The sequence below is a fragment of the Phyllobacterium pellucidum genome (assembly GCF_013327855.1).
In the GTDB taxonomy this organism is placed as follows: Bacteria; Pseudomonadota; Alphaproteobacteria; order Rhizobiales; family Rhizobiaceae; genus Phyllobacterium; species Phyllobacterium pellucidum.
Map to the genome: position 1 here is coordinate 1,011,904 of NZ_JABUMX010000002.1, position 57,671 is coordinate 1,069,574.

General features: G+C 59.4%; 51 protein-coding genes and 1 tRNA gene (2 of these 52 only partly in view). 22 read left to right on the plus strand and 30 right to left on the minus strand.

The window, feature by feature from the left end:
* The 4 genes from HQ945_RS12905 to HQ945_RS12920 all read left to right on the plus strand — a co-directional run.
* Window positions 1-435, plus strand: the 3' portion of a protein-coding gene (locus tag HQ945_RS12905) for a tellurite resistance TerB family protein (RefSeq protein ID WP_174208142.1). 285 nt of this gene lie to the left of the window's left edge; only the last 435 of its 720 coding nucleotides appear in the window; its start codon lies off the left edge, out of view; the stop codon is at window positions 433-435.
* A 207-nt stretch (window positions 436-642) separates the two neighbouring features.
* Window positions 643-1,692: a ferrochelatase gene (hemH, locus tag HQ945_RS12910; RefSeq protein WP_113280885.1), complete on the plus strand. Its 1,050-nt coding sequence runs from the start codon at window positions 643-645 to the stop codon at window positions 1,690-1,692.
* 120 nt (window positions 1,693-1,812) lie between these two features.
* Window positions 1,813-2,796: an SPFH domain-containing protein gene (locus tag HQ945_RS12915; protein WP_027229504.1), complete on the plus strand. Its 984-nt coding sequence runs from the start codon at window positions 1,813-1,815 to the stop codon at window positions 2,794-2,796.
* A gap of 22 nt (window positions 2,797-2,818) precedes the next feature.
* Window positions 2,819-3,271 (plus strand): NfeD family protein, encoded by a 453-nt coding sequence (locus HQ945_RS12920; RefSeq protein ID WP_174208143.1) that lies wholly within the window; start codon window positions 2,819-2,821, stop codon window positions 3,269-3,271.
* On the opposite strand, the gene HQ945_RS12925 is transcribed toward HQ945_RS12920, so the two are convergent.
* Window positions 3,268-4,263: a KpsF/GutQ family sugar-phosphate isomerase gene (locus tag HQ945_RS12925; protein WP_027229502.1), complete on the minus strand. Its 996-nt coding sequence runs from the start codon at window positions 4,261-4,263 to the stop codon at window positions 3,268-3,270. The two genes, HQ945_RS12920 and HQ945_RS12925, sit on opposite strands and share 4 nt — an antisense overlap.
* Window positions 4,264-4,435: 172 nt before the next feature.
* On the opposite strand from HQ945_RS12925, the gene HQ945_RS12930 reads away from it, so the two are divergent.
* Complete coding sequence (locus HQ945_RS12930; protein WP_162737195.1) at window positions 4,436-6,157, plus strand: outer membrane beta-barrel protein; 1,722 nt, start codon at window positions 4,436-4,438, stop codon at window positions 6,155-6,157.
* 105 nt (window positions 6,158-6,262) lie between these two features.
* On the opposite strand, the gene HQ945_RS12935 is transcribed toward HQ945_RS12930, so the two are convergent.
* Together HQ945_RS12935 and galU are read right to left on the minus strand one after the other, a co-directional pair.
* Window positions 6,263-7,198 (minus strand): transposase, encoded by a 936-nt coding sequence (locus HQ945_RS12935; RefSeq protein WP_113280887.1) that lies wholly within the window; start codon window positions 7,196-7,198, stop codon window positions 6,263-6,265.
* 646 nt (window positions 7,199-7,844) lie between these two features.
* Entirely contained in the window at window positions 7,845-8,744 is a 900-nt protein-coding gene (gene galU, locus HQ945_RS12940; protein WP_091925786.1) for a UTP--glucose-1-phosphate uridylyltransferase GalU, read from the minus strand.
* A 311-nt stretch (window positions 8,745-9,055) separates the two neighbouring features.
* Between galU and HQ945_RS12945 the strand changes: the two genes are divergently transcribed.
* Entirely contained in the window at window positions 9,056-10,279 is a 1,224-nt protein-coding gene (locus tag HQ945_RS12945; protein ID WP_113280888.1) for a lytic murein transglycosylase, read from the plus strand.
* 13 nt (window positions 10,280-10,292) lie between these two features.
* Window positions 10,293-11,528 (plus strand): SGNH/GDSL hydrolase family protein, encoded by a 1,236-nt coding sequence (locus HQ945_RS12950; RefSeq protein ID WP_113280889.1) that lies wholly within the window; start codon window positions 10,293-10,295, stop codon window positions 11,526-11,528.
* A gap of 21 nt (window positions 11,529-11,549) precedes the next feature.
* Here the strand turns inward: HQ945_RS12950 and HQ945_RS12955 are convergent, their stop codons facing one another.
* The 3 genes from HQ945_RS12955 to gltB all read right to left on the minus strand — a co-directional run bounded on the left by HQ945_RS12955 (window position 11,550) and on the right by gltB (window position 18,191).
* A complete protein-coding gene (locus tag HQ945_RS12955; RefSeq protein ID WP_113280890.1) occupies window positions 11,550-11,747 on the minus strand; it encodes a hypothetical protein in 198 nt (65 codons plus the stop codon).
* A 153-nt stretch (window positions 11,748-11,900) separates the two neighbouring features.
* Window positions 11,901-13,355, minus strand: a complete 1,455-nt coding sequence (locus tag HQ945_RS12960; RefSeq protein WP_091925422.1) for a glutamate synthase subunit beta — start codon at window positions 13,353-13,355, stop codon at window positions 11,901-11,903.
* Between the two features lie 117 nt (window positions 13,356-13,472).
* Window positions 13,473-18,191 (minus strand): glutamate synthase large subunit, encoded by a 4,719-nt coding sequence (gene gltB / locus HQ945_RS12965; RefSeq protein WP_027229495.1) that lies wholly within the window; start codon window positions 18,189-18,191, stop codon window positions 13,473-13,475.
* 429 nt (window positions 18,192-18,620) lie between these two features.
* On the opposite strand from gltB, the gene HQ945_RS12970 reads away from it, so the two are divergent.
* On the plus strand, window positions 18,621-19,670 hold the full coding sequence (locus HQ945_RS12970; protein WP_113280891.1) for a threonine aldolase family protein: 1,050 nt from the start codon (window positions 18,621-18,623) through the stop codon (window positions 19,668-19,670).
* A 49-nt stretch (window positions 19,671-19,719) separates the two neighbouring features.
* Here HQ945_RS12970 and HQ945_RS12975 read toward each other — a convergent pair whose 3' ends face one another.
* Window positions 19,720-20,190: an Hsp20 family protein gene (locus tag HQ945_RS12975; protein WP_027229493.1), complete on the minus strand. Its 471-nt coding sequence runs from the start codon at window positions 20,188-20,190 to the stop codon at window positions 19,720-19,722.
* A gap of 295 nt (window positions 20,191-20,485) precedes the next feature.
* Between HQ945_RS12975 and HQ945_RS12980 the strand changes: the two genes are divergently transcribed.
* Together HQ945_RS12980 and HQ945_RS12985 are read left to right on the plus strand one after the other, a co-directional pair.
* Window positions 20,486-20,908 carry a hypothetical protein gene (locus HQ945_RS12980; protein ID WP_051614367.1) on the plus strand — a complete coding sequence of 141 codons (423 nt, stop codon included), beginning with the start codon at window positions 20,486-20,488 and terminating at the stop codon, window positions 20,906-20,908.
* Window positions 20,909-21,081: 173 nt separating this feature from the next.
* A complete protein-coding gene (locus HQ945_RS12985) occupies window positions 21,082-22,107 on the plus strand; it encodes an alpha/beta fold hydrolase (RefSeq protein WP_343051223.1) in 1,026 nt (341 codons plus the stop codon).
* Window positions 22,108-22,146: 39 nt separating this feature from the next.
* Here HQ945_RS12985 and hisN read toward each other — a convergent pair whose 3' ends face one another.
* Both hisN and HQ945_RS12995 read right to left on the minus strand, forming a co-directional pair.
* A complete protein-coding gene (gene hisN, locus HQ945_RS12990; RefSeq protein ID WP_113280892.1) occupies window positions 22,147-22,920 on the minus strand; it encodes a histidinol-phosphatase in 774 nt (257 codons plus the stop codon).
* Between the two features lie 240 nt (window positions 22,921-23,160).
* Window positions 23,161-24,051, minus strand: coding sequence for an N-formylglutamate amidohydrolase (locus tag HQ945_RS12995; RefSeq protein WP_113280936.1), 891 nt, complete (start codon window positions 24,049-24,051; stop codon window positions 23,161-23,163).
* 281 nt (window positions 24,052-24,332) lie between these two features.
* Here HQ945_RS12995 and cpdR point away from each other — a divergent pair, with 281 nt between their 5' ends.
* Window positions 24,333-24,695: a cell cycle two-component system response regulator CpdR gene (gene cpdR / locus HQ945_RS13000; RefSeq protein WP_027229490.1), complete on the plus strand. Its 363-nt coding sequence runs from the start codon at window positions 24,333-24,335 to the stop codon at window positions 24,693-24,695.
* 100 nt (window positions 24,696-24,795) lie between these two features.
* Window positions 24,796-24,870, plus strand: a tRNA-Val gene (locus HQ945_RS13005).
* 73 nt (window positions 24,871-24,943) lie between these two features.
* Here HQ945_RS13005 and HQ945_RS13010 read toward each other — a convergent pair.
* Window positions 24,944-25,252 carry a BrnA antitoxin family protein gene (locus HQ945_RS13010; RefSeq protein WP_113280893.1) on the minus strand — a complete coding sequence of 103 codons (309 nt, stop codon included), beginning with the start codon at window positions 25,250-25,252 and terminating at the stop codon, window positions 24,944-24,946.
* Entirely contained in the window at window positions 25,252-25,497 is a 246-nt protein-coding gene (locus HQ945_RS13015; protein WP_113280894.1) for a BrnT family toxin, read from the minus strand. The genes HQ945_RS13010 and HQ945_RS13015 overlap by 1 nt, the downstream gene beginning before the upstream one ends.
* Before the next feature lie 130 nt (window positions 25,498-25,627).
* Here HQ945_RS13015 and HQ945_RS13020 point away from each other — a divergent pair, with 130 nt between their 5' ends.
* A complete protein-coding gene (locus HQ945_RS13020) occupies window positions 25,628-26,680 on the plus strand; it encodes a trypsin-like peptidase domain-containing protein (protein WP_162737197.1) in 1,053 nt (350 codons plus the stop codon).
* Window positions 26,681-26,682: 2 nt separating this feature from the next.
* On the opposite strand, the gene grrM is transcribed toward HQ945_RS13020, so the two are convergent.
* Genes grrM through HQ945_RS13040 form a run of 4 tightly spaced genes read right to left on the minus strand, consistent with a single transcriptional unit; the run spans window position 26,683 to window position 33,400 of the window.
* Window positions 26,683-27,870: a cyclophane-forming radical SAM/SPASM peptide maturase GrrM/OscB gene (grrM, locus tag HQ945_RS13025; RefSeq protein ID WP_246272650.1), complete on the minus strand. Its 1,188-nt coding sequence runs from the start codon at window positions 27,868-27,870 to the stop codon at window positions 26,683-26,685.
* The gene (locus HQ945_RS13030) at window positions 27,855-28,127 is read right to left on the minus strand and encodes a hypothetical protein (protein ID WP_153668313.1); all 273 of its coding nucleotides are present in this window, start codon (window positions 28,125-28,127) and stop codon (window positions 27,855-27,857) included. The genes grrM and HQ945_RS13030 overlap by 16 nt, the downstream gene beginning before the upstream one ends.
* Complete coding sequence (locus HQ945_RS13035) at window positions 28,111-31,662, minus strand: nSTAND1 domain-containing NTPase (protein WP_113280897.1); 3,552 nt, start codon at window positions 31,660-31,662, stop codon at window positions 28,111-28,113. Before HQ945_RS13035 ends, HQ945_RS13030 begins: the two co-directional genes overlap by 17 nt.
* 13 nt (window positions 31,663-31,675) lie before the next feature.
* Entirely contained in the window at window positions 31,676-33,400 is a 1,725-nt protein-coding gene (locus HQ945_RS13040; RefSeq protein WP_174208144.1) for a hypothetical protein, read from the minus strand.
* Between the two features lie 684 nt (window positions 33,401-34,084).
* On the opposite strand from HQ945_RS13040, the gene HQ945_RS13045 reads away from it, so the two are divergent.
* From HQ945_RS13045 to HQ945_RS13055, 3 genes are read left to right on the plus strand one after another with little or no spacing between them, the layout of a single operon-like run.
* A complete protein-coding gene (locus tag HQ945_RS13045) occupies window positions 34,085-34,450 on the plus strand; it encodes a hypothetical protein (RefSeq protein ID WP_091925398.1) in 366 nt (121 codons plus the stop codon).
* A gap of 51 nt (window positions 34,451-34,501) precedes the next feature.
* On the plus strand, window positions 34,502-36,805 hold the full coding sequence (locus tag HQ945_RS13050; protein WP_174208145.1) for a DNA/RNA non-specific endonuclease: 2,304 nt from the start codon (window positions 34,502-34,504) through the stop codon (window positions 36,803-36,805).
* A gap of 15 nt (window positions 36,806-36,820) precedes the next feature.
* Window positions 36,821-37,666 (plus strand): N-acetylmuramoyl-L-alanine amidase, encoded by an 846-nt coding sequence (locus HQ945_RS13055; protein ID WP_174208146.1) that lies wholly within the window; start codon window positions 36,821-36,823, stop codon window positions 37,664-37,666.
* Between the two features lie 5 nt (window positions 37,667-37,671).
* On the opposite strand, the gene HQ945_RS13060 is transcribed toward HQ945_RS13055, so the two are convergent.
* The gene (locus HQ945_RS13060) at window positions 37,672-38,610 is read right to left on the minus strand and encodes a homocysteine S-methyltransferase family protein (RefSeq protein WP_174208147.1); all 939 of its coding nucleotides are present in this window, start codon (window positions 38,608-38,610) and stop codon (window positions 37,672-37,674) included.
* 235 nt (window positions 38,611-38,845) lie between these two features.
* On the opposite strand from HQ945_RS13060, the gene HQ945_RS13065 reads away from it, so the two are divergent.
* Window positions 38,846-39,505, plus strand: a complete 660-nt coding sequence (locus HQ945_RS13065; RefSeq protein ID WP_174208148.1) for a TetR/AcrR family transcriptional regulator — start codon at window positions 38,846-38,848, stop codon at window positions 39,503-39,505.
* Between the two features lie 94 nt (window positions 39,506-39,599).
* Window positions 39,600-40,082 carry a MaoC family dehydratase gene (locus tag HQ945_RS13070; protein WP_091925384.1) on the plus strand — a complete coding sequence of 161 codons (483 nt, stop codon included), beginning with the start codon at window positions 39,600-39,602 and terminating at the stop codon, window positions 40,080-40,082.
* Window positions 40,083-40,098: 16 nt separating this feature from the next.
* Here the strand turns inward: HQ945_RS13070 and HQ945_RS13075 are convergent, their stop codons facing one another.
* The 5 genes from HQ945_RS13075 to HQ945_RS13095 form a co-directional block, all read right to left on the minus strand.
* Window positions 40,099-41,277: an alpha/beta hydrolase family protein gene (locus tag HQ945_RS13075; RefSeq protein WP_174208149.1), complete on the minus strand. Its 1,179-nt coding sequence runs from the start codon at window positions 41,275-41,277 to the stop codon at window positions 40,099-40,101.
* A 168-nt stretch (window positions 41,278-41,445) separates the two neighbouring features.
* Window positions 41,446-42,000: a sarcosine oxidase subunit gamma gene (locus tag HQ945_RS13080; protein ID WP_174208150.1), complete on the minus strand. Its 555-nt coding sequence runs from the start codon at window positions 41,998-42,000 to the stop codon at window positions 41,446-41,448.
* Window positions 41,993-45,004: a sarcosine oxidase subunit alpha gene (locus HQ945_RS13085; RefSeq protein ID WP_113280905.1), complete on the minus strand. Its 3,012-nt coding sequence runs from the start codon at window positions 45,002-45,004 to the stop codon at window positions 41,993-41,995. The genes HQ945_RS13080 and HQ945_RS13085 overlap by 8 nt, the downstream gene beginning before the upstream one ends.
* Window positions 45,005-45,007: 3 nt before the next feature.
* The gene (locus HQ945_RS13090; RefSeq protein WP_113280906.1) at window positions 45,008-45,376 is read right to left on the minus strand and encodes a sarcosine oxidase subunit delta; all 369 of its coding nucleotides are present in this window, start codon (window positions 45,374-45,376) and stop codon (window positions 45,008-45,010) included.
* A 24-nt stretch (window positions 45,377-45,400) separates the two neighbouring features.
* Entirely contained in the window at window positions 45,401-46,654 is a 1,254-nt protein-coding gene (locus HQ945_RS13095; RefSeq protein WP_027229473.1) for a sarcosine oxidase subunit beta, read from the minus strand.
* 392 nt (window positions 46,655-47,046) lie between these two features.
* Here HQ945_RS13095 and rpsU point away from each other — a divergent pair, with 392 nt between their 5' ends.
* The 3 genes from rpsU (at window position 47,047) to HQ945_RS13110 (ending at window position 48,895) form a co-directional block, all read left to right on the plus strand.
* The gene (gene rpsU / locus HQ945_RS13100; RefSeq protein WP_027229472.1) at window positions 47,047-47,298 is read left to right on the plus strand and encodes a 30S ribosomal protein S21; all 252 of its coding nucleotides are present in this window, start codon (window positions 47,047-47,049) and stop codon (window positions 47,296-47,298) included.
* A gap of 131 nt (window positions 47,299-47,429) precedes the next feature.
* Window positions 47,430-48,287: a tetratricopeptide repeat protein gene (locus HQ945_RS13105; RefSeq protein ID WP_113280907.1), complete on the plus strand. Its 858-nt coding sequence runs from the start codon at window positions 47,430-47,432 to the stop codon at window positions 48,285-48,287.
* Window positions 48,288-48,295: 8 nt separating this feature from the next.
* Window positions 48,296-48,895 carry an NAD(P)H-dependent oxidoreductase gene (locus tag HQ945_RS13110; RefSeq protein ID WP_113280908.1) on the plus strand — a complete coding sequence of 200 codons (600 nt, stop codon included), beginning with the start codon at window positions 48,296-48,298 and terminating at the stop codon, window positions 48,893-48,895.
* Between the two features lie 50 nt (window positions 48,896-48,945).
* Here HQ945_RS13110 and HQ945_RS13115 read toward each other — a convergent pair whose 3' ends face one another.
* The 8 genes from HQ945_RS13115 to HQ945_RS13150 form a co-directional block, all read right to left on the minus strand.
* Window positions 48,946-50,346 (minus strand): NAD(P)(+) transhydrogenase (Re/Si-specific) subunit beta, encoded by a 1,401-nt coding sequence (locus tag HQ945_RS13115; RefSeq protein ID WP_113280909.1) that lies wholly within the window; start codon window positions 50,344-50,346, stop codon window positions 48,946-48,948.
* A gap of 2 nt (window positions 50,347-50,348) precedes the next feature.
* On the minus strand, window positions 50,349-50,759 hold the full coding sequence (locus HQ945_RS13120) for an NAD(P) transhydrogenase subunit alpha part 2 (protein ID WP_113280910.1): 411 nt from the start codon (window positions 50,757-50,759) through the stop codon (window positions 50,349-50,351).
* Entirely contained in the window at window positions 50,759-52,066 is a 1,308-nt protein-coding gene (locus tag HQ945_RS13125; RefSeq protein ID WP_113280911.1) for a Re/Si-specific NAD(P)(+) transhydrogenase subunit alpha, read from the minus strand. Before HQ945_RS13125 ends, HQ945_RS13120 begins: the two co-directional genes overlap by 1 nt.
* 156 nt (window positions 52,067-52,222) lie before the next feature.
* Window positions 52,223-52,444: an aa3-type cytochrome c oxidase subunit IV gene (locus tag HQ945_RS13130; RefSeq protein WP_027229467.1), complete on the minus strand. Its 222-nt coding sequence runs from the start codon at window positions 52,442-52,444 to the stop codon at window positions 52,223-52,225.
* 137 nt (window positions 52,445-52,581) lie between these two features.
* Window positions 52,582-52,728, minus strand: coding sequence for a DUF3096 domain-containing protein (locus HQ945_RS13135; protein WP_081815702.1), 147 nt, complete (start codon window positions 52,726-52,728; stop codon window positions 52,582-52,584).
* A gap of 119 nt (window positions 52,729-52,847) precedes the next feature.
* A complete protein-coding gene (locus HQ945_RS13140; RefSeq protein ID WP_113280912.1) occupies window positions 52,848-55,151 on the minus strand; it encodes a putative bifunctional diguanylate cyclase/phosphodiesterase in 2,304 nt (767 codons plus the stop codon).
* 167 nt (window positions 55,152-55,318) lie between these two features.
* Window positions 55,319-55,822, minus strand: coding sequence for a hypothetical protein (locus HQ945_RS13145; protein WP_246272651.1), 504 nt, complete (start codon window positions 55,820-55,822; stop codon window positions 55,319-55,321).
* Window positions 55,815-56,423, minus strand: coding sequence for a CGNR zinc finger domain-containing protein (locus HQ945_RS13150; protein ID WP_113280913.1), 609 nt, complete (start codon window positions 56,421-56,423; stop codon window positions 55,815-55,817). Before HQ945_RS13150 ends, HQ945_RS13145 begins: the two co-directional genes overlap by 8 nt.
* Window positions 56,424-56,487: 64 nt before the next feature.
* Here HQ945_RS13150 and HQ945_RS13155 point away from each other — a divergent pair, with 64 nt between their 5' ends.
* Window positions 56,488-57,387, plus strand: coding sequence for a branched-chain amino acid ABC transporter permease (locus HQ945_RS13155; RefSeq protein ID WP_113280914.1), 900 nt, complete (start codon window positions 56,488-56,490; stop codon window positions 57,385-57,387).
* Here HQ945_RS13155 and HQ945_RS13160 read toward each other — a convergent pair.
* Window positions 57,384-57,671, minus strand: the 3' end of a protein-coding gene (locus HQ945_RS13160) for an SDR family NAD(P)-dependent oxidoreductase (RefSeq protein WP_027229463.1). It continues 462 nt past the right edge of the window; 288 of the gene's 750 nt are visible here — the last part of the coding sequence; the start codon falls outside the window, past its right edge; its stop codon occupies window positions 57,384-57,386. The two genes, HQ945_RS13155 and HQ945_RS13160, sit on opposite strands and share 4 nt — an antisense overlap.

Sequence of the window (57,671 nt, forward strand, 5' to 3'; positions counted from 1 at the left end):
CTCGATGGCGAACTCTTGCCGCCGCCGAATGACTCGAGCTTCCATCCCGAAACCGCGCCGCAGGGCGAGCATGAATTTGCGCTGGTGCTGGTGCGCGCGATGATTGCGGCCGCCCGTGCCGATGGCCATGTCGATGATGAGGAGCGCAAGCGCATTGCCGACAAGCTCGCCCTTTCCGGCCTCAACAGCGATACGCAGGCGTTTCTCACGAACGAACTCAATGCGCCCGTGGACCTCGACGCAATCGTTGCCGCGGCCGTCACCGACGCGCAGAAAGTTGAGCTCTATACGGCTTCCCGCCTTGCGATCGATCCGAAGACCCGAGCCGAACGCGGCTATCTCGACCTGCTTGCAGGCCGGCTGAAACTGCCGGACAGCCTGATCGACCACATCGAGGCGACGGTCGCAAACGCCAAGGCGAATACGGCCGCTTAAGGCATTCGTGCGGAGGAAGCACCAGTTGTCATAGAAGTCGATCCTCGGGCCGAGGGCCCGAGGACCATGATTAAAGACAGAACCACGCGCATCCGCCTTGAAGGTTGATCATCGCATCAAAATCCAAGGACAAGCATGCGGCCTTTCGCACTCTTGCAATAAAGCCTGCCCGCTCTACGTTCCACCGCGCAAGCGTGGAGTATGGATATGGCAATTTCAGACGAGGCCCGGGTGGCGGTGCGCAAGCCCGGCGATCATCCGGCAATCGAAACGTCGAAGGTCGGCGTTCTTCTCGTCAACCTTGGGACGCCCGACGGCACCGACAAGGTTTCCATGCGGCGATACCTTGCAGAATTTCTTTCGGACAAGCGCGTCATCGAGTGGCCGCGGGCCATCTGGCTGCCGGTGCTCTACGGGATCGTGCTCAACACCCGCCCGAAGAAATCCGGCGCGCTCTACGACAAGATCTGGAACCGCGAGCGCAATGAGTCGCCCTTGCGCACCTATACGCGTTCGCAAAGCGAAAAACTCGCCGCAGCGCTTTCCGCCCATCCCAATGTCGTCGTCGATTGGGGCATGCGCTATGGCCGGCCCTCCATCGAGGAAGCGTTGCAGCGGCTCGACCGGCAGGGCTGCAAGCTTATCGTCATGTTCCCGCTCTACCCGCAATATTCAGCGACGACCACGGCGACGGTGAACGACAAGTTCTTCGAGGCGCTGGTCAAGATGCGATTCATGCCGGCGACCCGTACGGTCCCGTCTTATCAGGACGAGCCGGCCTATATCGATGCCTTGGCGACCTCGATCGAAAAGCACTACGCGTCGCTGGCCTATGAGCCCGAATTGCTCATCGCTTCCTATCACGGCATCCCGCAAAGCTACTTCAAGCGCGGCGATCCCTATCCATGCCACTGCTGGAAGACGACGCGACTGCTGCGCGAACGGCTCGGCTGGGGCGAAGACAGGCTTATCACCACCTTCCAGTCGCGTTTCGGCCCGGAGGAATGGATGCAACCCTATACCGACAAGACGTTGGAGCAGCTGGCCAAGGACGGCGTGAAGTCCGTCGCCGTCTTCAATCCGGGCTTCGTTGCCGATTGCCTCGAAACGCTCGAGGAAATTGCCGGCGAAGGCGCGGAAATCTTCCATCACAATGGCGGGGTGAATTTCACGCATGTCCCCTGCCTGAATGATTCTGACGAAGGCATGAAGGTCATCGAGACCCTTGTGCGCCGCGAATTGCAGGGCTGGATTTAGAGGGACCCCGCGGGCTCGCTCGAATCGCTGCTTTGGTCTATCTTGCGCTTGCCGGCTCACGGGCGGTAACATTTTGTAACGCCGCTTGAGCGGCTGTCGGCCAGGGAGAGCAGCATGCCGTTGAGCGGATTCGACTTCACCATACCGGTTCTGGTCATCCTCGTGCTCGTGGTCCTGTTTGCCGGCGTCAAGACGGTGCCGCAGGGCTATAATTACACCGTCGAGCGCTTCGGCCGCTATACGCGCACGCTCGCGCCGGGTCTCAACCTGATCGTGCCCTTCTTTGACCGCATCGGCGCCAAACTCAACATGATGGAACAGGTGCTTGACGTTCCGACCCAGGAAGTCATTACCAAGGACAATGCCAACATTGCCGTCGACGGCATCGCCTTCTACCAGATCCTCAACGCGCCGCAGGCTGCCTATCAGGTGAGCGGCCTGCAGAACGCCATTCTCAACCTGACGATGACGAATATCCGCACCGTCATGGGCTCGATGGTTCTCGACGAACTTCTCTCCAACCGCGATGCGATCAATGACCGGCTGCTACGCGTCGTCGACGAGGCGGCGCATTCGTGGGGGATCAAGATGACCCGCGTCGAGATCAAGGATATCAACCCGCCAAAGGATCTGCTCGATTCTATGGCAAGGCAGATGAAGGCCGAGCGCGACAAGCGTGCGGTCGTTCTTGAAGCCGAAGGCACGAGGGCGGCGCAGATCCTGCGTGCCGAGGGTCTGAAACAGTCGCAGATTCTCGAGGCCGAAGGGCGGCGCGAAGCCGCCTTCCGCGAGGCGGAAGCGCGCGAGCGCCTGGCTGAAGCCGAGGCCAAGGCGACGGAAATCGTCTCGGCCGCCATTGCCGGCGGAAACGTCCAGGCGCTCAACTATTTCGTCGCCCAGAAATACACCGAAGCCTTCGGCAAGTTTGCCGGAAGCCCCAACCAGAAGATCATCTTCATGCCGATGGAAGCGTCTTCACTCGTCAGCACGCTCGGAGGCATTGGCGCGCTTGCACGCGATGTCTTCGGCGACGGCGCGCCGTCACCCTCGACGCCACCGGTGCGCGGCCGAACGGTACCCGGCACCGGCGGAACGAATAGCTGACGCCCGGCGAAGGAGCACAGCCATGCTTGAGCGCCTTTTTACCGAACTTGGGCCATGGAATTGGGTGGTGCTCGGTCTCGTGCTGATGATCTTCGAAGTGGCGGCGCCCGGCATCTTTTTCCTGTGGTTCGGCATCGCAGCCATCACCGGGCTCGCGATTCTTTTTGCCGAGGCGCTTGGGCTTACCTGGCAAATACAAGTCATCATCTTCCTTGTACTCTCCGTAATTGCCGTCTTCATCGGCCGCAAGCTTATCGGCGCGACAGATGCCGTCTCCGACGAGCCATTGCTGAACCGCCGCGCCGAACAGATGGTCGGTCTTGTCGTCACGCTGGAGGAAGCAACCGTCAACGGACGCGGCAGAGCCCGCGTCGGCGATAGTCTGTGGCGGGTTAACGGGCCGGATCTCGCCGCCGGCACGCGCGTGCGCATAACCGCCGTCGATCATGGGATCCTGGTCGTTGAAGCAGCCTAGGCCGCTCCAATACGCAACAGGTCGTGGAAGTGCACGATCCCGACCGGATAGTTCTTCTCGGTCACGATCAGGGCGCCAATATTGTGCTGGTTGAGAAGCGCAAGGGCGGCGCTCGCCAGCATGGTCGGCGGCACGGTCTTCGGATCGCGCGTCATAATGTCTTCGACATTCATGGCGATGAGGTTGCGATGCAGGTTACGCGACAGATCGCCGTCGGTGATGATGCCAGCGAGTGTGCCTTCCTCGTTCTGCACCGCAATGCAGCCGAAGCGCTTGGCTGCGAACACCTTCATCGCGTCGGGAATGGGCGTTCCGAGCGGAACAAGCGGTATCTGGTCGCCGCTATGCATGATCTCGCGTACATGGGTCAGGCTGGCGCCAAGCGACCCGCCCGGATGAAACGTCTTGAAATCCCCGGCCGTGAAGCCGCGTGCTTCCAGCAATGCGATGGCAATCGCATCGCCCATGGCAAGCTGCATCAGCGTTGATGTCGTCGGCGCAAGACCATGCGGACAGGCTTCCGTCACGCGGGGCAACAGCAACACAACATCGGCGGCGTTCGCCAAGGCCGACGTCTCACCGGCCGTCACCGCAATGAGCGGAATACGGAAGCGCATCGCATAACTGACGATGCCCTTGAGTTCCGCCGTCTCGCCCGACCATGATAGGGCAATGATCGCATCGTCGACGGCAATCATGCCGAGATCGCCGTGGTTTGCCTCCGAGGGATGCACGAAGAACGCCGGAGTTCCGGTCGAAGCAAATGTCGCCGCAAGTTTCGAACCGATATGGCCGCTCTTGCCGACCCCGGTCACGATGATCCGCCCGCGGATCGAGGCGATCTTTTCGATGGCGCGGCAGAACGGTTCGGCCAACGGGCCGCCGAGCGCTTCGCTCAGCGCAACGAGACCGTCGGTTTCGGTTGAGATGGTCCGTTTGGCGGATTCAACCGCTGCGGATTTGTCGAGATCGGTGTGATTGATAGCCTGCATGGCGAGAACCGTTAGCGCTTTGCATCCCGGCTGTCCAATTTTTGTTCAAGGCAATGCCCGGGAATGGCATCCCAACCACCGCGAATTAGCAGGTCATTAACCATGCCTCTTTACCATCCCTCAACGTTCGAACTCATTGGCAAACCTGCATATGCATCCTCGGCACCCACGTTTGGAAGCCCCGCCCGGCGGCAGCTTCAGACCTGCCAGCATCGTCTGTCTCCTGACAGCGCTGCTCGGCACGACCGTGCTTGCCCCCCACGCACTTGCCCAGCAACAGGCCCCCCTGCGCGGTCCGGTCGGCGAAAATGTGCTGCAGGCACAGAGCAATGGCAGGCGCATTCTCGCCCAGAATACCGTTCCGCCGACGGGAACCCCACCTCCCGACAGCGGTATCCCCTCGCGACCCTACGAACCCTTGAGCCCCGGCGCGCTTCCGCCTGTGACGGGCGATGAAGGTCTTGGCCTGCGCGGCGTTCCGCTGGACAGCGATCTCCTGCCTTCCGGCCCCGCCGATGACAGCAACAATCTTGGCGCCCAGTCACCGCCAGTCGACCAGTTCGGACCGATTCCCGAGGACAGGGCGGCACGCACTGTGGCGTCGCGTCGCGTCCGCGCGGCTGTTGACGAGGAGACGACCAATTCGATCCCAAACCCGCCGATCGAGCAGAACCGGGAGGCGAACCCGCCGGCGGGCCCGGCCGAGCGCGACAATCTACCGGAACCTGCCATCGAACGGCGCGCCATTCGCCCCGATCCAGAACCATTTGCGCCTTTTGGCATTAGAGCCGGCACGGTAACGCTGCGCCCGTCAATCAGCACGGGCCTTCGCGCCACGACCAATGCCGACGGCAGTTCCGATGGGTCCGGCGCGCTTTTGTCGGAAACGCGCCTGCGCGCCCGCGCCACAACCGATTGGTCGCGTCATTCCGCCTGGCTGGATTTTGATGGCCTCTACGACAAATCTCTCGCCGGCGAGGATTATTCGGCACCCAACATCGCCCTGCGCAGCGGATTTCAGCTCGACCTCGGCGCGCGCACCACGGTAAAGGGCGAGGTCGGCTATCGCTACCGGCAGGAAGATCCAAGCGCGCCCACGACGATCGTCGGCACCTCGAATCGCCCGGCCGTGCAGGATATCGACGCCAATCTTGGGGCGCGCCGGGAATTCGGCCAATTCTTCGCCGACGTCAAAGGCAATGTCGACCACACCACCTACGGCAATGCCGAATTCTCCGACGGCAGCACAACGAGCCAGAAGGACCGGGACAATACCTTTGCGAGTGTCGCGCTGCGCGGCGGCTTTGAAATGTCGCCGGCGATCAAGCCGTTCGCCGAGGTAGAAATCGGCAAACTGATGTATGACGAGGCGGTGGATTCCAATGGTTTCCGCCGCTCCGGCATGCGCACGGGGCTGCGCGGCGGCGTCGAGCTCGATATCCGTGAAAAGCTGACGGGAGAACTGGCGCTCGGCTACCTGCGCCAGGACATTGAGGACGATCGCCTCAATGCTGTCGAAGGCCTCAGCGTTGATGGGGCGATCAAATGGTCGCCGCAGCGAGGAACCGACGTCGATATCGGCCTTCTCACCCGCATCGAAGGAGCGACGGCACCCGGCGATAGCGGCTCGATTTTCTATGAAGGCACGGTCGGCATTAAACGGCAGGCGCGCGCCAATCTCGATCTCAAGGCTAATCTCTTCGTTTCGCTGCGCGACAACAAGGACGATACCGGTTGGGACAAGGGTTTCGGTGCCGAGATCGGCGCTACCTATTGGTTCAACCGTTTCTTCGGTCTTGATATCAGCGCCCGTCACGAACTGACGCGCAGCGAGGTGGACACCCGCAATACGAACGAGACCAGCATATTCGTGGGGGTCACGCTGCAACGCTAGGCGGCCATGGCGAGGCCGGCCCTGCTGCGTCCGGAAGTTCAGCGGCACTCCGCTACTGACACCGCGTTCGTACACCCCACTGCTATCTACCCACCACGACCGTCATCAACTCTGTTGAACGAGGTCGTCTCTCAGTCTCGCATTGAGCACGACAACGATCTTTCGCATGACGGCAGCGAGAGCGACGATCGGCTTTTTGCCACTGGCCGCGAGACGTTTGTAGAAGGCGGCGAACTCGCCTTTGCCGCGTGCGGCCTGCATGGCGGGCATGAAGAGGATCGTTCGAACCTCGGGCCGCCCGCCGCGGATCCTGCGATAGCCGATTGTCTTGCCGCTCTCGTTCGGGTGAGGCGCGAGGCCGGCAAGCGAGGCGGCATGGCGCCGATCCATCCGGCCGAGCTCGGGCAAGGTGGCAATGAGGGCTGCAGCCGTCGTCTTGCCGATGCCGTTCATGGCGGTGGCGATCTCGGTGCGGTGTTTGAGAGGGCCGGTTCCGGTCAGGACGGCGATGTCGCGGTCGATCTGGGCGATCTGCCTGTCGATGACGGCGAGTGTCGCCTTGAAGGTTGCAGCGAGCCGGCGGGCACCGGGTGCCTTCGACCGGTTGCGCTCGGCAACCCGCATCGCCATCAGGTCGCCGCGCCTTCGCACGAGTGCCTTGAGGTGCACCTCCCTGCAATCGGGTGCACACCACAAGGCCAGGCTCGCCCAGCGCTCCAGACCATAGGCCGACAGTTCACGCGCATCGATCGCATCGCTCTTGCCGATCCGTCCTTTCGAACGAATGAAGGCCTTGAGCTTGCGGGTGTCGCAGCGATGGACGGCCAGTCCGCATCGCTGGCATTCCTCGATGAGAAGGGTCTCGAACCCTCCGGTCGGCTCGCAGACGGCGAGATCGGCGTTCGACCGGCTGAGGAAGCGGCGGATGTCGCTGCGCCGGTTGGCGATGGTGATCACCTTCGACCCATCGCAAACGGCGATCGTCTCCTTGGCAATATCGAAACCCAGGCAGCGTGACGGGGGATGATGCAGAAAGGCCATGCTGATGCTATCCTCTCTCGGGTGCAGGCTTCGGATTGTTTGCGGGCGTGAAACACCGGCCCAATCAACTCTCCAAGCGATGGCAGCATGCCGCAGGGAGCCGTCATGACGACGGGTGCAACCCTTTCCTCGGACGGTCGCCTGCGACAGCGGCTGCGGGCTGTAACAGAGCCCGCAGCCGCATTCCAAAATTACATCATCTCGAAGAAACAATCCTCGGGCACTTGGCCCGAGGATAAATCACCACGTGGTCGAGCCATCAACGCAGCAGCCGTCATAACAGTGGATCCTCGGGACAACAGCCCGAGGATGACGGCGAAGAGGGTAAGGGTCCGGAGGATGATGGAGAGGTCGGGAATAAACCATTTGGTGCGGCCGTTATGCCAATTGAGAAGAGCGCGACGACGCGTTTGACAGGAACGGCGGCGACTGCATCGTCTCGTACGTGAGAGCCACAAAGAGCCCCCCACACTACCCGTCATCCATCCACCACTGCCGTCATCCTCGGGCCCTTGTCCCGAGGACCCACGATGACGGCAGATAGGGTAAATTTCCTCGACTGCGTAGCAGACCTCGGACACGGATGACGGTGGAGGGGTAAACTAAGCGGGAAGGCGCCAGTCGAGGCTCCCCGCCAAACGCCCACTCAGTCCTTCGGCTGGATTGTCTTCAGCATATTGCCGATATTGTCGATGACGCCGCCGCGGATATCGTTGCGCCACAGGGCGAAGGCGACATTGGCTTCGACGAAGCCTTCCTTCGAGCCGGTGTCATAGGTTCGTCCGCGGAAGTGGTAGCCGAAGAAGTCCTGTTCCTTCGTCAGCTTCAGCATGGCGTCGGTCAACTGAATTTCATTGCCTGCGCCCCGCTCCTGATGCTCGAGAATGTCGAAGATTTCCGGCTGGAGGATGTAACGGCCATTGATGTAAAGATTGGACGGCGCCGTGCCCTTGGCCGGCTTCTCGACCATCTCGGTCAATTCGAAACCCTTGCCGACCGGCCTGCCCTGACCGACAATGCCGTATTTATGCGTTTCGGCCGGATCGCATTCCTGCACGGCGATGACATTGCCGCCTGACTGGTTATAGAGCTCTACCATATCGGCCATGCAACCGGTCGATTCGGGCTGCATGATCATGTCAGGGAGCAATAGCGCGAATGGCTCATCGCCGACGATGTCGCGTGCGCACCAGACCGCATGGCCAAGCCCCATGGGCACCTGCTGGCGGGTGAAGCTCGTTGTTCCCGGTCCTGGCTGGATGCCTTGGAGTTCCTCGAGAAGTCCGGTCTTGCCGCGTTCTGCGAGCGTGGCATAGAGCTCGTACTGCGCGTCGAAATAATCCTCGATGACAGCCTTGTTGCGTCCGGTCACGAAAATGAAATGCTCGATGCCGGCCTCGCGCGCCTCATCCACCACATATTGGATGACCGGCTTGTCGACAACGGTCAGCATTTCCTTGGGAATGGATTTTGTCGCTGGGAGCACGCGGGTACCAAAACCCGCAACTGGAAAGACGGCCTTACGGATTTGCTTTCTCGTCGTCATCGTTACCTCGTCAGTGTTGCACGCTTCGATTACTGACGATGCATTCTGCACAAGATGCAAGCGAACAGTATCATTTCAAATTTACGCATAAACTTGTACAAAACCGCCGCCGGCTCTGGGTTTATGCGCTAGACAATTCGGTCTCAAAGACCCAAAATACATAACGCTGTAAAATAAATATTCGTTGCCGTTGTTAATGTAGCCTGGCAGCGCGCGTTTGCCGATGCATGGTAAACCAATTCCTAACTTTGCCATGTCTATTTTATCGTTTGACCCAAAAATGTGGAAACACAGTTCGAGGAGAAAACATAATGGTGAGTTCAACGGGGTTCGCACGGCGCGTCATGATCGCTGCAGCGGTTGCATGCCTTGGATTGGCAGGATCGACGGGGATCGCCGCAGCCGATGCGAAGTTCCAAAGCTGGATACAGGATTTTCGTGCAACCGCGTTGAGCAGCGGCATTTCCGCTGCCACCTACCAGCGTGCCTTCGCCGGCGTGACGGAAATCGATCCGGAAGTCCTGCAAAAGGCTCAATTTCAGCCGGAGTTTACCGAACCGGTCTGGGGCTATCTCGACAACCGTGTGAATGAGCATTCGGTGCAGACGGGCCGCGAAATGGCGCGCAAGTATAGCCGCTGGCTCGGAGCGATCGAAAAATCCTTCGGGGTCGATCGCAATATCCTGCTTGCTATCTGGTCGATGGAAACCAACTTCGGCGAGATCATGAAACGCGACGATGTGATGCGCGACGCGGTGCGTTCGCTTGCGACGCTCGCCTATGCCGACCCTCGCCGGGCAAAATATGCGCGCACGCAACTTATTGCAGCGATGAAAATTCTGCAGACCGGTGACATCGACCGCAGCCATCTGACGGGTTCGTGGGCGGGCGCGCTCGGTCACACCCAGTTCATTCCGACCAGCTATCTTGCATACGCGGTGGACATGGATGGCAATGGTAAACGCGATATCTGGAATTCCGTACCCGATGCGCTCGCTACGGCCGCAAACCTCTTGCGCAAGAATGGCTGGGAGAGCGGCCGCACCTGGGGCTATGAAGTCGTCCTGCCGGCCGGCCGCAAACTCCCCGGCGGCTCGCACACCATCGCCGAATGGCAGCAGCTTGGCGTCGTGCGCGCCAATGGCAAGCCCTTCCCCCGCGGCAGCGAGAGGGCGACGCTTAAGGTGCCGGACGGCCGTGCCGGCCCTTCGTTCCTGATGACACGCAACTTCTTCGTGTTGAAGAACTATAATAATGCCGACAAATATGCGCTCGCCGTGGGTTTGCTCGCCGACCAGATCGCCGGTGCCCCGGGCCTGCGCCAGGACTGGAACCGCCCCTTCACGCCGATCACCATGAAGGAGCGCGAAGAATTGCAGAGCCATTTGCGCGAACTCGGCTATTATGACGGCAAGGTCGATGGCAAGATCGGTACGAGCTCGCGGGATGCCATCCAGGCGTTCCAGAAGCAGATGGGACTCGATCCGGACGGTCATCCCAGCAAGGAAGTGCTGACCGTCATCCGGAAAAAATAGCTAAGTGAAGCAGATGATTGGGTTTGGCAGGTACAGATTACGTTCGCGGGTTGGTTCACGTCCCGCTCTCCTGCCGGCCTGCCCTGCTGCCGCGCCAACCCTCCTTCGGTCGCCGTCGCTGCTTGCAATCGCCATTGCCCTCGCCGGCACCTTCCTCTTCATCGAACATGCAACTGCCCGCACGCTGCTCGACATGTTGTTCGGTCCGCGCATCTACCGCGAAAATACAGACCGCCTGATCGATGACGGCAGGCGCGCCCGCCCGCCAAGCAAGAGCAGGCCGCCGCTAAAGCGCGCCCGCCCGCGGCCGGACACGGTAAGGACATCGCCGGTTCCAAACAGCGATGCCCCCATCCAGGCAAAATTGCCCGACGCAAAGCCGGTGCTGGTCGTCGGCGACTTCATGGCCGGCAGCCTCGCGGAGGGCCTCGATGCCGCGTTCATCGATGCACCGGGCGTGCGCGTCATCGACAAGGCCGATGGGTCTTCGGGTTTCGTGCGCAGCGATCATCGCGATTGGCCAGCTTCCATCGGCGAAATGATCGCCAAGGAAAAACCGGCCGTGGTGGTCATTATGATCGGCGCCAATGATCGCCAGCAATTCTCGGACGGCAAGGTGCTCCTCACCGACGACTGGACCAAGGAATACCAGGCGCGGATGAACGGCTTTCTCGATGCGGTGAAGAAGGCTGGCCAACCTGTCGTATGGGTGGGCCAGCCTGCCTTCAAATCGAAAAGCATCACCAACGACGTCCTCGCCTTCAACGAGTTCTATCGCAATGCCACCGAAAAGGCGGGCGGCACCTTTGTCGATGTCTGGGACGGTTTTGTCGATCAGAGCGGCAACTTCACCCTGTCCGGCTTCGATGTTTCCGGCCAGACGGCGCGCCTGCGCAACAATGACGGTATTGGAATGACCGCCGCCGGTAAACGCAAACTGGCATTCTACGTGGAAAAGCCGCTGCGGCAGATGCTCGGCAATGCAACGTCGCCGGACATTGCCGCGATCAAACCGGGTGCTCCGGTTCAGGCGCTGACCGGCGCGCCAGGGGCGCCCGCCAAGATCGACCGGCTTGCGCCGGTCAGCCTCAATGATCCGGAACTGGACGGTGGCACCGATCTGCTCGGCGCTGCTCCCCGTCCGGCAGTTGGCGGCGACAAATCTGCGCGCGACCGGCTCGTCATCGACGGCGTAGCGCCCGAGGGCCAGCCCGGCCGGGTCAACGATTTTTCATGGCCGAAACAATGAGGCCTCTAACGCCATTTTTTCTTATGACGGAGTCTTCGCTTCGGCCTCGGATGGTGCCTTGACCGGGATATAGATGACCGGCATCGGCTGAGGCTGATCGCTGGCGCTGGTGGCGACGGAAGCCGTTGCGGGTGCATTGCCCTGGACGGCAGCGTCCGTGGGTTGGTTGCATGAGGCAAGTCCAAGCAGGGCGGCGGTAAGCAGAATTCTCAAATACATTGGTAAAATACTCCACGACAACAGGTCTATGAACGGTCTGGCGACCTAAATCAATTAATCAAAAGTCTAATATTGATGGGTCTCGGGCTCGGTAAATGAGCGTCGACAGGATATGCCACCGGCACGCGATTTAAGACGTGCCGGCCTTTTGCGTCAGCGGGGGAGGACCGATGACCCCATGATCGCGGCGTCGATGGCATGGGCAGCCTGGCGGCCTTCGCGAATAGCCCATACGACCAGCGACTGACCGCGGCGCACGTCACCGGCGACATAGAGCTTGTCGACACTGGTCCGATAGTTCTTGTCGTCGGCGGAGACGGAACGATTGCCACGCCGGTCGGCGCGCATGTCGAGCGAGCCCGAGAGCTCCTTGACGATATTGTTCTCGAATGGGCCGGAGAAGCCGATGGCGATGAACGCAAGATCGGCCCTGATGAAGAAGTCCGTTCCCGGGATAGGCTTGCGCGCCTCATCGACTTCGCAGCACTTCACATGGGTCAAGCTGCCGTTTTCGCCGATGAATTCAAGCGTCGCAACCTGGAATTCGCGATCCGCGCCTTCAGCCTGTGAGGATGATGTGCGCATCTTGGTCGCCCAGTAGGGCCAGACGCTGAGCTTGTCTTCCCTTTCCGGCGGCTGCGGGCGAATATCGAGCTGCGTAACCTTTACAGCGCCTTGGCGGAATGCTGTTCCGACGCAGTCGGACGCCGTGTCGCCGCCACCGACCACGACTACATGCTTGCCCGACGCGACGATTGGATCGCTCGGCCAGGCGACCGACTCGATGTTCTCGCGGCCTATGCGCCGGTTCTGCTGGACGAGATAATGCATGGCGTCGTGGACGCCCTCGAACTCCGCGCCGGGAATGCCGGCGGGACGGGGGGTTTCGGCGCCACCGCAGTAGAGCACCGCATCATAGGTATCGATAAGCTCCTGGACTGGCTTGTCCACGCCAACGTTCACGCCGCAGAAGAAGGTTACGCCCTCGCCTTCCATCTGCGCGATGCGCCGGTCGATGAAATGCTTCTCCATCTTGAAGTCGGGGATACCATAACGCAGCAGACCACCCGGACGGCTTTCCCGCTCGTAGACATGAACCTCATGGCCGGCGCGGCCAAGTTGCTGGGCGGCGGCAAGGCCCGCCGGACCCGAGCCTATGACCGCGACATTCTTGCCGGTCTTGGCAAGAGCCGGCTGGGGAATGATGAAGCCCTTTTCATAGGCCTTGTCGGCAATCGCCTGCTCCACCGTCTTGATCGAAACCGGTACGTCCTCGAGATTGAGTGTGCAGGCTTCCTCACAAGGCGCGGGGCAGATACGGCCGGTAAACTCCGGAAAGTTATTGGTGGAGTGAAGATTGCGGATCGCCTCGTCCCAATTGTCGTTGTAGACGAGATCGTTCCAGTCCGGAATCTGATTGTGGACCGGACAGCCTGTCGGTCCATGGCAGAAGGGAATGCCGCAATCCATGCAGCGCGCCGCCTGCTTCTTCACTTCGCTGTCCGACATCGGGATCGTAAACTCCCGGAAATGCCGTATGCGATCCGACGCAGGCTGATACTTGCCAACCTGCCGGTCGATCTCGAGAAAACCTGTAACCTTACCCATAAAACTTCTCTCCCTCGCCTCTCGGGGGACTACCCTCGCCTTTTCAGGGGTTAGGGCAGCATTTGCCCCATGCCGAGCGTCTTTGATGAGACACTCGAAGCATGGTGCTTGTTGACTTTATTCGGCTGCGACGCCCATGCGCATGCGCTCCATATCTTCGAGCGCGCGACGGTATTCGACCGGCATGACTTTCACGAATTTCGGCCGGAAGCTTTCCCAATTGTCGAGAATTTCCTTCGCCCGCGCCGAACCGGTGTAGTGCATGTGGTTCGAAATCAGCTGCACAAGCCGTTCCTCGTCGTGCCTCGTCATATTGGCGGAGACATCGACGCGACCCTTGTGCATGAGATCGCCGCCGTGATGATGCAACTTTTCGAGAATGTCGTCCTCTTCCGGAACCGGTTCGAGTTCGACCATCGCCATGTTGCAGCGCTGCGCAAAATCGCCGGCTTCGTCGAGTACATAGGCGACACCGCCCGACATACCTGCCGCGAAGTTGCGCCCGGTCTGGCCAATGACGACGACAACGCCGCCGGTCATGTACTCGCAGCCATGGTCACCCGTGCCTTCGACGACGGCAATCGCCCCCGAGTTGCGCACGGCAAAACGTTCGCCGGCGACACCGCGGAAATACGCCTCGCCCTCGATGGCCCCGTAAAGCACGGTATTGCCGACGATGATCGAGTTTTCCGGGACGATCCTGGTATTTTCCGGCGGGCGGATGACTATGCGTCCGCCGCAAAGGCCCTTGCCGACATAGTCGTTGCCATCGCCGATAAGATCGAACGAAATGCCCCGCGCGAGGAAGGCGCCGAAGGATTGCCCGGCCGTCCCATGGAATTTGACCGAAATGGTCTCGTCCTTGAGCCCCTTGTGCCGGTAGCGCTTGGCCACTTCGCCCGAGAGCATGGCACCGGCCGAGCGGTCGACGTTCTTGATGTCCATCTCGATCCTGACAGGGATCTTGCTTTCGAGCGCGGTCCTTGCCTGCTCGATCAGCTTGCGATCGAGAATATCGACGATCGGATGGTTCTGCCGCTCGGTCCACCGCGTCTTTTCTTCGGGCGCCTCGGGCTTGTGGAAGATGCGGGTGAAGTCGAGACCCTTGGCCTTCCAATGTTCGATCGCCTCGCGCTTCTCGAGGAGTTCCGTCTTGCCGACGATCTCTTCGAGCCGGGTGTAGCCCATTTCGGCGAGGAACTGCCGTACCTCTTCCGCCATGTAGAAGAAGAAGTTGATGACGTGCTCGGGCGTACCCTTGAAGCGCTTGCGCAATACCGGGTCCTGCGTCGCGACGCCGACCGGGCAGGTGTTGAGGTGGCACTTGCGCATCATGATGCAGCCCGCCGCGATGAGCGGCGCTGTCGAGAAGCCGAACTCGTCGGCGCCAAGCAGGGCACCGATGATCACGTCGCGTCCCGTGCGCAGACCGCCATCGACTTGCAGTGCGATGCGCGAGCGCAAGCCGTTGAGGACGAGCGTCTGCTGCGTCTCGGCAAGGCCCATTTCCCAGGGGCTGCCCGCGTGCTTGAGCGAAGTCAGGGGCGACGCACCGGTTCCGCCGTCATAGCCGGAAATGGTGATGTGATCGGCGCGCGCCTTGGCGACACCGGCCGCGACCGTACCGACGCCGACCTCGGAGACCAGCTTCACCGAAACATCCGCCTCGGGGTTGACGTTCTTGAGATCGTAGATCAGCTGCGCCAAATCTTCGATCGAATAGATGTCATGGTGCGGCGGCGGCGAGATAAGGCCAACGCCGGGCGTGGAGTGCCGGGTCTTCGCCACCGTCGCATCGACCTTGTGACCGGGCAACTGGCCGCCCTCGCCGGGCTTGGCACCCTGCGCCACCTTGATCTGCATCATGTCCGAGTTGACGAGGTACTCCGTCGTCACGCCGAAACGGCCAGATGCCACCTGCTTGATGGCCGAACGTTCCGGGTTCGGCTTGCCGTCCGGCAGCGGGTAGAAGCGGTCTGGTTCTTCCCCGCCCTCGCCGGTGTTGGACTTGCCGCCAATCCGGTTCATGGCGATGGCGAGCGTCGTATGCGCCTCGCGGCTGATCGAGCCGAATGACATCGCGCCCGTCGAGAACCGCTTGACGATCTCTTTAGCCGGCTCAACATCGTCGATCGATATCGGCTTGCGGCCCGCATCTGTTGCCAATCTGATCTTGAAAAGGCCGCGAATTGTCTGCGCACGTGCCGACTGGCTGTTTACGAGGTCCGAGTATTCCTTGAACGTTGTGGCCGATTCCGTGCGCACCGCATGCTGCAGCTTGGCGACCGCATCGGGCGACCACAGATGCGCCTCGCCGCGAATGCGGTAGGCATATTCGCCGCCGACCTCAAGCGTGCTCGACAGGACAGGATCGTTGCCGAACGCATCGCGGTGACGGCGCACCGTTTCCTCGGCAACTTCCTCAAGACCAACGCCCTCGATGGTCGTTGCCGTGCCAAAGAAGAAGCGGTCGACAAAATCAGTCTTCAGGCCGACGGCGTCGAAAATCTGCGCACCGCAATAGGACTGATAGGTGGAGATGCCCATCTTGGACATGACCTTGAGGATGCCCTTGCCGATCGACTTCATGTAGCGCGAAACGACTTCCTTGGCGTCGACCTCCGGAGGGAACTCGCCGCGCTTGTGCATGTCGAGCAGGGTGTCGAACGCGAGGTAGGGGTTGATCGCCTCCGCGCCATAGCCGGCGAGGCAGCAGAAATGGTGCACTTCGCGCGGCTCGCCCGATTCCACGACGAGACCAACCGAGGTGCGCAGGCCCTTGCGGATCAGGTGATGGTGGACTGCGGCCGTCGCCAAAAGGGCGGGGATCGGTATGCGGTCCGGACCAACCTGGCGGTCGGAAAGGATGATGATGTTGTAGCCGCCATGGACGGCCGCTTCAGCTCGGTCGCACAGGCGTTCGACCGCACCGGCGAGACCGGCAGCGCCTTCATCGACGCTATAGGCTATATCAAGCGTCTTCGTATCGAAACGATCTTCGGTGTGGCCGATGGAACGGATCTTCTCGAGATCGCCGTTGGTCAGGATCGGCTGGCGCACTTCCAGCCGCTTGCGACGTGAGGAGCCGACGAGATCGAAAATGTTCGGACGCGGGCCGATGAACGAGACCAGGCTCATGACCAGTTCCTCGCGGATCGGGTCGATCGGCGGGTTGGTGACCTGGGCGAAGTTCTGCTTGAAATAGGTATAGAGCAGCTTCGACTTGTCCGACATGGCCGAAATCGGCGTGTCAGTGCCCATCGAACCGATCGCTTCCTGGCCCGTCGTCGCCATCGGCGACATCAGGAGGCGCGTGTCTTCCTGCGTATAACCAAACGCCTGCTGGCGATCGAGAAGGCTCACATCCTTGCGCAGCGCGCGCGGCTCGACCGGGCTCAGTTCTTCAAGAATGAGCTGCGTGTTCTTCAGCCACTGCTTGTAGGGGTGGCGCGTCGCGATCTCCGACTTGATCTCCTCGTCAGAAACGATGCGCCCCTTCTCGATGTCGATCAGCAGCATGCGGCCAGGCTGCAGGCGCCACTTCTTGACGATCTTTTCTTCCGGCACCGGCAAGACGCCGGCTTCCGACGCCATGATGACGTAATCATCATCGGTCACGATGTAGCGCGCGGGACGCAAGCCGTTGCGATCGAGCGTCGCGCCGATCTGGCGGCCGTCGGTAAAGGCGATCGCCGCCGGGCCATCCCATGGCTCCATCAGCGCTGCATGATATTCGTAGAACGCCTTGCGCTCTTCCGACATCAGCTTGTTGCCGGACCATGCTTCGGGAATGAGCATCATCATCGAATGCGCGAGCGAATAGCCGCCCTGGAACAGGAACTCCAGCGCGTTGTCGAAGCAGGCGGTATCGGACTGCCCCTCATAGGAAATGGGCCAGAGCTTGGAGATGTCGTTGCCGAAATACTCGCTGTCGACCGAGGCCTGGCGTGCCGCCATCCAGTTGACATTGCCGCGCAGCGTGTTGATCTCGCCATTGTGCGCGACCATGCGATAGGGATGCGCCAGCTTCCATGACGGGAAGGTGTTCGTAGAAAACCGCTGGTGGACAAGTGCAAGCGCGCTTTCAAAGCGCGGATCCTTCAGATCCCTGTAGTAGGCGCCAACCTGATAGGCGAGGAACATCCCCTTGTAGACGATGGTCCGCGCCGACATCGAGACGACGTAGAAATCGCTCTCCTTGCCGCCGTTCTCCTGGTAGATGCGGTTCGAGATGACCTTGCGCAGGACAAAGAGCCGGCCCTCGAAATCCTCGTTGGTTTCGATGTTGGGGTTGCGGCCGATGAAGACCTGCCGGTGGAACGGTTCGGTCGCTGCAATATGCGGTGCCTTCGACAGCGAGGAATTGTCGACGGGAACGTCGCGAAAGCCAATCAGCGACTGGCCTTCCGAAGCGATTACCTCGGAAATGACGGTTTCGATATGCGCCCGCTCTTCCGCATCCTGCGGCATGAACAGGTAACCGACCGCATAATGGTTGACCGGGGGCAGCTCGACACCTTTTTCGGCCCATTCGGCCCGGAAAAACGCATCGGGAATCTGGACGAGCATGCCCGCGCCATCGCCCATGAGCGGGTCGGCGCCAACCGCACCGCGGTGGGTGAGGTTTTCGAGCATGAACAGGCCGTCTTCGATGATCTTGTGCGACTTCACTCCCTTCATATGCGCAACGAAGCCGACGCCGCAGGCGTCATGCTCATTGCGCGGATCGTAAAGGCCCTGTTTTGACGGAATACCCGACGATTTATTGGTTTTGACCGCACGAGTCTGTACGGCCTGAGCAAGTTCAGTCGTTACAGATGGCGTCAAATCCGTCATCGTCAATTCCTCCAATTCGGCCCGTTGCGGGCGGTCAATCTCTCATGGGACGGAATAACATAATTCCAGCCCCGCCTCGGTGCGGCATATCTTCCGGTTGCAGGCTGCGGTCACCATTCTAGGGACGGAAGCAAGATTGCCCACCATCCCGTTTCGGTTCACGCAAATAGGACAGCAATGCTGTCTTATTGTGGTATGCCAGAATAAACGCCATCACACAAGATGGAAAAGTAAAAAATATGCGCACTGCGCGAAACATCATTGCGCAAAAGACCGCCAAAGTATCGCGATAGTTTCGGTTAGGGTGATTTCCGCCAAAAAGTCCAAGGAAAACAGCTGCTTCCTCCGCAGCCTCATGCGAGCATGGCTTTCCACGCGTCTGCTAAAGGGATATGCCAGCCGCATCAGATCGTATTGCAGGACAATCTCATGCATTTTGCTTCCGACAACTGGGCCGGCGCCCACCCCAAGATCGCTGAAAGCCTCGTCAAGAATGCAGGCGGCTTTGTGCCGGCCTATGGGTCGAGCGCGCTTGACAAGGCAGTGGAACAAACCTTTTGCGAGATATTCGAACGTGAGGTCGCGGTTTTCTTCGTTGGAACCGGCACGGCGGCCAATTCTCTGGCGCTCGCAAGTTTTGCCAGGCCTGGCGGGATGACATTCACGCACCGGGAAGCACACCTTATTGGCGACGAGGCCGGGGCTCCCGAATTCATCAGCGCAGGCGCGCGCTTGCGTCCCGTCGATGGACCGACCGGACGCATGGATTTGAATAACCTCAGATCCGCTCTTGAACCCGTTACGCCCGGTAACGTCTTTATCGGCCAGGCGATGGGCGTGTCTATTACCCAGGCCACCGAGATCGGAACGCTCTACGAACTCGCCGACATTGCCGCCATCTCCGCGCTCTGCCGCGAGCACGATCTGCCGCTGCATATGGATGGCGCCCGCTTTGCCAATGCGCTGGTATCGCTTGGATGCTCGCCGGCAGACATGACGTGGCGGCAGGGTGTGGACATCGTGTCCTTCGGCGGCACCAAGAACGGCTGCTGGTGCGCCGAAGCGCTGGTGTTCATGGACCCGGCAAGAGCGGAGGGCTTCCCCTTCCTGCGCAAGCGCGTCGCCCAACATTTTTCAAAATCGCGTTTCATCGCCGCCCAGTTCGAGGCTTACTTCGGCGAGGGCCTATGGCTGGAACTTGCGGCTCACGCCAATGCCATGAGTGCACGCCTCGCGGGCCATATTCGCGCATCAAAGCAACTGCGTCTCGCCTGGGAGCCACGCGCAAATGAGGTGTTTCCCGTGATGCCAAAAGAGACTGCGGCAAAACTGCGGGAAGCCGGCGCTGTTTTTCACAATTGGCGAGCGCCGCATTTTGAGGGAAGAGTTGCCGCTGAAGGCGAATCGCTTGCTCGGATGGTGACGAGCTTTGCAACAACGCCGGATGAAGTAGACCGCTTCGGCGCCCTCATCGCATGAAAAAAGCGGCGTTTTCACGCCGCTTTCTCCCGTTGCACCTGCCAATCGCTTAGCGGGCGGCTTTAGCTTCTATCTGCTTGGCTTCCGTGTCCGACAGGGAAGTCACGGCAATCTTGCGCGGCTTCATCTCTTCCGGGATTTCGCGCTTGAGATCGATATGCAGCAGGCCGTTTTTCAGGCTGGCACCACTGACCTCGACGAAATCGGCAAGATGGAAGCGGCGTTCGAAAGCCCGCGAAGCAATGCCGCGATAAAGCGTTTCGGCATTTTCATCGGTTTTCTCGGCATTCTTTTCGCCGGTGACCTTCAGCTGGTTGCGATGTGCCTCGATCTGGATCTCGTCCTCCGAGAACCCTGCAACGGCCATGGTGATGCGATAGGCGTTGTCGCCGGTCCGCTCGATATTATAGGGCGGATAGGTCTGGGCGCCTTCCGGCTGAGCCAGCGAATCAAGAATGGTGAACAGCCGGTCAAAGCCGACGGTAGAACGGTAAAGGGGTGAGAAATCAACGTGACGCATGTTTAAGCCCTCCTTTAGAGCGACAATGTTTGCGTATTTTGGTTCGATTGAGAGCTCCCGCAGTGGCAAGCCTTCGTGAACCAGCGACCCCGTTATGGCGGTCACAACGTGTATTTGGTTAGGCATTTTCTCGATTTCAAGGGCACGGCAGGCATCAAAAAGTCCAGCGCCAGCGTAGCGATCCCGGCCGGCAGATGAACGCAAAATGAACATGTTCTTCGGAATACGTTCAGCTCGATGCCGCTAAACCTACACTCAATCTGGCATTCGATCCGACACGACAAAGGACTTTGAAATGAAAAAAACCGTTCTTGCGCTCACGTCAGTGGCGCTTCTGATCACCGGCTTCTCGGCTTCGGCTTTCGCCGACGGCCGCTACTACCGGAACAGCGCGCCGGCGATCTACGTGGACGACGAAGATTATAATGATGGCTATCTGGTACAGGATCGCCGCTACTACGAAGGCTACCGCGATGACCGTCGCTACCGGTTCGGACCGCGCGATGTTACCCGCATGCTCGAACGGCGCGGCTACAGGGTGCGCGATGTAAACTTCGATCGCGGTCGCTACTTTGCCCGCACCTCGCGACGCGGCGAGCCCGTGCTTGTCGTTGTATCACGTGACGGCGACATTCTTGAAACCCGGCGCATGGGCCGCGATCGTTACTACGACCGTCCGAAGAGCGGCTTCAGCATCGAAATAAATCCGGCTTACTGATCAAACAAGCCGAGATCGTTGCGGATGTAACGTCCCTTCCAGCCGCAACGTATTGACCGGAAACTCCCAGGCAGGGTTTCCGGTCATTCTTTTTCTGGATGCCGCCGTTTGACCTTTAAGGCGGCGCATCTTATCAAAAGTGCATTCAACCATCACATCGAGCGGGCACCGACGTGGACCAGCCAACGCAAACGATCCGCCCCCTTGTCGAAACCGCCGCCAATCCGATACCGGCCGGCACGCGTGTCGAAGCGCTCGATCTCGGCAAAGGCAAGGTGCTCCGCTATGCGATCACCCCCGCCTCCAGCCACCCGCTGCATGGCACGATCATCATTCTGCATGGCCGCAACGAGTGCATCGAAAAATATTTCGAGACAATTACTGATCTCGCCTCGCGAGGTTTTGCGGTGGCGACCTTCGACTGGCGGGGGCAAGGCGCGTCAAGCCGTTATTTGCGCAATGCCGCCAAGGGCTTCGTGAAGCGTTTCGATGATTATGCGGGCGATTTTGAGCTGCTGTTTAAGTCCGTCATCCTGCCCGATTGCCGTGGCCCCTATTACGTTCTCGCCCATTCGGCCGGAGCACTGGCTGCCCTCGTCGCCGCACCGGCCTTTGCCAACCGGATAAGGCGGATGGTGCTGATTGCACCGCTTCTCGACATCAATTCCAGCCGCGCCCGCAAGCTGACCGCGCGGGTCATCGCCAATACGCTGCGTTCAACCGGGCTCGGCGGCACATATATGCTCGGCGGTCCGCATGTCTTGCGCCCGTTTGCGGCCAATGAGGTGACATCTGATGCGAGCCGCTACGACCGCAATTGCGGCGTCCTTGAGAGCGCGCCCGAGCTTGCAATCGGTGGCCCGACTGCAAGCTGGATCGTCGCCGCCGCGAAGGCGATCAAGCGCGTAACCAGGCCCGACTACGTCGACACGATTCGCATCCCGACACTCATCGTTGCGGCCGGGGCCGACACCGTCGTCTCGACGCCGGCAATCGAACGGTTCGCCGTGCAGATGCGCAATACGACGCTGCTTACCATCGATGGCGCGCGCCACGAGATCCTGCAGGAAAAGGATTTGTACCGCGAGCAGTTCTTCGCTGCCTTCGATGCCTTCATCCCTGGCACCGGCGGCGACGATGGCTCCGTTCTGGCGGAGGCTGGCGAAGACAGTGAGCCTGCCCTGGATGTCAGCGCCTGAAAACCGACGAGGCGCGCAGGCGCCGCCGCATGTCGTGCTCTACCCGTTCAAAACGTCAAGAGCCTGCGCATGAAGTTCGGCGTTGGCGGCGGCAATGATACTTCCGGCCTTTTCGGCTGGACCGCCATCCCAGGTTGTCACAACGCCGCCCGCCTTTTCGATGATGGGTATCAGCGCAACAATGTCATAGGGATGAAGGCCCGTCTCAATGACGAGATCGACAAAACCCGCAGCAACCATCGCATAGGCATAGCAATCGGTGCCGTAGCGGGCGAGCTTGACGCGTTGTTCGACGCGATCATAGGCAATCCGCTTCTCGGCCTTGAATATAGCGGGCGTCGTCGTGAACAATGTCGCATCGGCAAGATCGCGCGTCTTGCGTGTCTCAAGCCGGCGCGTCCCGCCCGGACCCTCATACCACGACGCTTCGCCATCACACAGGAACAGCTCTTTGGTAAATGGCTGCGCCATGACGCCGGCAACCGCGTCGCCATCCACAGTAAGCCCGGCCAGGGTACCCCAGACCGGGATACCGGAAATAAATGCGCGCGTGCCGTCGATCGGATCGATCACCCAGATATGCGAACGGTCGAGATTCTCGCCGCCATATTCTTCGCCCAGAATTCCGTGGTCTGGATGCTCCGCATTGATCAGCGCGCGAATCGCTTTCTCGGCCTCCCGATCAGCCTCGGTAACCGGATCAAACCCCGACTCGAACTTGTTGTCGATGAGCGAAATATTGCGGAATCGCGGCAAGGTCTGCTCTGCGGCGACACTCGCAATCCGCTTTAAAAAGGAAAGTTCTACGACCAAAATGGCTCCTCGCGATTAAAACATTCTCATCTAGGTGCATTATGGATGAGATTTGTGCATATTATTTGAGCAGTCGCCATCGGTGCACAAAAACATACACAAATTTCTTGACATTTGTGCGACGCAGCATAGAGTTGTGGGTGAACGGGGCGACCTGTTCTGCCCTCCTTGGGCGTTTCCTCCCTAGACTTGGACCGCGCTTCATGCGCGGTCTTTTTTATTGGCCGCGCGAATATGTGCCTATTCCGCCGCGAGCGGTTGGTCGTGAAAATAAAAATCGGGCAGCGAGACGAGGTCGGCAAGAAACTGGGCGATATCCCGCTGTAGTTGATCGAAACCGGACTTCTTCTCGTAACTCTGTTCGTTGAGATAAAGGCCGCGATTGACCTCGATCTGCAGCGCGTGAAGGCCCTTCAACGGGCTGCCGTAATGTTCGGTGATATAGCCCCCGGCATAAGGCTTGTTATGCGCAACGAGGTAGCCCATTTCCCGCAGGAGATGGATAGCGGAGTTGGCAAGTTCCGGCGCGCAGCTCGTTCCGAACCGGTCGCCGATGATGAAATCCGGGCGCATACCGCTCTCCGGCAAGCGGATACCTGTCGGCATCGAATGGCAATCCACCAGGACGCCGTAACCGAAGCGCTGTCGCGTTGCCGAGAGAAGGCCGCTGAGCCTGGCATGGTAGGGCTTGTAGATCGTGCCGATGCGATCCAGCGCCTCGCCCAGCGGCAATTTCTTTGCATAGATTTCCTGGCCCTCGCCAACGAGGCGCGGCACGGTACCGAGGCCTCCGGCGACACGGGCGGAACTTCCGTTGGCATAGGAGGGCAGCGCCTCCTGAAACATCTTGGCGTCGAGTTCGTAGGGTTCGCGATTGACATCGAGATAGGCGCGCGGGAAGTGCGCCAGCAACAAGGGTGCTCCAAGCGGCACGGCGGAAGCGAACAGCTGGTCGACGAAACAATCCTCAGACCGGCGAATGGTCTGCGGGTCGAGTTGCGACTGTTCGAGGAAAGCGCGCGGGTAAAAGCGGCCGCTATGCGGGGAATTGAAAACGAAAGGAATGCGCTGGTCGGAGGGTTGCCGCACTTCGAACGGCTGGATATCGGTGAAATCGCGCTCGACTGTCATCTTCTGCTTCAAGGTTTCGCTGCAAGGCGGGCTGGTTTTCCCCACTCTAGTGCAAGTTTCCGCGATAGGGAATTGATGAACGGTTCGAAACGGCTTGTCCGCCAACTTTCCCCGGCGTTAAGGCTCAATGCTGATCACACTGGCGACACCTCGACTTTTGCCCCGTTCGCCCTTATTTCTAGCAAATCATTCACGCGATCTTTACCAAAAAAGCGTTTTGTTAAGAGTAGTACGACGCAGGGTTTGGGGATGATCCGGCGCTAGAGAATTCGGACGGACTGATGAAGAGAATCCTTCTTGCAGAAGATGACAATGATATGCGGCGCTTTCTGGTCAAGGCGCTGGAAAAGGCGGGCTATCACGTCACGCATTTCGACAATGGTGCCAGCGCCTACGATCGCTTGCGCGAAGAGCCGTTCTCGCTGCTTCTGACCGACATCGTCATGCCTGAGATGGACGGGATCGAGCTTGCACGGCGCGCCTCGGAGATCGACCCGGACTTGAAGATCATGTTCATTACCGGCTTTGCCGCCGTTGCCCTCAATTCCGATTCGAAGGCGCCCAAGGATGCCAAGGTGCTGTCGAAGCCCTTTCATTTGCGCGATCTCGTCAACGAAATCGAAAAAATGCTGGTCGCAGCTTGAGAACCTGCGACATTCTTTCGTTCCGGCAAAGAAAGCCTGATAAGTTCTTCAGGCGCTATTGACGGGGCTGATTCAATATGGTGTATGCGCCCCGTCAGATGGGCGTGTAGCTCAGCGGGAGAGCACTACGTTGACATCGTAGGGGTCACAGGTTCAATCCCTGTCACGCCCACCATCTGAACCCTCCCCTATAGTTCGTATATTATATGTCTGCCGCGCAGCTGTTGAGGCTGGGCGAGCCAGAAATCCTAAACCTTCGCACGCTTCAAGACGTCATTGATTCTACTTTGCCAGCCCTTGCCCGTGGCTTTGAACTTGGCAATGACGTCTGCATCGAGACGGATCGTAACCGGCATTTTGGTCAGATCCGCCTTTGGCCGGCCGCGTCTGGCAATTTCTCTGTCCATCTCGGTGGCAAGCTCTGGGAGAGCTTCACGGAAGGGCTTCGCTTGGGCGATCTCTCCCTTCGTCAGGGGCTGGCTATCGACTGCGTCCCAATCCTCTTGCGTGAAACCACGACCCGGTTCAAAGCCTGTCTTGAACGTTTTTTTGACCATTAAAGCAAACGCCTTTCGTCTATACGTGCTGGACGCATCGAGATCACCGACAATGCTTTTTTTCCAAGCACGGCAAAGACCACCACAATCATGCCGCTCTCGAAACGACCGATAGCTTTGCTGCGGCCTGCCCTGGCTGGAATGATCATCGAAGCAAGAAAGAACTCAAGCGACAAGGCAGCAAAGTCCAAGCCATGCTTCGATATGTTAGCCAATCGTTTAGGTTCGTCCCAAATGATCTTCATTTATAATGTACGTACATTAATTCATTAAACAAGGGTCTTCCTGCGCACAGTTAAACCCATTGCATTCTCGTGGCGCAAGCGTTCTCCCCCATGTATGATCGGTGCGAGCGTAAACGAGCGCGGGGGCATCATGGATTGGAACGAGCTTTCGGGGCCGCAGTTGAAAATCCTGCGCGAGGCTATACTCCGCTCGTTTCCGACAGTGTCGCGCTTCGACATGTTCCTCTCCGACGAACTCGACAAGGGGTCGCTCGCCAATGAGGTCGGGCCCGGCAGCTTCGAGCAACAAATCCATGCCTATCTGATCAGCATCCAGAGCGAGGGGTGGACCGACAGCCTCGTCGACGCCCTGCAGAGACAGCGCGGCAAAAATCCGTGGGTACGGCGGCTGCCGGATGCCATCCGTGCAGCGGGGACCTCCGCACCGGAGCGCTTGGCCGCAGCCCCCTCGATGCAGCTCGAAAAGATCGTGCAGGGTGGTGGCTTTGCCGATCTGAGGATCTGGGCGCAAAGCCTCGCTCTCGTTAGCGCGGCGACGTGCCGGATCGAGTTTCCGAGCGGGCAGGCGCAAGGCACCGGGCTTCTCGTCGCGCCCGATCTGGTCCTCACCAATTATCATGTCGTCAAGCGGCAGTTGAACAAGGAGGCGAGCCCCGCCGACGTCGTTTGTCGTTTCGGGTATGCCCGCGATGCCAACGGGTTAGACGAGGGCACGCCCCATAATCTTGCCGCAGGCGACGCATGGACGCTTGATGCCAGCCCGTTCGATACGGTCGACACCGGCGGTGCAGGCATCGCCAGCGCGTCGAACCTCGATTACGCGGTGCTGCGTCTCACATCGCCGCTGACCGACTGGAAGCCGATCCGCGTTGCAGCCAATATCGCTCTTCCCAATGCAGATTTGCCAGTTCTCATCGTTCAACACCCGGCAGGAACGCCGCAAGCGCTGGCGATCGGCAAATCGCTCGGCACCAACGAGAACGGCTCGCGCTTTCGCTATGACGCCGATACACTCGGCGGCTCGTCCGGTTCGCCGGTCTTCAACCAGCGTCTGGAACTTGTCGCCCTGCACCATGCGGGCGATCCGCGATCTGAAATTCGTGCCGCGTACAATCAGGGCATACCGATTGGCCTTATCGTCGCTGCCTGGCAGGCCAAGCACCTTCCCCCGTTCTGGCAATAGGTCTAGCCTGCAGCCGCAATGAACGCGGCGGCCTTTGGCGCCGCGGCGAGATTGCTCTCGATTTCCGCCAGCACCACATCGGCGACCGCCTGGTGCGACAGGCGGCAGAACATGGTTTCGGTGCTGTTGAACGTTCCGTTCTCGAAGAGCTTATTGACCGGCGCGCCGCCCATGCAAAGGTTGAAATAGGCGCAGCTTGCCTTGCATCGGCTGACCCCTTCATCGATATCGCGCCACATCGCGCGAAATGCCGGCGATGCCAGCACACCGGACGGCGTCGCTTCGGCTAGATTTCCAATACAGAAATCCCCAAAGCCTTCATTTTTGAGGCCGGCAAGTTCAGGCGAGAAAGTGAAGAGATCGCCGCCGGACGATACGGTCACGATCCCGAACGGAGCGTTCTGCGAATTGTAGCCGAAGTAGCCGAAGGCCGGGCTCTGCAGGCAGGCGAGAAGGTCTTCGCGTTCGCGGATCAATATGGGAGGATCGGCTGCGCGCGCTCTTTCGCTCACGTGGGCGAAGAAACGGCGGAATGCGGTATCCGACCCTTCCGCCTCAAGCGTCGACGTTTCAACGGAGCCCTCTATTTCCTCGACGTTGAAACCCACATGGCGAATATCCTCCGCATTGAAGAAATCCATCAGTTCTTCCGCAGCATCGAGGGTCGCCTTGCCGACTACGCAGATGATATGGAAGGGGACGCCGCGGCGGCGCAGATGATCGATGCCGCGCATGACCTGCGCATGCGTGCCTTTCCCCGATCGCGTTTTGCGCCGTGCATCATGCAGCCGCGCTGTTCCGTCGAGGCTGACACCGACACGCATATGCGTTTCCAGGAAGAAGTCACACCATTTGTCGTCGATCAGCATGCCGTTGGTCTGCATGGCGTGCGGCACGGCGAGTCCGGCCGGCGCCACCCGGTCGAAAAGGGCAATGGCCTGACGATACCATTCCGGCGCAACGACCAGGGGCTCGCCGGCGTGCCAGACGATTGTAAAGTCCGGCGCATTGAGTCGTGCATCGAAGATGAAGCTGGCGGCGCGGCCGACTGTTTCCAGCGGCATGACCGTTTTGTCGTTACGATGCGGCAAATAGCAATAATCGCAATTGATGTTGCAGAACGCCGTCGGCTGCATCACCAGCAGCCGGGTCGTGCCGCGCAAGGACTGCGCGTCTAATAATTCTGCCATCCATTCGCCCAGTTCGGAAAATTACCGAAGTTCGGAAAATTCTGCCACTGCGCAATCTGCGTACTGTCAGGCTCTTCTGCCAGTTCGGGCTTGCCGATTGCTTTCAGATAATCCGACCTGATCTGACCAAGCCTGTCGATCGCACGCAGGTTTTCCACGGCGACAGGTGCTTCGGGCGATGCGTTCCCCGGCTGGGTCAGTGCGACCGCCGCCAGGGCGCCGAGACCCAAAGTTCGCAGATTACTCGTTACTTTCATCTTCAACTCCAGGCCAACCTTTATCGGGTTTCGATACAAATGCCTTGCATTCCGCGATGTCCTTGCACGTCTGCGGCAAGCGATATTTGAAACCGGCTGCACCCTGAAGCGAGGTTCCGCTGGCATTCTGCCACCGCATCTCGAGGATATCGCTCAGCGGCTGGGTTCCAACGAGATATCGCCACTTGCGCAACTTGACGTCTTCGAGCCACAGCCAATCGCCCTGAACGCCTGCGTCGATGATTTTGGGACCGATATATACGATGCGGGTCCGAGCCGTATGCCCGTCGTCCGGCTCGGCAAGGCCATTCGCAGCATCCCTATACTGCACCTCTATCGTGTTCTGGCAGTCCGACAGATCATCAAGGCATTTCTTGTTGTCATAACCCGCTCTGTATACCACAAGCTGCTTGTCATTTGTATCAAGATCGACGGGACCGGCGTCACAGGTGCGATAGGTCGGCCTCGTGTCGAGGGCCCTGACATCGTCGGGTCCGCCCTTCCCTGCCGTCGCCCTGAAAAGGTTTACCCTGTAGGACCGGCACGCCCGCCCTTCTTTGGCCGCATCGTTCCCTTGACCGTCGGCCAGCAACCCTGCGCCAGCCATTCCGGTCGGGACTTGGATCGGATCAGAAAGGCCTGTCGTTGTCCACAAATACACATTCGTCCGCTTGCCCGCATGTTCCGGGCCGATGTTCGGAATCAAAAAGCCGACGACCGCGCCGGCCTGGACGAACTTCACATCCTGGATTTTTACATCTGCCAGCCGCGTGCGTATCTCGCGATCCTGGACGAGGAGGTTGATTTTCTCGCCGCTTTCAGTCGAGCGCGGTCCGCGAACGCCAAATTGCGTCGGTGTGTTGAGCCGCCGCAAGCCTACATATGTGTCGAGCCGCGTGGTCATATTGTTGCTGGGTGATTCCGATACGTCGAGACGGAAAACCCAGTTGCCGTCCTTCGACCCGCATTCAAGTTTTGTAACGGTACTTATGGGGTTTCCATCGAAGGGTGACGGCACCTTGAACGCTATCTTGGACGCATCTAATGCGCCGGAATTCTCGGTCGCCTTCTTGCAGTCCACGTTCTGGATTTCGCCCTTCGGCAAGCCAGGCTCGAACGAAACCATAAGATCGGCGCCATAGACCGCGCGCGCACCGGTATCGATGAGGCCGATGGTTTTACGCAGCACGGATTTCTGCTGTTCGTCATGCGTAGATTGATAGTCCGCTTTTACCGTGTCGATCAGCCATTTCAGGGCGCGATCGTCAGCACCGTTACGAGGGGCCGTCGAATTGGCGAAATCATTGACCGCGAGCGCACGGTTGAGTTGCACCGCAAGGCCGTCAGCCCTGACGCGCTCATTATTGGCCCACAACGAGGCTCCAAGCGCGACCATGGCCAAAACGGCGATGGCGCTGACACCCCACATGACGAGGGTCTGCAACTGGTTGACCCATTTGCTGCCCCATTCGCGCCACTTGACGGCGTCGCGCCAGAGGTCTCCTATCCAACGAATACGCTTGTCCGGCTCTACCAGGGCCTGGCCAGTATCGCCGATTGAAACAAGTTGCTTCTTTTTCTCGACAAGAACGTCCTTGGCCCACGCATCGCTGTAGCGGGAATCCGGGCCGAACAGCAGGCGTAGTGTCGCCTGGCTTTCCGAAGGGATCAGCGTGCTCGCCGCCTCCCAGTTCCTGTGGAACAAGCGATGCAGCAGCCCGCTTTCGATATTGTCGATCGCCGGAAGCTCCTGGATTGCGAGCTGCGCCAGGCGCTGTTCGAGGCGCTTTTGCAATTCGAGATGCTGCTTGTACGCCGCCCAGTTACGGATGAGCGACTCGTGCGTGACATTGTAGATGTCCGACCTCTCTCCGCTCTCGGATGGCAGGAGTTCGACGAGGCCCGCATCCTCGAACTTTTGCAGCGCATCGCGCAGGTAGGACCGAAGGAGCTCCTTCGCCGCCTTCGATGTTCCGAGCCGAACCGCGCCGGCGCTCGTCGCCAGCATCTCGTCGACCGAAACGAATTTTCTCACCGCCTGGCCGCCATCATCGAGCTGCGCCAGACAGCACAAGGAAACGGAAAGAATTCCTTCTGCCTCAAGACGCAAATCATTCTGGCCGCCCTTGAAGCCTTGCTCCATCGCCATCGCCGTCATCACGTCCTCGGCCTCGGCGAAAACCCGATCGGCGGCGGCGTTGAGACAGCGCCCGAGCCGGCATACCTGCTCGTTGGCCGCCGTTGGCGTCCAACCGGGAACGGACGCAAGATGCTGGGTGTCGATTTCGAACTGCGCATCCTTGTTCTTTGCCCGCCTCGCAATCCAGTCATCGACGGCGTGTTCCCAGACCAGCGGCAGAAAATGCTGCAAGAGGGGCAACTTATCGGCCTTGTGCTGAAGAGCTTCGCCGGCCTCCCGGTACGCCTCCTTGAGCTCCTTCACCGATTCTGCCGTGTAGGGTGCGATCCGCGCTTCGGTGGCGGCGTCGAGGGGCAGTTCCCAGAGCTTGGCAAGTCGGCCTGCCGGCTCGACGATTGCCGCCTCGATGTCATCACCGGTGACGAGGTCAACCAGATACATCGAGGAATTGATAACCTCGGCCATGCCGGCATATTCGGAAAACCGGTGGAGTTCCTCGCTGCGCATCGTGGCAACCGCGAAGAGACATGCAGGCTTGTACTCGTAAATATCGCGGAGCAAGCCAATCAGCGCCTTGCGACCATCCGCATCGCACTCCTTGCGGAATATCTCCTCGAACTGATCGATGTGAAGCAGGAGCAGTGGGCGCCCGCTCCGCTCGCCATAGCTTGCGGCTTCGTCAAAAGTCGCAAGGACTTCACTGACGAAATCAAATACCGATCGGGTCGATATGGTGCCTTTGGTCGGCGAAATCTCGCGATCCAGCCATCGCAGCGTTGCTGTCTCGACATCGTGCTGTGTTGCACCGTCGGGCCATTCGATACCAAACTCGCGCGCCGCTCCGCGTATACGGTCCGTTGCCCCACGGATCGAGGCCGATTTTTCCGCGGTCGAGCGCTCGGGGAAGTCGCCTTTGGGCATGTCTTCAGTATCGGGATCGACATAGGCGAGGTCGATGATCGAACGTAGAACGCTCCACAAAGCTTGTTGAAGTTGCCCGATCGGATCTTTTGCCGGCCGCATTTCGGCGACATACCAAGCGCCCCATTGCCCCTTGATCGGAATACTGTCGAGTTCCGCGATAAGGCCAGCGCGTGTCAGCGAAGACTTGCCGCTGCCCGAACCGCCGACGACAAAGGTCATTCTCCCGGATGTCGCCGTGTTCTCGGTCTCGCGATTGGCGAAGAATTTTTTCAGATCGCGCTTTTGTGTTTCGCGGCCACAGAAATACCGCGCAAGGTCCCTGCGAAAACTGCGCAGGCCCGGATAGGGGGTCGTGATGAGGATACCCGCCCCCTTGGCGAAACACGATTTGTCACCCGCTAGCCAGCGCCGGATGAAGATCTCGGCATGGGTCTCCGGCAGGTCGGTCGCTGCACCGGGGATTACGTTCACGCGTACCGCCTCCCTAGTGGTGCATCATGTCTTTGGCCGCATCGATTAGATGGTTCATATCGCTGCTGTTGAAATCGATCTTGTTGTTGTCGCGTCTGACCTTGAGCAGGTTCCAGCGCCGCACAGAAAGGCCTTCGTCAAATTTGAGACCATCGAACTTATCGAAATTCTGAAACAGCACGGCGATACGGAAAATCTTCGGCTCGCGATCCGGAAAATATTGTCCGACCAGTCGGTCGATCCGCGTATCCCAATCCTCGAAATGATTGATCGTATGCTGCTTATCGCCGGGCCTGGTTCTCTGATCATGGGCGGCGACGATATTGAGTTGCGCCCGATTAAAACGGCTCACACTCTCCTCGAGGCTATCGAGCGATACGGCGACTGTTTCATATTCGCCAGGCTTGACCACGGTCTGGCCGAGCTTTTGCAGGTTGGTCGAAAGAAGCTGGCGGTTTGGATCGCTGTCGGGAAGATTTTCGAAACGCGTACGCAGCTTGCTCTCGCAAAGGTCGCCGAAGCCGGCAAGTTTGGCAAGCTTTGCCCCGATTTCTTCGACCGAACCTTTCCAGGCGTTCTCTGTTTTCGGATTGATCTCCGTGCTGTCCCACCACTCGCCTGCCGAGCGCCAGTAGACGCGCTGGAACTTGCTGACGCTATCGCGCCAAATGCCCACCACATCGTCGTTGGAATACCCGAGGGCGTCCATGAGCAGCGGGATCATCTTGTCCTTGAGCCCGCCGACAGTGGTGTTTCGCTCCGATGCGGAGCGTGTAAAAATCGGCGGATATCGGAAGAACTCGTCACGCTGCGGCACGGTCATCCGCATTGTATCGCCCCAGCCATCCTCCCAGTACTGTACACGGTCCGCGTTGAATCGGCGCAGATATTGAAAAAGCGCAACGTCGCCAGCCTGCGTGCCCGGATCGGTGTCAGCGGTCGACGGCGTCCCAAGCAACAAGACATTGGACAATTTGGGTGACAGCGGCTCGTCCGGCAGATTGAGAAAAGCCTGAAGTTCAGCGCGGACGCTAGCCCTGTCTTTTGGATCATTCTTGAGCTCCCGCAAGAATATGGGCTCGTCATCGATGGCAGGATACTTGGCGCGATAGCGGTCCTTCCATTTGTTCCACCAGTTGCCCATCTCCTCCTTCTCATAGATGAGCATGAAACGTTTGCGCGCCTCGGGGGGACCCGAACGGGATTTGAGCCAATCGTTGAACGCATGGTCGAAGACAGTACCATCCGTCGCTTCCAGATTTTCGAGATCGACCGGCGTTGCAATAGCGAGGAAATACTTGGACTGGCTGATCTGCTCTGCTTTGAGTTCAGTAACTTTCGCCCACAGCTCAGCAGTAAATGGATGGTATTGTGCAAAGTAATCGAAGACGCCTTCGTCATCGCAATACTTGAAAGCGACTTCCCCTTGCATGTAGGTCCGGAACCACATGTTGCTGTCGATATCGACTGGGTCCATAAGCGACTGGATCTGCGAGCGGATTCGCTTCTTTGTCGTCAGAATGCGCAGGAACTTGTCCATCAGTGCTTCGGGAATAATCGTATCGACAATGTAATCCTGCAGCGCCTCCTCATAGCCGAGGTCCGGATTGACCACCGTTGCGGGAAGCGGCAAAAATTCCTGATCGGATAGAAAGATAGAGAAGAGGTTCAGGTTGGGAAACGCCTGACCAATCAAATATCGAAGCAATTTGATTTCACTGCCACTCAAGTCACTCACGCAAGCGTCCCCCGAGACACGAGAACTCTGATTGGTCAATATAGCATAAATTACTTAAAGTTCACTCGGATAGACTGGAGAATCTTTAATCACTTGGTATTAACATGTTGGACCATAACTTGTTCATCGCCCGTCTTCTACAACTAAGTACTCGATTTCATTGCAGAAAACACTGAATAGCCGCGCAGAGGGTCTTACTTTACGTAGCGTGGCTCCGAAATAGCGCCGTCACAATCACTGATCTATCATCATGGCATCCCGCCAGACCGCTCTCGAATACTGAACGGCGCTTACGACGGGATGGATCGCCGCAAGCGCCTCTTCTTGAACCAACTAATTCCTTTGGAGCAAATGGGGCAGGCTTCAGCAGATTTCGCTTGATCAGGCGCAATTTTGTGTCAAGATCGTCAAATATTCGCTTGAATAGTACATGTTACTAAAGCATTTGCAACAACTTATAGTTGATAATACTGGAGTTTATTAGGTTTATTGGTCTTGCACCAATGCTGAAGATTCCAGGTCGAATTACTTTGCCTATTGAATAGCAGTGCATGGCGGCAACCCGAGGTACGCGACCTGACAGCGATATCGGGAATTGACGTGGACGGCAGACTGGAGTTGCGCCCGTTTTACGAAGCCAGGCGTTGGCGGGTCTTGGACCATGTTCCATTTGCGGAGGATAGGATGCCTGCGACCCCTCAACTGCTCGATCTGACGGCACTCGGCACCATTGGCGGCATGACGCTTGCAACGACTGCAGTAACGAACGGCCTTTGGCGTTCCCTAGGCTGGCAACCGCGATGGCTGGGGCTCGCAGTGTCTTTAGTGATCTGCCTCGCAACCGCGTTCTTTGCCGGCAGCACCGCCGGAGCCGACCTCTTCCTTGCGGTCCTCAATGCCTTTGTCGTCTACCTCGCCGCGGCTGGCACGAGCGGCGCCGGCGCCGCGCTCCAGGGCGGCGAAGCACCCGCTCCCGCAAATGAGGGGCGCGAACTGCCCGGAGTGGACGAGGGACCAGCGGAAAGGCAGTTCCTGCGCTCCTGGTTTTGACGAATGGAGCTTTTGCAATGAGTTGCGCCTGAGGGCGGACAGGTGGGGAAAATGGGGAATACGGACGCTGACAGGCTGAAGGATTATCTGACGCTCATCACCAGGAAACATGGCGGTATCGAGCCCATCAGAAACATGCTGGAGGAGCGGACCAAGGCTGGAGGCGATTCCGGTCTCGAAAGCATGCCCGGCGATACGGATGAGACGAGGCTCGCCAAATCGGGCCTCGAAGCGATCGAGCTTGGCCGCGATCCCTCCGAGGGTGAGCTTTACGGCCTTGAAGCGATCATCCTGCCGGACTTGCGCCCGGCAATCGACATCGTCGACAATACCTTTACCGTCACGCATCCGCTCTGGCGACGCCTTTCGGACGATGCCGCCATCCGCACCAGGATAGAAGGGATCATTCCGTCGATCGGCCGCATCGAATTGCCGGGCAACAACAAGTATCCCTATGGTGGCACCGGCTTTGTCGTCGGCGACGGCCTGCTGATGACCAACAGGCATGTCGCCGAAATTTTCTCGAAAGGGCTTGGCGACCGCAGGCTCGCCTTTATCGACGGCGCACGGGCGGCCATTGATTTCAAGCGCGAACAGGGACGTCCGACCGGCCCGATGCTCGACGTCGTTCGCGTGGTCATGATCCATCCCTATTGGGACATGGCAATTCTTGCCGTGAACGGCCTTCCCGCAACCGCCAAGCCGTTGAAGCTTTCGCTATCGGATGCGCGCGACCTTACGGGCCACGATATTTTTGCCATCGGCTATCCCGCCTTCGATCCCCGCAACCCCTCCGATGTTCAGAACGATGTCATGGCAGGACGTTACGGCGTCAAGCGGTTGCAACCGGGCGAACTCCAGGGCGGCATAACGACATCGAGCTTCGGCAAGATGGTGCCTGCCGCGACACATGACTGCTCGACGCTCGGCGGAAACTCGGGCTCGGCAATTCTCGACCTGGATAGCGGCGAGGTCATGGGCCTGCACTTCGGGGGCCTTTACCAGAAGCAGAATTATGCCGTGCCGGCGTATGAGCTTTCGCGCGACAGCCGCGTAATTGCGGCCGGCGTGCAATTTGCCGGACCGCCGAGCGGCGGCGCCAATGATTGGGGCGATTGGTGGCAGCGGGCCGATGGTGCCGAACTTGTTGCGAATGGCGTAGACCCGACGATTTCCGGCACCGGGGATACCGCTTCCGGTGCCACCGCCAACGCCGCATCGTCGATCACGATCAAGCAAGAACGCGAGGTGGGACGCATCGTCCTGCCGCTACGCATTACCATTTCAGTCGACCTCGACGATCAGAAGGCCGTGGTCGTGGCAAGCGAAAGTGTGAGCGCCGACGACGCTGGCATGACTGAGTCCGCGCGGGCGCCGTTCCGCGATACGGATTTCAGCACGCGCAAGGGCTATGACGCACATTTTCTCAATGACCCAAGTCAAGAGGCGCTCCTCGCGCCGGTCGAGGTGGCCATGCCGCAGGCAGCGGATGCGAGCGTGCTCGCCAGGACGCTCACGGGATCGGACACGCTTCACTATGAGAACTTCTCGATCAAGATGCATGCGCAGCGCCGCCTTGCTCTGATCACAGCGTCCAACGTCACCAAAGCGCCTGAACTCAAACGGCCTGAACCCGGTCGCGATTATACGCGGCGCGGCCTTTCCGGCCTCGGCGAGAGCGACCAGGAACTATGGTTTACCGATCCGCGCCTCGATGAAGCCCTGCAGATTCCGGATGTGTTTTTCACCAGGGATCGCAAAGCTTTCGATAAGGGCCATATCGTGCGCCGCGACGACGTTGCCTGGGGCGCGACCTACGATCAACTGCGTCGGGCGAATGGCGATACCTATCACGTTACCAATTGCTCGCCGCAGGTCGCGGGGTTCAACCGGGCCGCCAGCGGCCACGAAAATTGGGGCGATCTTGAAAACTGCGTGCTCGCCGAGGCAGCCAACGAGCGGCTCTGCGTTTTCGCCGGACCGGTGCTCGACCCTTCAGACGAAGTCTTCACCGGCGTCGGCGACGGGCGAACTGTGCTCCGCGCCAAGATCCCGTCACGCTACTGGAAGGTGATCACCAGCCGCGTGGCCGATGGCATCGCCGCCTATGGATTCATGCTTGAGCAGGACCTTGCCGACGTCGATTTCGAATTTGCCGTGCCGGCCGAATTCGTGCCGGCAATGTATCCGATTGCCGACATCGAACGCCTGGCCGGCGTCCGCTTCGACGAACAGGTGCGCAAGGCCGATCAGTACGAGACGGTTCGCGGAACCGAAGTCGGGCTGCACGCAGGCACTCGCCGGAAAAAAATGGCGGCAGGCGGGCCGGCTCAACCCGCTCGAACGCAAAAATAAGGGAGGGTACAATCGATGCCACGTTGTCCTTTTGCGACCTGGAAGCCGATCAGCGGTTCGTCTGGAACCTATACCGGGGGACCGTTCAAGATCGTTCATCACACGACCGAAGGTAGTTCCGCGGAGGGCGCATTCGCCGCTTTCAAGGCGAACAGATCCGATCCGCATTTCACGGTTGATGCCACCACAATCTACCAGCACATCGATACGGACACTGCGTCACGGGCGCTCAAGAACCTCGCCGACGGTGTCCAGACGAACCGCGATTCGGCCATCCAGATCGAAGTCGTAGGGTTCGCCCACCGGCCAAAAATTCGCGCCACCCTCGATAATGTTCGACGGCTTTGCCGCTGGCTCGAAGCCACCCATTCCATTCCGAAAGTCTGGCCGAATGGCTTGCCCAAGCCTGCGGTCAACGGGCAGGACCCGGGCGGCCATAACCGCAACGCTAGCATCTGGGATACGAAGGGCGGCCATTACGGCCACAGCAACGTGCCGGAAAATACCCACTGGGACCCGGCCTACACCAAGCCGGAAGTCGATTACCTGATGCTTGAAGATACGGAGGGACCGGAGGTCGTGGAGGGGCTGGAAACCATTCCGTTTTCCGATCCCGGGCTTGAAAGCGACCATTCGCATATGCCGGACCATGCCGATCCGCAAGGCACGCATACTGAAATGCCGGCAAGGCGACCGGCACGTGCCCGGGCCAAGCCGGCTGCAAAGGCGCCTTCGCGACCTAAGAAGTCCGTCAAGTTCGACGAGAGCCCCGTGGGCACAGTCAAGGTCGCAAGGGCAGCCGGAACGAAGAAGGCCCCGCGGACGCCTGTAAGGGACAAGGCGCCGCGGAAGATCGACTAGGCCTTCTAGGCGGCGCAGGCTTCGCAAATGGCGGCGACGTGCCGATGGTCGGTGCCGCAGCACCCGCCGAGGACGCGCATCCGCGGAAACGCCCGGGTCAGCGCTTGATAGCGGCGTCCCAGATCGAGTGGATCGCCCGCGTCGAGCGTGGTCGAGTCGTCGAGCTCAGCGTGACTTTTGGTCGAAGCATTGGCTCTCAGGCCGCCAATGCGGCGGGTCCACGCTTCGCCTTGCTCCAGGACCTGCGCGAAGTGCGTGGGATGCGCACAATTGATCATGTAGTATTGCGGCGAACCACCCGTCGCCTCGTCGACCCGTTCGATCGCTTCCCGCAGAGACAAACCCGTCACCAGCTTGCCATCGGTTTCCACCGTGAATGATATCACACAAGGCATTTCATTGGCTCGGGCGGCGCGCGCGATGCCGATCGCTTCGTTGTAGTTGGTAAGCGTGTAGGCGGCGACCAGATCGGCTTCGGTATCGGCAAAGGTTGCGATCTGCGCGGCATGATAGGCCTCGGCCTCATCGGCATTCATATTGCCGGCCTTGTAGCCGTCGCCGCGCGGACCGATTGCGCCGCTGATGACGCAGGGCGTTGCAGGCGTTTCATATTCCTGACGAAGTTCGGCAAGCAGGTCCACCGAACGGCGGTTGACGGGGTCCAGGTCGGCGGGGCCGTAGCCGAGCTTGGCGCCCCAGTCCGCGTTTGCCCGCCATGTCGGCGTGTCGAGGATGAAGCCGGTACCGTTCTCTTTCGCCACTTCAAGATAGCGAACATAGTAGTCTTTGAGATGCTGCCGTCCCTCGTCGGTCAACATCAATACGAATGCGGCAAATTCCGGCAGCTCAATGCCTTCCAGGAATATGAGTGTCGTTTCCATCCCCCCATCGCTGAGGAAAAGGCTGCCGGAAAGCTGCGGCAGATTCTGGCGATATTTTGCCATGATCGTCTCCAAGGTTACTGCCGCACTCCCCGGTCATTTGACCCTTGTCGGCATGGTCCTTTTTGCGCTCTTTGGGCTGCACGATCTAGAACGCTTGCGGTGCGGCGGCGGATCAGCTGATAAACCTGTTGTAATTTCAGAGACTTAGCTGCCGCAATGGCCGGGATCGCCCTTTCCATGCTATGCTCACCAATCGCAAAACTGTATCGACGGTACAGTAGTTCTGGGGGAGGCCATGGGCAAGGGCGCGGAAACCCGCGAACGGATCATCGAAATCGCAGAAGCTTCGGTCCTCGCCAAGGGGTTCGGCGCAACGTCGATCGAAGAGATCATTGTCGAGGCTGGTATCACCAAGAGCGGCTTCTTCTATCACTTCAAGGACAAGAACGAACTCGCGCACAAGATGGTTCGGCGCTACGTTGACGAGAACAATCGCGTTTTCGACGAGATTTTCGAACGCGGCCATCAATTGTCAGATGATCCGCTTCAAGCCTTCCTTATCAGCCTCAAGCTTCTTGCAGAAACCATGTCCGACCTTCCGAGCGGGCATCCCGGCTGCCTCATTGCCAGCATCTGCTACCAGGAAAGGCTCTTCGATCGCGATGTGCGCAATCTTATCGCCCAATCGGTAAAGGAATGGCACATGCGCTTCCGGGCGATACTCGACGACATTGCCGTTGTTCACCGCCCGCGCGATGCGATCGATCTCGGCGATGTGGCCGACATGCTCTCATGCATTGTCGACGGCGCGATCATCATGTCGAAGGCGCTCAACGATCCGAAGCGTATCGAACGTCAGGTGCTGGCATTTCGCAGCTTCGTCAAACTGTTGTTTTCGCCCGCAACCGCCCAGCTCGAAAAACCACCTGTTCCAGACAGCATACAGGCCGCATGAGATGGTGCTCCTTTATGACGGGATGACATTCACGCCATAACCCGCTATCGAACAGCCTTAAATAGATCACAAGACGTTCGGAAAGCGCGAAGTTATGAAGGAAGCGATTTCACTCAAGCAGTTGAAGGAAGCGGTTGGCACCGAGGTCGGCTGCTCGGAGTGGCGGGTGGTCAGCCAGGAAATGATCAACCAGTTCGCAGATGCCACAGATGACCACCAGTTCATCCATACCGATCCGGAGCGCGCAGAGAAGGAAACGCCCTTCGGCGGGACGATCGCCCACGGTTTCCTGACGATTTCGCTGCTTTCGACGCTCGCTTATGAAGCCTTGCCGATGCTTGAGGGCGCGACCATGGGCATCAATTACGGTTTCGACAAGGTTCGGTTCATGGCGCCCGTAAAGTCCGGCAAGCGGGTTCGCGCCCGCTTCAAGCTCGCGGACGCCGATATCCGCCCTTCGGGCCGCGTGCTCAACAATTACGAAGTGACCCTGGAAATCGAGAACTCGCTCAAGCCTGCGCTGGTCGCCAATTGGCTGACCATCGCGGTCCTCGAAAATCCACCTGAAATGGATTGAACGGCGAGCGCTTGCCTCAAGCGGCGAGCTTGCCTTCCAGATCGAGCGGCGCCGCCACCCCCTTGTATTTCGTCACCAGATCCTTGAACGGAAACGGCCCCTGCACGAACATGCCCATGTCGTAGGGGTTGCGAATCTGTGCGCCTTTGAGGAACAACAGGTGCATCTTGAAGAAGTTTTTCCTGGCACGGACGTAACGCTTTGCGCTGTGGATGCGCTTGAAACGAATGCGCTCGATGACCGGAGCCCGACGCGGCTTGATACCAAGAGCCACTGCCGGATCGGATTTGTAGAAATGCACGATGTCGGTGACCGTCTGGAACTCCGCCCACAGGACCGGGCTCTCTTGCATGACCACACGCACATCTTCGCGCAAACCATTGGCGCGCGGATGCAGGGCGATCATCAGCAGGCAGGAACCCGCAGCGACCAGCGACACCGGCTTGCGCCTGAGCAATTCCGGATCGATGCGCCATACGTCAGCGATGGCCTCGACCGCAGGCACCGTACCTAGACTATGGGCGATAATGACGACCTCGTCAGCGTCGGTCGCTCGTAGCTTCTCGGCAAGGTTGGCTGCAAAGGCCTTGCGGCGTTGGTTGAGAGCGGTACTACGGCCGTAAATGCGGTCGGAAGCTGCCGCCCAATCGTCGAGCAAGTATGAGAAGAACACCTTCTCCCCCGGCCAACGGATGAGCACCCGGCCAATCACGAGCGCAAGCGGCACCGTCCATAGAAGGTGAAGCTTGCTGCCCTCGGCGAGCAAGGGAAAGAGCCCGACCGCCAGCGCGGCAAGCGTCACGAAGCACGCATAGGCGAAGGGCCAGAGAAAGAAGATGCAGAAGCGCCAGCTGGTGCGCAGATATCGCCAGAAGGTGCCGGTCAACAAAATGTCAAGGAACGCCATGAGACCGGTTGCGAAGCGCGTCACGACGTTGCGCGCTGCATAGGCGTCGAAGATATCGGCCGAACCGTACTGGCAGAATTTCGTTTCGGTTTTCCAGTCACTGCCGCGCGTCGTGATGTCCATGGACGCGATGTTGTCGCACTCGGCAACCATCGGGCCGGCAGCGGTTCTTGCGCCCCAGAGCTTGTTGAAATCCGCGGCGCTATTGAGATAACGCCCGCGCACCGCATCAGGGTGCAGGCCCTCATAGCCGGTAAAATTGATGACGAGACGCTTTCTGACGGCCATTTCACTTCTCTCGGCAAAGAGACCACGCGAAATCGGCAGTCATCACAATAGCTGCAAATGCGGCAGCCACCCAAAGTGGAAGGCCGCGCCGCATGATCGCGCCGTTTACATGAAAATGGCCGGACTGCACAACCGGACCTTCATGCAGTCCAAAAAATCAGCCGTCGATCAGACCCAGATGTCGCGCGCCGATACCTGCAGGAAAGCAAAAGCATAGGGCGAGAACGAGCGCCAGCATTCGACGCGGAATGTATTTTCCGCCGTGCGCCAAAGGACGACCTCGATCTTGCCGAGAACCGTGCGGGAGGCGGCCCCCACCGGGAAGGCGCGTTCCGAAAGGTCCTGAGGACAGCCGCCATTGACGACGCCTTCCGCCCCTTTGCCCGAAACGATGATCCCGACATTGCGATGGGAAACGTCGACTGCCGAATGCAGTACCTTGGCCTTGGCGAGGTCCGCAACGAGGTTGCTTTCGCCGTCGTCGATGATCAGCCACTCGTCGGGGCCAAGCCACAAGGCGGCGCGGCTCCCATTCACTGCGGTCGATTTTGGTTTTGTCGGTAGCGCCAGACCGAGTGCTTTCGAAAGAGCAGCGACAGCGTCCGGGCGGGCCCGCAGCGAGACACGTGTCGCATTATCAGCCAGCGTCACCGAGACCGCGGCCGGACCGGTGCGACCCGACTGCAACGGATGCAAGCGTGTTGCCTGGATCGTCTCAACCATTCAAACGCTCTCCCTTCTCATCGAAGAATACAGTTCCGGTGACTTCCACTTCGATCACTCCATTCGGCATCGGCACATAGAGCGTCTCGCCGAGCCGCTTCGTGCCATCGATAACCAGCGCGAGGGCGATGGAGCGGCCGCAATTTTCCGACCAGTAGGATGAAGTCACATGTCCGATCATTGTCATCGGCACAGGCTGGTTCGGATTGGCAACGATCTGCGCGCCTTCCTCCAGCACCACCTTCGGATCAACGGTCTTGAGACCGACGAGCTGCTTGCGTCCCGGAGTGACGAGATCGCGGCGCAAGAGCCCGCGAATACCGACATAGTCGGTCTTGTTCTTGCCAATGGCCCAAGTCAGCCCGGCATCCTGCGGCGTCACCGTGCCGTCGGTATCCTGACCAACGATAATGTAGCCCTTCTCGGCGCGCAGGATATGCATCGCCTCGGTGCCATATGGCGTCAGGCCAAGCGGCTTGCCGCGTTCGTAGATCGCTTCCCAGACCGCCTGCCCGTAATCGGCCGGAACGTTGATTTCGTAGCCCGTTTCGCCAGTGAACGACATGCGGAACAACCGCGTGGGCACGCCGCAAATCTTGCCTTCGCGCACGCTCATGTGCGGCATGGCTTCATTGGACATGTCGATTCCTTCGACCAGCGGCGCGATGATCTCGCGCGACCTTGGCCCCTGCACGGCAATAACCCCCCATTGCTCGGTGGTCGAGGTAAGCCACACATCAAGGTGCGGGAACTCGGTCTGCAGGTAGTCTTCCATGTGGTTCATGACGCGGGGCGCACCACCGGTCGTCGTCGTGACGTGGAAGCGGTCCTCGGCGAGGCGGCCGACAACACCGTCATCGTAGATGAACCCGTCTTCCCGCAGCATGATGCCGTAGCGCAGGCGCCCGACTCCAAGCTTTTCCCATGGATTGGTGTAAAGCAGTTCAAGGAACTTCGCCGCATCGGGGCCAACAACCTCGATCTTTCCAAGTGTCGAGGCATCGAAAATGCCGGCCTCAGTGCGAACGGCAACGCATTCGCGGTTGACCGCGGCATGCATATCCTCGCCGGCCTGCGGATAATACCAGGCACGCTTCCACTGGCCGACATCCTCAAAGGCAGCGCCCTGCGCCGCATGCCAGGCGTGCATCGGTGTGCGCCGGGTCGGATCGAAAAGATCGTGCCGCGCATGATTGACGATGGTGCCGAACGTCACCGGCGTGAACGGGGCGCGGAACGTTGTGAGGCCCACGGCCGGGATCGGCTTGTTGAGGGCCTCGGCAGCGATGGCAAGGCCGTGCAGGTTCGATGTCTTGCCCTGGTCGGTCGCCATGCCGTTCGTCGTGAAGCGCTTGACGTGTTCAATCGAGTGCATGCCTTCGCGCACGGCGAGCCGGACATCCTTGGCCGTGACATCGTTCTGAAAATCGACGAAAGCCTTGACCGTCGTGTCTGGGCCAGCGCCGGCAGCCGAGCCGATCATCCCGCCGATCCAGCTGGCACTGCCGGTGGCGGTCAATGATACCGGCGTACCCTTGCCGGCAAAGCCCGCCTGCTCGGCCGACGATCCGCCGGCGGCGATGGCCTCATTGATCACGTCCTGCAAGCCGTCCGTGCCGTTGCAGGCACCGACCGACAGGCAGTCCTGCGCGTAGGTGCCGGGAAGAAACCTCTCGTTTGCCGCGTCCCACGCCACCTTGCCGCGCGACTGCGAGAAGAGGTGAACGGAGGGCGTCCAGCCCGCGGAGACGATCACGGCATCGACCGCGACCTTGCGCTCGCTGCCGCCCCTGTTGGGCTTGATCAGCATCGATGAAACACGACGCTTGCCGCCGGCGCTGAAGACCGCATGTCCCGGCAGTACCTCGATACCCAGCGATCGCGCTTCCTCGACGATGGCCGATTTCGGGTTGTCGCGCGTATCGACGATGATCGGAACGTCGATCCCGGCCCGCTTCAGGTCGATCGCTGCCGCGTAGGCCGAGTCGTTGGCCGTGTAGACGCCAACCTTGCGGCCGATCGCAACACCGTAATGATTGAGGAACATGCGCGCAGCCGAAGCCAGCATGACGCCCGGACGGTCATTATTCGCAAAAACCATGTGCCGTTCGATCGCGCCCGTCGCCAGCACGACCTTCTTGGCGCGAATCTGCCAGAGGCGTTCGCGTGGCATTTCCGCTGCCGGAGTGCTGAGATGATCGCTGATCCGCTCCGCGAGACCGACGAAGTTCTGCGCATAGTAGCCGAAGGCCGTCGTGCGGGTCAGAACCGTGACATTGTCCATGGCACGCAGCCTGGCGATGGTCGCCGTCGCCCATTCGTACCCGGGCGCGCCGTCGATGGTGACATCGCTTTCATAGCGCAGCGCGCCACCGACTTCCGGCTGTTCATCGCAAAGGATGACGGTTGCACCGGTGGCTGCAGCGCTCAACGCTGCGGCAAGGCCTGCGGCACCGGCCCCTACGACAAGCACGTCGCAATGGGCAAAGCGGTTGGAATAGCGGTCGGTATCCGGTTCGCCAGGAACCACGCCGAGGCCGGCGGCTGCGCGAATCTTCGGCTCGTAGATCGTCTTCCATGCGAATTTCGGCCACATGAACGTCTTGTAGTAAAAGCCTGCCGGCAGCATCGGCGAGAAAACATCGTTGATCGCGCCGACGTCGAATGTCAGCGACGGCCAGCGATTCTGCGACTTCACCTTCAGGCCGTCATAGATTTCCTGAACCGTTGCGCGGACGTTGGGCTGCTTTCGTGACTTGTCACGCTCGATATCGACCAGCGCATTCGGCTCTTCGCTGCCTGCCGACAGGATGCCGCGCGGACGGTGATATTTGAACGAGCGTCCGACCAGATGGATGCCGTTGGCGAGGAGCGCCGATGCAAGCGTGTCGCCTTCGAGGCCGGTAAGGCTCTGGCCGTCAAATGTGAAACGGACTGTCTTTGCGGGTGTAAGCCGACCTGCGCCGGAAATACGGTTGCTGCCGGAATGAACCTGGTTGGTCATGGCTCAGGCCTCCGCTTTCTTGGTGCGCGGCGTGCGCGGCGCGGGAGATTCAACGACTGCTTCTGCCGGCGTCGTCCCTCGTGTCACAAGTTGCTCGACATTGGGCTTCGGTTCGCCCGCCTTGTAGACGGTCAAGAACTTGTCGGAAACGGAATCGCGCACGGCATTGAAGAACCGTCCGCAGCCATGAATGTGCCGCCAGCGCTCGAACTGAAGTCCCTTCGGATTTTGGCGGAAGTACAGGAAGGCGGCGAAATCATCGTCCGACTGGTCAACGATCGGGTTTGCACGGACCAGATGCGCTTCGCCGGCATTGCGGAATTCCAGTTCCGGGCGCTCGTCTTCGCAATAGGGGCATTTGATGAGAAGCATGTCTTCGTCTCGTTTCTAAAAAAGTCAGTGCGCCACGGCAGCGGCGGCTGCCTCGTCGATAAGCCGGCCACTGGTAAAGCGCTCGATCGTGAACGGAGCGTTGATACGGTGCGGCTCGTCGCGGGCGATCGTGTGGGCAAACACGTTGCCCGAACCCGGCGTTGCCTTGAAACCGCCCGTGCCCCAGCCGCAGTTGACATAGAGGCCGGGAACCGGGGTCTTGGCCAGGATGGGCGAGCGGTCGGGTGTGACATCGACAATGCCGCCCCACGAGCGCAGCATCTTGAGGCGTGTCAGGACCGGGAACATCTCGCAGATCGCATCGAGCGTATGGTTGATGATGTGAAGGCCGCCTGTTTGCGAATAGGACGTATACTGGTCGGTGCCGGCGCCGATCACCATTTCGCCTTTGTCCGACTGGGAAATATAGGCGTGCACGGTGTTCGACATGATCACGCAGGGAATCAACGGCTTGACCGGTTCCGAGACCAGCGCCTGCAGCGGGTAGCTCTCGAGCGGCATGCGGACGTCCGCCATGTTCATGATGACCGACGTATGTCCGGCGGCGACGACACCGACCTTCTTGGCGTTGATGGGGCCACGATTGGTATCGACACCGACCACGGCGCCATTGGCGGCGCGGCGAACACCGGTGACTTCGCAATTCTGGATGATGTGAACGCCGCGGTCTGCAGCCGCACGGGCATAGCCCCAGGCCACGGCATCGTGGCGTGCGGTCCCGCCGCGGCGCTGCAATGCTGCACCGATGATGGGATAACGTGCATCAGCAGAGAGGTTGATCGGCGGGCAGAATTCCTTGACCTGCTCGGGCGTCAACCACTCATTGTCGATGCCGTTCAGCCGGTTGGCATGGATGTGGCGCTTGAACACCTGAACGTCGTGGATGTTGTGCGCGAGCATCATGACGCCGCGTGCCGAGTACATCACGTTATAGTTGAGGTCCTGGCTCAGCCCTTCCCAGAGCTTTACCGCATGTTCGTAAATACCGGCGGATTCGTCATAGAGATAGTTGGAGCGGATAATGGTCGTATTGCGACCCGTATTGCCACCGCCGAGCCAGCCCTTTTCGAGCACGGCCACATTGGTGATGCCATGTTCCTTGGCAAGATAGTAGGCGGTTGCGAGACCGTGGCCACCGGCGCCGACAATGATGACGTCATATTCCGACTTCGGTTCGGGCGACGTCCACTGCTGTTCCCAGCCCTTGTGGGCACGCATGGCTTCGCGGGCCAGAGCAAATACCGAATATTTCCGCATTACCTATTCCCTTTGCGCACAACTTGGCTTCGAGCGCCGATTGTTCAAAGATTTCTCGCCGGTTTCCTGTCCCAAAATCGACATGGACTTTATCGACATGCGCGGCGTGTTAGCGCATCACTATCGTATCTGTCCAAGCGTCTTTTGCCATTTTGCGACGGAGATTGGCGCGCGATGCCGGTCAGCCCCAAATTAAACCGTGGTCCATGGCTTTGGCGAACGAATATCAGCAATTCCATGCCAAATCGCCATGGACATCGTTTTGAGTTTCTGCTAATGCCGACCGCAGTTTGCGATGGATGACCGTCGCGAAGTCCGGTTTGTTGTCCCATGATCTTCGGTCGGGGATCGGTGGCCAGGCTCAGTGAAATCTAAGAGATACAGGATAAAACGTGCAGGTACTCGTACGCGAAAACAATGTTGATCAGGCTCTCCGCGTTCTCAAGAAGAAGATGCAGCGCGAAGGCATGTTCCGCGAAATGAAGATGCATGATCACTACGAGAAGCCGTCGATCAAGCGCGCTCGCCAGAAGGCGGAAGCAATCAGCCGCGCTCGCAAGCTTGCCCGCAAGCAGGCACAGCGCGAGGGTCTTCTGCCGATGCCGGCACGCAAGGCGCCGGTTCGCGCCGCTGCGGCTCGTTGATCAGCGGTTTATCGACGCTTTTAACCCGATATCGGGGTGGAGTGGCTTCACGCCGCGCCGCCCTTTTTTCGTTTGGTGCCATCGGAGCAAAAGAGCTTGCACGGCTCTGAGTTGTACGGGACACATAGACAATGACATATTCATCTGAACGCGCCGCATACGGCAAATTTCCCTCGGTACGTTATGCCGGATTGTTGATCGCGTCGATCTCTGCGCTCGGCCTTGCCGGATGCCAGAGCACTTCGACCACCGACATGACCGGGATCGACAAGGCACAAGGATCGACCGAGAACATCAGTTCTTTGAATGATGTCATCCGCAACAATCCGAAGGATCCCGAGGCATACAATGTCCGCGGTTCCGCCTATGGTCGCGCCGGCAAGAACAATGACGCGATCAAGGATTTCAACGTCGCGCTTCAGTTGAACCCGAACTTCTACCAGGCCTATTCGAACCGCGCGCTCGTCTATCGCAATATGGGCAACTCCGCCCAGGCTATTGCCGACTACAGCCGGGCGATCCAGATCAACCCGCAATATGATGCTGCCTATATCGGGCGCGGCAACCTCTACCGCCAGGCGGGCCAGCTCGACCAGGCGATGAACGATTTCAACCAGGCGATCCAGCTCAGCACCACGGATGCCCGCGCCTACCACAATCGTGGTCTCATCTATCAGGCGCGCAACCAGCATAAGCAGGCCATCGAGGACTTCTCTACGGCGATCTCGCTGCAGCCCGATGCTGCGGAGCCTTATAATGGCCGTGGCATTTCCTATGTGGCGCTCGGCGATGACGACAACGCCTTCGACGATTTCAATACGGCGATTAAACTCGACGGCACGATTGCCGAGGGCTGGGCCAACCAGGCCCTGATCTACGAGCATCGCGGCGACAAGGCCCGCGCCGCCAAGTCCTACGCCCGCGCCGTTCAGCTTGACCCCAAGTACAAGCCTGCTGTCGACGGTCTGGCGCGCACGCGCAAGTCCTGATGCGATAGATGAGCAAGAACGTCGTTGTCGTTTTTGCTCACCCTTTGAAAGACAGCCTTTGCGCGCACCTTGCTTCGCTCATAACCGCCAGGCTCGATGAGGCCTGTCACAGTATCACCTTCGCCGATCTCTATGAGCGCGGCTTCGACCCCCGCCTCACGGCAAATGAGCGCAAGGCCTATTACGCGGATGCTTATGACAGAAGCGCCGTGGCCCTCGATGCAGAAGACCTCGTCCGCACCGACATTCTGATCCTTGTCTTTCCGACATGGTGGTTCGGCCTTCCGGCGATTCTCAAGGGTTGGATCGACCGGCTCTTTGTGCCGGGTGTTGCCTATGACCATGCCCCTGATTTTGGCCGTATGATTCCGCGGCTCACCAGGCTCAAGTCTTGCCTTGCCGTCACTACGCTCGGCTCGCCCTGGTGGATCGATTGGTTCGTGATGTTCCGTCCGGTCCGCCGCATACTTTCGCGCGCCATCATCGGCACATGCGCGCCGCAAGCGCGGTTCTCCATGCTCTCGCTCTACAACACCGAACAATTGTCAGCGGAACGGTTAGCGGCTTTTGAGCGCCGGCTCGGGCGGAAATTGGAACGCCTGATCTAACAAAAAGCCCGCCGATGGGCGGGCCTTTGCCTCATTCGCGATACACAAGTTCAGTGGTCCAGCGCCTTGACGATATTCTCTACCATCTTCTTGGCATCGGCAAAGAGCATCATGGTGTTGTCGCGGAAGAACAATTCGTTCTCGACGCCCGCATAGCCGGAGCCCATGCCGCGCTTGATGAAAAGCACCGTCCCCGCCTTGTCGACATCAAGGATCGGCATGCCGAAGATCGGCGATTTAGGATCGGTCTTTGCCGCCGGGTTGGTGACGTCGTTGGCGCCGATGACGAAGGCGACGTCGGCCTGTGCAAACTCCGAATTGATGTCTTCGAGCTCGAAGACCTCGTCGTAAGGCACATTGGCCTCGGCAAGAAGCACGTTCATGTGACCCGGCATGCGCCCAGCGACCGGATGAATGGCGTATTTGATTTCAACGCCTTCTGCCTTCAGCTTGTCGGCCATCTCGCGCAGGGCATGCTGTGCCTGCGCAACGGCCATGCCGTAGCCGGGCACGATGATGACCTTGGAGGCGTTCTTCATGATGAAGGCAGCATCGTCGGCGGAGCCCTGCTTGACCGGGCGCTGTTCGACTTCACCACCGGCAGCAGTGCTGGTCTCGCCGCCGAAGCCGCCGAGGATGACCGAAATGAACGAACGGTTCATGCCTTTGCACATGATATAGGACAGGATCGCGCCGGACGAGCCAACCAGCGCGCCGGTGATGATCAGCGCGAGGTTGCCGAGCGTAAAGCCGATGCCCGCCGCCGCCCAGCCGGAATAGGAATTCAGCATCGAGACGACGACAGGCATGTCCGCGCCGCCGATCGGGATGATGATCAGGCCGCCGAGCACCAGCGACAGGATGACAATCAGCCAGAAGATCGCATGGCTCTCGGTCAGGACCAGCGCGATCACCAGGAGCACGATGGCAGCAAGAAGAGCAATGTTGAGCACATGGCGCCCAGGCAGCATGATTGGCTTGCCCGACATGCGGCCGTCAAGTTTCAGGAAGGCGATAATCGAGCCGGTGAAGGTGATCGCGCCAATGGCGACGCCGAGCGACATTTCCACGAGCGCCTGACCATGAATGCTGCCGACTTCGCCGATCCCGAAAGAGTCGGGCGAATAGATCGCGGCCGCGGCAACCATGACCGCCGCCAGACCGACGAGTGAGTGGAACGCGGCAACAAGCTGCGGCATTGCCGTCATGGCGATACGCCTGGCAATGTACGCGCCGGCAGCGCCGCCGATGGCAAGACCGAGGACGATCAGGCCGAGGCCCTTGAAGCTAGGTTCGGCAAGCGCCAACGTTGTCGCGATGGAAATGCCCATGCCCGTCATGCCGTAGTAGTTGCCCTGCCGGCTGGTCGTCGGATGCGAAAGGCCGCGCAGCGCAAGGATGAAGAGCACGCCGGAGACGAGATAAAGGAAAGTTGCGATATTCACACTCATGCTCACTTTTCCTTCTTCTTGTACATGGCGAGCATGCGGTGGGTGACGAGGAAGCCCCCGAAAATATTGACGCTGACGAGGACGAGCGCGATGAACCCGAAGCCGGTCGCAAAACCGCTCGCCGACAGTCCGACCGCCAAGAGCGCGCCGACGACGATAACGGAGGAGATCGCGTTGGTAACGGCCATGAGCGGCGTGTGCAGTGCCGGCGTCACCGACCAGACAACGTAATAACCGACAAAGATCGACAGGACGAAAATTGCGAGGCGGAAGACGAACGGATCGACGACACCGCCAGAGACGGCGTGAGCCGCGGCGCCGGCGGCTTCCGGCATGTTTTCAGCGGCCTGACGGACGATCTCGGCGGCCTGGTTCAGGGTCTCGAGGGCCTTTTCGAGTGCAGCATCAGCCATCATGCCTCTCCTTCAGTCTTTGGCGCCGCCTTGGATGCAGCAGCCTTTTTCGGCGCGGCTTTCTTGGCGGCCGGTTTCACTGCGGCGTCTTTTGGAGCGGCAGGCTTGGCCGGCGCGGCCTTCTTGGCGACAGGCCTGGCAGCCCGCGTCTCAGCAGGAACAGCAACAGCCGCGGCAGCCTGGGCGAAGTTGGGGTGAACCACCTTGCCGTCATGGGTCAACATGGTCGCCTTGACGAGTTCGTCGTCGAAATTGATTTTCAGCACCTTCGCTTCCTTGTCGACCAGCGTCTCGACAAAAGCGACGAGGTTCTTCGCGTAGAGCTGCGAGGCAGTCGCCGCGATACGGCCCGGGACGTTGAGATGTCCGACGATCTTGACCCCATCGATCTCGGTGATCTTGCCAGCCACCGCGCCTTCGACGTTGCCGCCGCGTTCGACCGCAAGATCGATCAGCACCGAACCCGGACGCATGCGCGCATACATTTCGCGGGTCACCAGTCTCGGCGCCGGACGACCGGGGATAAGTGCCGTTGTGATGACGATATCCTGCTTGGCAATGTGGTCATTGACCAGCGCCGCCTGCTTTGCCTGATATTCCTTCGACATTTCCTTGGCGTAGCCGCCAGCGGTCTCGGCAGCCTTGAACTCCTCGTCCTCGACAGCGAGAAATTTGGCGCCAAGCGATGCGACCTGCTCCTTGACCGCAGGACGGACGTCCGTGGCGGTTACCACAGCTCCAAGGCGGCGCGCAGTTGCGATAGCTTGCAGGCCAGCGACGCCGACACCCATGACGAAGACTTTCGCGGCCGGCACCGTGCCTGCTGCTGTCATCATCATCGGCAAGGCGCGGTCATATTCTTCGGCGGCATCGATGACCGCCTGGTAGCCGGCAAGATTGGCCTGGCTGGAAAGAACGTCCATCACCTGCGCGCGGGTGATGCGCGGCATGAACTCCATGGTGAAGGCGGTAAGCCCGGCATCGGCGAGTTCCTTGACGGCGCTGTCATTGCCGTAAGGATCGAGCATGGCGATGACGACTGCGCCTTTCTTGTAGGATTTGAGCTCAGGGGAAGCGGGTCGGCGCACCTTGAGGACAATGTCGGCGTCCTTGACGTCCGCGGCCTTGCCGATACTTGCGCCGGCGCCCGTAAACTCTGCGTCAGGAATGCGCGACGCGGTTCCGGCACCCGTTTCGACAACGACGTTGAAGCCAAGGCCAATAAGCCGCTTTACCGTCTCCGGCGAGCCACCGACACGCGCCTCATTGGCATCGGTCTCTTTCGGTATGAATAGTGTCTGAGCCAAGCTCTTCACCCCCCAAAGCAAGTTTTCACTACAAGGCAGTGGCCTTTCGGACCAGCGCGCCTTCCCGCTTGTAACGATTGGCAGTCTTAAAGACCCGCCCGGTCAAGATCGAGCGGGCTTTGGACGGGCGTCCAGGCTCTTGAGAACCAGCGCGCCCTAAAGGAGGAACCAGGCAGCTCCGCAAATAACAAAGAAAAGAACCAGAGCAGAAAAGAATCCCCCGGCGAAAAAGCCGAAAGCCATGGCAACGACCAGCGCTATGCAGGAAACGAAGCCCCATTTCGAAAGCGAGAGAAAAAGATTGTAGGTCTTCTCATGCTCCGCATAGTCCATGGGCGCGCCCAGTTCTGCAGGCGTGGTGTCGTGATGTTCAGCCATCTTCAAACCTCTTCTAGTCGACGTCGTAAAGGCAATAGCGAAAAGCCGACAACTGCGCAATGCGCAGATCGTCGCTCACCCTGACCTCGATCAATATAAATCAAGAATAGAGTTTCATCGCGGTCGAGCCTAATTAACTAACCGAGAAGATGCGGAAAAAGACCGACAACGCCAATGATGATCAGGTAGAGCGCAACGACATAGTTCAGCAATCGCGGAGCGATCAATATGACGATGCCGGCGATCAGGGCGACGAGTGGTGCGATGGCGATTTCAGCAATCATTTCGGTATCCTTTGTGTGCGCAAGCTACCAGCTCAGAACAGAGCGCTATTCGAATACAATGATTCTGTCGGTAACGGACCGGGATCGTTTAATTTATATTCAAATTGGCAAACAACCGTTCAGTGAAAGACGTGCGGGCCAGCTTCGTTGCCCACGAGCTTGTGCTCCATCGTCACGTCGAGCAGCTTCACGATGTCATCGGCTGACATCGCAGCACCGTAGAGAAAGCCTTGAACGTGCTCGGCGCCGACGAGTTGATTGACGAGTTCCGATTGCGCGCTCGTTTCGAGCCCTTCGATGGTCACCGACAAGCCGAGTTCATGTGACATGTGGACGATGCCGCGCAAAAGTTTCAGCGATCGTCCCTCTTCAGCAATGTCGGCAATGAAAGAACGGTCGATCTTGACCTTGTTGACCGGCAAGTTCTTGAGATAGCTCAGGCTGGAATAACCGGTGCCGAAATCGTCGATGGCGACCTGCACGCCGTAACCCTTCAGCTCGGCAAGCACGCTGCCGGTCGTGGCGCGGTCGGTTATGAGCGCGCCTTCCGTGACCTCCACTTCAAGAAGGTGCGGCTCGATCGCGTGCCGTTTCAAAGCGGATTGGATGACACTGACCGTATTGCGGTTCTGCAGATCATGCGAGGAAAGGTTGACCGAAACGGCGATACGCGAATTCCAGTTGCGGCAATCCATCACCGCGCGGTCGATGACGTTGCGGGTCAGGTCCGAGATCAGCCCCATTTCTTCTGCGAGCGGGATGAACTCGGCAGGTGATATGGCTCCGAATTCCGGATGGTCCCACCGCGACAGCGCCTCGCACGCGGTCATGCGCGAGGTGCGGATATTGACGATCGGCTGGTAGGCGACCGAGAGAGTGCCTTCCGCGATGGCACGGCGCAGATCGGCCCGCAACCGCTGCTTCGACCGGAACGTATGGTCCATGGTCTGGACAAAGACCGCCCAGTTCTTCTGGCTATCCTTCTTGGCGACATCGAGCGCCAGATCCGCATTCATGTGCATCACCGAGAGGTCAAACGCGTCCACCTCGACGATGGCGACGCCGGCGCGGGCGCCGGTCTGAATATCGTGACCCGAAACACTGTATATGCCGGTGATGGCGGACATGATCCGCTCGACCGTTCCAATCGTTTCCTCGTGCGAGCAGGCGGAAAACAGCAGCACGAATTCGTCGCTGCCAAAGCGCGAAAGCAGCGGCCGCTCAGCCTCGACCAGGCTCAGCCGGTCGGCAAAGGCGCGCAACATCTCATCGCCGATGCGATGGCCGAAGGTATCGTTGGTTCGTTTCAGGCCATCGATATCGATCACCATGAGGGCGATCTGCGCGCCATGCACCATGTCGTCGGCATACGTCGCGGCGATTTCGGCAAATTGGCTGCGGTTGGGAAGCCCCGTCAGGCTGTCGAAGCGCGCCATGCGGTTGATCTGTGCTTCGGCGTCCGCACGCCGCGTGACATCCTGGATGACGAGCACGGTGCCATGCTCGGGATCGGGCGTCGCCGTGAATTCATAGTGGCGCTTGTTCGGTGATTCAAACGTGTCGCGCTGTTTTGAACCGGACAGCAGATCCTGCATCTTGGTGCGCAAGGATTGCAGTGCATCCTCGGGGAAATAGGAACGCGATTGGGCAAGGCGCAACAAGGTCGCGAGCGACCTCCCTTCGAGCTGAGCCGGAGAATCGAAACCCATCATCTTCGCCGCCTTCATGTTGGCGACGGTTATCGTCTGCTGGCCGTCGAACATCAGCAGGCCCTGCGGCATACCATTGAGCGCAGCATCGAAATTGGTGGCGACGCGAGCCAGCTGGCGCTTGCCCAGCAGTGCATCGAAGAGCGAATTGCGAAGACTACCGGCAACGCCGATATTGCTCCAGAAGTAGGGAAGGATCAGCAGGGCAAGCAGCCAGTTATAGACGCCGCCGAGCAGCACCAAGGTCGCGCAAAGCGGTGCGAGAATTCCGATCGACAGGCCGAGGACGACCATCGGCGAGACGTAATTGCGCGTGACAAGCGCAAGCATCGATCCAGCAACAATGATGACGCTGGTGATCGCGGCGGTCGCATCGGGTAGCATATAGATGCTGACAAAGCATAGGGCGCCGAGCACCGAACAGCTTGCAAGCGCGCCGAGCAGATAGCGCCATTCCCACCTCTTCAGCGTTGCCGCCGAAGCTGACACAAGATTGGCGCGTTCGAAGGCGCCGGCATTGGCGGTGCGGGCGAGGTCGACCACCAGAAAGGCCAGCGCGAAGGCAAGATAGATCGCATGATGCGTCTTCAAATAGATTGTCGCCGTGGCGAGGATCTGAATGATCGAACTCCACCACGTCGCCTTGCCGTTCGCATATAATGTGCGAACCGCAATCAGCTCGATCGACAAGCCGTCGTTGGCTTCAACTTTCATCAATAGGCCCGCAAAACTTTGCCCGTACCGGGAATGTCGACGAGGAACGCCAACGATGCCAGCGTTATAAATCGCACTTCCGACTAAATCGTTTAATTCATCTTCTGTCGCCAGAAATTCCCAACAACCGGCAAATAGAATTACCAATTTCTAAAAGAACATCATCGCTATGCCGGGCATATCGTCGGCGGGGCTGGTTGCTTGTCGGGATTGGGATCGTAGAACGGTCCAACAACAAGTGGCTTGTCGGGCATAAGTGACTGATCGGTGTCCGAGATCATCTTCCGCTCGATGGTCTGAAGCACGACGCCTTTTGCATCTTCGAGCCGCATTGTCACCTGATACTCCCGGTTCGCTTTCACGCATTTGACGGGTGGGCTTTCGACGGTGATCTTGTCCATTGTCGGCCATATATCTTGCCGCACGACAAAAGGATCGCCACCAGCCGGATTTTCGAAAGTGGTCTCCAAGGACGAGCCATCGGGAATCTTGCGCAGTTTCGCCAGGGTGAGAAGATAGGTCGCCTCGGCGATGCGATAATTGAAGACAAAGATCTTGCCGGAAACGTTGACATAGTCGCCCTGACCGCTATCGCGGCACGCCGCCAGCGTAACCGCAAGCGCGAGCAAGCACACTGCCATCAGGCGCGAGGCATTCTTCGTCCTAGCCATGGCCGCTGCCCATCTGCTTGGCGTTGCGGTCATAATAGCGGCGCGCCTTAGCCCTGTTGCCGCAGACATTCATGTCGCACCAGCGGCGGCTGCGATTGCGGCTTTCATCAAAGTAGAGCCAGTGACAATTCGGGCAGACCTTTATGCGTTCCAGGCGCAAAGGCTCAAATAGACGCACCCCGGAGAGGAATGACGCCGCCGCCAGGGATATTCGCCCGCCGTCCCTGGAGGGCCGCGGCAGCGCGAGCGCTTGGTCTCCCGGTTCGTCGCCGACGAGTTTCGACCCGAGGCGCAAGAATTCGGAGAGCGGCGCGGGGCTCAATCCGCCGCCATGCACCGCCGTCCTGAACAGGCGATTTATCGCTTCGCGCATGTCGATGAGGCCTGTGATCTCCCGCTCGGAAAGTGGCGGGCGGAACTTGACGTTTCCCCACTCCCCCTGACGGAAATCCGCCGCCGCCGCAGCAAAGCGCGTAACTTCGGCGGGATCGGAAAAGCGATCGAGCGACCGTTCGGGCGACTCGCGAAAGACGACGGTATTGGCGAGGTCGAGTGCCAATACGCCCCCGCTGAAACGATGTGCATTCCATTCAAAGGTCATCGCCAAATTCTAACTGGTAAAATAGGTTTTGCAAGTTAGAATGATTTGCAAAGGCGAGGAGTGATTGACCTATTTCCTGCAGCTCCTGTTGAACGGAATCCACAATGCGGCACTCTACGCGCTGCTTGCCTATGGGTATGTCCTGATCCACGGTCTCACGCACAGAACCGACCTTTCGCTCGGCGCAATCTTTGCCTTTTCCGGGCAGACCTTTATTCTTGTCGCGGCCTTTGCCTGGTCGATCCTCTGGATGACCCTGCCCGCCGCCCTCGCCTTCGGTCTGCTGATCGCTCTCGTCTATGTCATGACCGGCGGCTATGTAATCGCTAGGGTGATTTATGCGCCGCTCGAAGCCGGCACGCGCAACACGATCCTTGTCGCAACCCTTGGCCTCAGCATATTTCTTGCCGAGCTTTCCCGCATCGCTGCCAACACGCGCGATTACTGGCTTCCGCCCATGCTGTCGCAACCCTTGCCGGTCCTTGGCCCGCAGGTGGATATCAGCCTCACCCAGATGCAGGTTCTCAACATCGCTGTGGCGCTCACCGTGATCGCTTGCGGTGAAGCGATCATGCTGCGAACGGCGGCGGGACGTATCTGGCGTGCCGTGAGCGACGAGCCGCAGGCAACCGCCATGTGCGGGATCGATCCGAAGCGAGTGAGAACGCAGGCCATCCTTGCCGCATACGGCATATGTGCGCTGGCAGGATTTCTGGCGGCGCTCTACTACGGCAATATCAGCTTCAATACCGGCATGATCTTCGGATTGAAAATCCTCTTCATCACCGCGGCCGGCGGCTTCTCACGGCCGCTTCATGCTGCGTGCGGCGCAGCCCTTGTCGGCATGGTCGAATCGCTCTGGGGCGGATATTTTTCCGTTCTGTGGCGGGATGTCGCCGTTTTTTCCCTGCTGGTCTTCGTACTCGCCACCCGCATCACGGGCCGGGACGAGGAGCGCATCTAACCCTGCAGGCTGTGACCGCCATCGATGGTAATGACCGTGCCGGTGATATAGCTGCTCGCGTCAGACGCAAGCATGAGCACGGCACCATCGATATCTTGCGGTTCTCCGAGGCGTCGCATGGGATTCTTGCCTTTCAGGAAACCGCGCGCCGGCCCATCCATCAGGTCTTCGTTGAGGCGGGTCGGAAACCAGCCGGGAGCAATCGCATTAACCCTGATTCCATGTGCCGCCCATTCAAGCGCCATCGAGCGGGTCATCACAGAAGCGGCGGCCTTCGACATGGC

Bases quoted from the DNA above. Each gene is read 5' to 3' on its own strand.
- hemH (WP_113280885.1), top strand. From the start codon at position 643: ATGGCAATTTCAGACGAGGCCCGGGTGGCGGTGCGCAAGCCCGGCGAT.
- HQ945_RS12920 (WP_174208143.1), top strand. From the start codon at position 2,819: ATGCTTGAGCGCCTTTTTACCGAACTTGGGCCATGGAATTGGGTGGTG.
- HQ945_RS12925 (WP_027229502.1), bottom strand. From the start codon at position 4,263: ATGCAGGCTATCAATCACACCGATCTCGACAAATCCGCAGCGGTTGAA.
- HQ945_RS12935 (WP_113280887.1), bottom strand. From the start codon at position 7,198: ATGGCCTTTCTGCATCATCCCCCGTCACGCTGCCTGGGTTTCGATATT.
- galU (WP_091925786.1), bottom strand. From the start codon at position 8,744: ATGACGACGAGAAAGCAAATCCGTAAGGCCGTCTTTCCAGTTGCGGGT.
- HQ945_RS12945 (WP_113280888.1), top strand. From the start codon at position 9,056: ATGGTGAGTTCAACGGGGTTCGCACGGCGCGTCATGATCGCTGCAGCG.
- HQ945_RS12950 (WP_113280889.1), top strand. From the start codon at position 10,293: ATGATTGGGTTTGGCAGGTACAGATTACGTTCGCGGGTTGGTTCACGT.
- HQ945_RS12955 (WP_113280890.1), bottom strand. From the start codon at position 11,747: ATGTATTTGAGAATTCTGCTTACCGCCGCCCTGCTTGGACTTGCCTCA.
- HQ945_RS12960 (WP_091925422.1), bottom strand. From the start codon at position 13,355: ATGGGTAAGGTTACAGGTTTTCTCGAGATCGACCGGCAGGTTGGCAAG.
- gltB (WP_027229495.1), bottom strand. From the start codon at position 18,191: ATGACGGATTTGACGCCATCTGTAACGACTGAACTTGCTCAGGCCGTA.
- HQ945_RS12970 (WP_113280891.1), top strand. From the start codon at position 18,621: ATGCATTTTGCTTCCGACAACTGGGCCGGCGCCCACCCCAAGATCGCT.
- HQ945_RS12975 (WP_027229493.1), bottom strand. From the start codon at position 20,190: ATGCGTCACGTTGATTTCTCACCCCTTTACCGTTCTACCGTCGGCTTT.
- HQ945_RS12980 (WP_051614367.1), top strand. From the start codon at position 20,486: ATGAAAAAAACCGTTCTTGCGCTCACGTCAGTGGCGCTTCTGATCACC.
- HQ945_RS12995 (WP_113280936.1), bottom strand. From the start codon at position 24,051: ATGACAGTCGAGCGCGATTTCACCGATATCCAGCCGTTCGAAGTGCGG.
- cpdR (WP_027229490.1), top strand. From the start codon at position 24,333: ATGAAGAGAATCCTTCTTGCAGAAGATGACAATGATATGCGGCGCTTT.
- HQ945_RS13010 (WP_113280893.1), bottom strand. From the start codon at position 25,252: ATGGTCAAAAAAACGTTCAAGACAGGCTTTGAACCGGGTCGTGGTTTC.
- HQ945_RS13015 (WP_113280894.1), bottom strand. From the start codon at position 25,497: ATGAAGATCATTTGGGACGAACCTAAACGATTGGCTAACATATCGAAG.
- HQ945_RS13020 (WP_162737197.1), top strand. From the start codon at position 25,628: ATGGATTGGAACGAGCTTTCGGGGCCGCAGTTGAAAATCCTGCGCGAG.
- grrM (WP_246272650.1), bottom strand. From the start codon at position 27,870: ATGGCAGAATTATTAGACGCGCAGTCCTTGCGCGGCACGACCCGGCTG.
- HQ945_RS13030 (WP_153668313.1), bottom strand. From the start codon at position 28,127: ATGAAAGTAACGAGTAATCTGCGAACTTTGGGTCTCGGCGCCCTGGCG.
- HQ945_RS13045 (WP_091925398.1), top strand. From the start codon at position 34,085: ATGCCTGCGACCCCTCAACTGCTCGATCTGACGGCACTCGGCACCATT.
- HQ945_RS13050 (WP_174208145.1), top strand. From the start codon at position 34,502: ATGGGGAATACGGACGCTGACAGGCTGAAGGATTATCTGACGCTCATC.
- HQ945_RS13055 (WP_174208146.1), top strand. From the start codon at position 36,821: ATGCCACGTTGTCCTTTTGCGACCTGGAAGCCGATCAGCGGTTCGTCT.
- HQ945_RS13060 (WP_174208147.1), bottom strand. From the start codon at position 38,610: ATGGCAAAATATCGCCAGAATCTGCCGCAGCTTTCCGGCAGCCTTTTC.
- HQ945_RS13065 (WP_174208148.1), top strand. From the start codon at position 38,846: ATGGGCAAGGGCGCGGAAACCCGCGAACGGATCATCGAAATCGCAGAA.
- HQ945_RS13070 (WP_091925384.1), top strand. From the start codon at position 39,600: ATGAAGGAAGCGATTTCACTCAAGCAGTTGAAGGAAGCGGTTGGCACC.
- HQ945_RS13075 (WP_174208149.1), bottom strand. From the start codon at position 41,277: ATGGCCGTCAGAAAGCGTCTCGTCATCAATTTTACCGGCTATGAGGGC.
- HQ945_RS13080 (WP_174208150.1), bottom strand. From the start codon at position 42,000: ATGGTTGAGACGATCCAGGCAACACGCTTGCATCCGTTGCAGTCGGGT.
- HQ945_RS13085 (WP_113280905.1), bottom strand. From the start codon at position 45,004: ATGACCAACCAGGTTCATTCCGGCAGCAACCGTATTTCCGGCGCAGGT.
- HQ945_RS13090 (WP_113280906.1), bottom strand. From the start codon at position 45,376: ATGCTTCTCATCAAATGCCCCTATTGCGAAGACGAGCGCCCGGAACTG.
- HQ945_RS13095 (WP_027229473.1), bottom strand. From the start codon at position 46,654: ATGCGGAAATATTCGGTATTTGCTCTGGCCCGCGAAGCCATGCGTGCC.
- HQ945_RS13105 (WP_113280907.1), top strand. From the start codon at position 47,430: ATGACATATTCATCTGAACGCGCCGCATACGGCAAATTTCCCTCGGTA.
- HQ945_RS13110 (WP_113280908.1), top strand. From the start codon at position 48,296: ATGAGCAAGAACGTCGTTGTCGTTTTTGCTCACCCTTTGAAAGACAGC.
- HQ945_RS13115 (WP_113280909.1), bottom strand. From the start codon at position 50,346: ATGAGTGTGAATATCGCAACTTTCCTTTATCTCGTCTCCGGCGTGCTC.
- HQ945_RS13120 (WP_113280910.1), bottom strand. From the start codon at position 50,759: ATGGCTGATGCTGCACTCGAAAAGGCCCTCGAGACCCTGAACCAGGCC.
- HQ945_RS13130 (WP_027229467.1), bottom strand. From the start codon at position 52,444: ATGGCTGAACATCACGACACCACGCCTGCAGAACTGGGCGCGCCCATG.
- HQ945_RS13135 (WP_081815702.1), bottom strand. From the start codon at position 52,728: ATGATTGCTGAAATCGCCATCGCACCACTCGTCGCCCTGATCGCCGGC.
- HQ945_RS13140 (WP_113280912.1), bottom strand. From the start codon at position 55,151: ATGAAAGTTGAAGCCAACGACGGCTTGTCGATCGAGCTGATTGCGGTT.
- HQ945_RS13145 (WP_246272651.1), bottom strand. From the start codon at position 55,822: ATGGCTAGGACGAAGAATGCCTCGCGCCTGATGGCAGTGTGCTTGCTC.
- HQ945_RS13150 (WP_113280913.1), bottom strand. From the start codon at position 56,423: ATGACCTTTGAATGGAATGCACATCGTTTCAGCGGGGGCGTATTGGCA.